This window comes from Pseudomonas sp. MC6, from assembly GCF_054790575.1.
The window spans coordinates 5,672,485-5,730,155 of sequence record NZ_CP186504.1 but is presented as its reverse complement, the minus strand read 5'-3'; the positions used below and the strand labels follow the sequence as shown (position 1 = coordinate 5,730,155).

The window sequence follows — 57,671 nt, the reverse complement described above, 5'->3', positions numbered from 1 at the left end:
CAACCTCAGGCTGAGCTCACCACCACTGAATACTTTTTCCACGCCATTCACCCTCAAGCGCAGAGCACCTTGATTGTCGATTCCGAGCACCACGCCATCTATATGGTTGGAGCCTGCAATCAATGAAACCGATCGCTCCTGCCACAAGTGATTTGCCTCCCATTCCGCCCGGAGAACCGAAAAACCACCCATCTGATGACTCTGGATGTAGGCGTCCAGCTGATTACTCAGCTCAACCACCAAGGCATTACGATCGCAGCTATTGCCGGATTCAAGTCGAATCGAGGTCCATTGCTGATCGACTTCATCAGCAACCTGCATATTCACATTGATACCAATTCCCAGCACCACATGACAGACATCCGCCGGATCGCCAATCAGCTCTAGCAGTATGCCGGCGATTTTTTTGTTACTCACCAGCACATCATTGGGCCACTTCAAACCGGCATTAACCACGCCAAAGCTTCGCAAAGCCTGCATCACAGCCAAACCAACAACAAGGCTCAGGCCTTCGAGCTGGCGCATTCCACCATCGATTCGAAGAACAAGGCTGTAATACAGATTTTCAGCGAACGGGCTGACCCATTTACGACCTCTGCGGCCGCGGCCGGAAACCTGCCGCTCAGCAAGAACCAAAAACGGCGCTGAATTGCCCCGGCCAATAGAGCGCAATGCTTCGGCATTAGTCGAGTCGACCGAATCCAGAACGGTCACCGGCCAATTTGGTGCCACTGTCGATATCTTTAGAGAGTCGAGTAGCGTCAATGGCGATGCCAGCTGATATCCCCTCCCCCTGACTTTATGGATAGACAAGCCGAGCTCAGCCTCAAGATGCTGAAGCTGCTTCCATACTGCACTTCGACTTATTCCCAGGGCCTCGCCCAGATCCTGACCAGAATGGAAACGCCCATCCTTCAGAAGGTTCAACAACGTCAGCATGCAGGTCTCGCCTCACAATGAGGCCCGAATAATAGCCATGCCCCGGGCCGTTGCATAGAAATCAAGCAGATACATTTCCTGCGGGCAAAACAAAACCCCAACTGCTTTCGCAATTGGGGTTTTGGAATTTAATCTTGACGATGACCTACTCTCACATGGGGAAACCCCACACTACCATCGGCGATGCATCGTTTCACTGCTGAGTTCGGGATGGGATCAGGTGGTTCCAACGCTCTATGGTCGTCAAGAAATTCGGGTACTGAGTCGTGACCAGAGGGCCTCGCTTCAGCAAATTGGGTATGTGACAGCTGGTGTTTTGTGAACATCGAACTTTCGGTTCGTTTCGTCTTCACACACCGCAATCTGGTCTCTCTCGAGTTCGCAAATTGCTTGGGTGTTATATGGTCAAGCCTCACGGGCAATTAGTATTGGTTAGCTCAACGCCTCACAGCGCTTACACACCCAACCTATCAACGTCGTAGTCTTCGACGGCCCTTCAGGGAACTCAAGGTTCCAGTGAGATCTCATCTTGAGGCAAGTTTCCCGCTTAGATGCTTTCAGCGGTTATCTTTCCCGAACATAGCTACCCGGCAATGCCACTGGCGTGACAACCGGAACACCAGAGGTTCGTCCACTCCGGTCCTCTCGTACTAGGAGCAGCCCCTCTCAAATCTCAAACGTCCACGGCAGATAGGGACCGAACTGTCTCACGACGTTCTAAACCCAGCTCGCGTACCACTTTAAATGGCGAACAGCCATACCCTTGGGACCGGCTTCAGCCCCAGGATGTGATGAGCCGACATCGAGGTGCCAAACACCGCCGTCGATATGAACTCTTGGGCGGTATCAGCCTGTTATCCCCGGAGTACCTTTTATCCGTTGAGCGATGGCCCTTCCATACAGAACCACCGGATCACTAAGACCTACTTTCGTACCTGCTCGACGTGTCTGTCTCGCAGTCAAGCGCGCTTTTGCCTTTATACTCTACGACCGATTTCCGACCGGTCTGAGCGCACCTTCGTACTCCTCCGTTACTCTTTAGGAGGAGACCGCCCCAGTCAAACTACCCACCATACACTGTCCTCGATCCGGATAACGGACCTGAGTTAGAACCTCAAAGTTGCCAGGGTGGTATTTCAAGGATGGCTCCACGCGAACTGGCGTCCACGCTTCAAAGCCTCCCACCTATCCTACACAAGCAAATTCAAAGTCCAGTGCAAAGCTATAGTAAAGGTTCACGGGGTCTTTCCGTCTAGCCGCGGATACACTGCATCTTCACAGCGATTTCAATTTCACTGAGTCTCGGGTGGAGACAGCGCCGCCATCGTTACGCCATTCGTGCAGGTCGGAACTTACCCGACAAGGAATTTCGCTACCTTAGGACCGTTATAGTTACGGCCGCCGTTTACCGGGGCTTCGATCAAGAGCTTCGCGTTAGCTAACCCCATCAATTAACCTTCCGGCACCGGGCAGGCGTCACACCCTATACGTCCACTTTCGTGTTTGCAGAGTGCTGTGTTTTTAATAAACAGTCGCAGCGGCCTGGTATCTTCGACCGGCATGAGCTTACGGAGCAAGTCCTTCACCCTCACCGGCGCACCTTCTCCCGAAGTTACGGTGCCATTTTGCCTAGTTCCTTCACCCGAGTTCTCTCAAGCGCCTTGGTATTCTCTACCCAACCACCTGTGTCGGTTTGGGGTACGGTTCCTGGTTACCTGAAGCTTAGAAGCTTTTCTTGGAAGCATGGCATCAACCACTTCGTGTTCTAAAAGAACACTCGTCATCAGCTCTCGGCCTTAAGATCCCGGATTTACCTAAGATCTCAGCCTACCACCTTAAACTTGGACAACCAACGCCAAGCTGGCCTAGCCTTCTCCGTCCCTCCATCGCAATAACCAGAAGTACAGGAATATTAACCTGTTTTCCATCGACTACGCTTTTCAGCCTCGCCTTAGGGACCGACTAACCCTGCGTCGATTAACGTTGCGCAGGAAACCTTGGTCTTTCGGCGTGGGTGTTTTTCACACCCATTGTCGTTACTCATGTCAGCATTCGCACTTCTGATACCTCCAGCAAGCTTCTCAACTCACCTTCACAGGCTTACAGAACGCTCCTCTACCGCATCATCCGAAGATGATACCCGTAGCTTCGGTGTATGGTTTGAGCCCCGTTACATCTTCCGCGCAGGCCGACTCGACTAGTGAGCTATTACGCTTTCTTTAAAGGGTGGCTGCTTCTAAGCCAACCTCCTAGCTGTCTAAGCCTTCCCACATCGTTTCCCACTTAACCATAACTTTGGGACCTTAGCTGACGGTCTGGGTTGTTTCCCTTTTCACGACGGACGTTAGCACCCGCCGTGTGTCTCCCATGCTCGGCACTTGTAGGTATTCGGAGTTTGCATCGGTTTGGTAAGTCGGGATGACCCCCTAGCCGAAACAGTGCTCTACCCCCTACAGTGATACATGAGGCGCTACCTAAATAGCTTTCGAGGAGAACCAGCTATCTCCGAGCTTGATTAGCCTTTCACTCCGATCCACAGGTCATCCGCTAACTTTTCAACGGTAGTCGGTTCGGTCCTCCAGTTAGTGTTACCCAACCTTCAACCTGCCCATGGATAGATCGCCCGGTTTCGGGTCTATTCCCAGCGACTAGACGCCCTATTAAGACTCGCTTTCGCTACGCCTCCCCTATTCGGTTAAGCTCGCCACTGAAAATAAGTCGCTGACCCATTATACAAAAGGTACGCAGTCACCCAACAAAGTGGGCTCCCACTGCTTGTACGCATACGGTTTCAGGATCTATTTCACTCCCCTCTCCGGGGTTCTTTTCGCCTTTCCCTCACGGTACTAGTTCACTATCGGTCAGTCAGTAGTATTTAGCCTTGGAGGATGGTCCCCCCATATTCAGACAAAGTTTCTCGTGCTCCGTCCTACTCGATTTCATGACTAAGAGATTTTCGCGTACAGGGCTATCACCCACTATGGCCGCACTTTCCAGAGCGTTCCGCTAATCTCAAAGCCACTTAAGGGCTAGTCCCCGTTCGCTCGCCACTACTAAGGGAATCTCGGTTGATTTCTTTTCCTCAGGGTACTTAGATGTTTCAGTTCCCCTGGTTCGCCTCTTGCACCTATGTATTCAGTACAAGATAACCATCTTATGATGGCTGGGTTCCCCCATTCAGACATCTCCGGATCAAAGTCTGTTTGCCGACTCCCCGAAGCTTTTCGCAGGCTACCACGTCTTTCATCGCCTCTGACTGCCAAGGCATCCACCGTATGCGCTTCTTCACTTGACCATATAACCCCAAGCAATCTGGTTATACTGTGAAGACGACATTCGCCGAAAATTCGAATTTCTCAACTAAGAGAACTCACAAATTTTACCTTAGCCTGATCCGTTACCAGTGAAAGTAACGTTCAGTCTATCTTTCTATCACATACCCAAATTTTTAAAGAACGATCTAATCAAAAGACTAGAAATCAATATTCTCAATGGAATACTCATTTCTAAGCTTTCAGAAGCAGTTATATGGTGGAGCCAAGCGGGATCGAACCGCTGACCTCCTGCGTGCAAGGCAGGCGCTCTCCCAGCTGAGCTATGGCCCCATAACAAAATTGGTGGGTCTGGGCAGATTCGAACTGCCGACCTCACCCTTATCAGGGGTGCGCTCTAACCAACTGAGCTACAGACCCAATTTCGAGCGCGTAACTGTTAGCTTGGAGCTATCAGCTTGGAGCTTAAAGCTGCTTCTATCGTCTTCTTCAATGAATCAAGCAATTCGTGTGGGAACTTATGGAGCAGCTGATGTCGTCGATTAAGGAGGTGATCCAGCCGCAGGTTCCCCTACGGCTACCTTGTTACGACTTCACCCCAGTCATGAATCACACCGTGGTAACCGTCCTCCCGAAGGTTAGACTAGCTACTTCTGGTGCAACCCACTCCCATGGTGTGACGGGCGGTGTGTACAAGGCCCGGGAACGTATTCACCGTGACATTCTGATTCACGATTACTAGCGATTCCGACTTCACGCAGTCGAGTTGCAGACTGCGATCCGGACTACGATCGGTTTTATGGGATTAGCTCCACCTCGCGGCTTGGCAACCCTTTGTACCGACCATTGTAGCACGTGTGTAGCCCAGGCCGTAAGGGCCATGATGACTTGACGTCATCCCCACCTTCCTCCGGTTTGTCACCGGCAGTCTCCTTAGAGTGCCCACCATAACGTGCTGGTAACTAAGGACAAGGGTTGCGCTCGTTACGGGACTTAACCCAACATCTCACGACACGAGCTGACGACAGCCATGCAGCACCTGTCTCAATGTTCCCGAAGGCACCAATCCATCTCTGGAAAGTTCATTGGATGTCAAGGCCTGGTAAGGTTCTTCGCGTTGCTTCGAATTAAACCACATGCTCCACCGCTTGTGCGGGCCCCCGTCAATTCATTTGAGTTTTAACCTTGCGGCCGTACTCCCCAGGCGGTCAACTTAATGCGTTAGCTGCGCCACTAAGAGCTCAAGGCTCCCAACGGCTAGTTGACATCGTTTACGGCGTGGACTACCAGGGTATCTAATCCTGTTTGCTCCCCACGCTTTCGCACCTCAGTGTCAGTATCAGTCCAGGTGGTCGCCTTCGCCACTGGTGTTCCTTCCTATATCTACGCATTTCACCGCTACACAGGAAATTCCACCACCCTCTACCATACTCTAGCTCGACAGTTTTGAATGCAGTTCCCAGGTTGAGCCCGGGGATTTCACATCCAACTTAACGAACCACCTACGCGCGCTTTACGCCCAGTAATTCCGATTAACGCTTGCACCCTCTGTATTACCGCGGCTGCTGGCACAGAGTTAGCCGGTGCTTATTCTGTCGGTAACGTCAAAATTGCAGAGTATTAATCTACAACCCTTCCTCCCAACTTAAAGTGCTTTACAATCCGAAGACCTTCTTCACACACGCGGCATGGCTGGATCAGGCTTTCGCCCATTGTCCAATATTCCCCACTGCTGCCTCCCGTAGGAGTCTGGACCGTGTCTCAGTTCCAGTGTGACTGATCATCCTCTCAGACCAGTTACGGATCGTCGCCTTGGTGAGCCATTACCTCACCAACTAGCTAATCCGACCTAGGCTCATCTGATAGCGCAAGGCCCGAAGGTCCCCTGCTTTCTCCCGTAGGACGTATGCGGTATTAGCGTTCCTTTCGAAACGTTGTCCCCCACTACCAGGCAGATTCCTAGGCATTACTCACCCGTCCGCCGCTGAATCCAGGAGCAAGCTCCTCTCATCCGCTCGACTTGCATGTGTTAGGCCTGCCGCCAGCGTTCAATCTGAGCCATGATCAAACTCTTCAGTTCAAACATCTTTGGGTTTTTAAGAAACCCTAAACTTGGCTCAGCAATCGTTGGTTACATCTTTGATTTCTCGCGGAGTAACTTGTGATGCTGATAATCTTGTTGACTATCAGTCTGACTCCACAAGCACCCACACGAATTGCTTGATTCAGTTGTTAAAGAGCGGTTGGTTAAGATCTTTCGTCTCAACCGAGGCGCGCATTCTACAGCAGCCTCATTTGCTGTCAAGTGATTATTTTCAGAAGTTTTCGAAGATTTCTTCAACAACTTCAACCACTTGCGCTTCCGATCTCTCGTCAGCGGGAGGCGAATTCTACAGCGTTACACGCTGCTGTCAACACCTCTTTTTCAACTTCCTTTTGGCTTCGATGAACTGAAGCAACCTGCCGCCGAAACCTACATAACTCATTGAATCTCAAGGAGTTTTCCGTTTCGACTGCGCCGGAAGTGGGGCGAATTATAGACTTCTAAAATTCGCCGTCAAGACCTATTTTCAACTTTACTCGGATTTCAGCGTGATACGTGCAAACGCCTTCTTGCCTGCCTGGCAAACGTGGGTTGCGCCCAGTACATATATAAAGGAGCGATCAACCACCTCACCATCAACGCGCACACCGCCGGACGCCAACAGGTCGCGCGCCGCTGCCGAGTTCTTCACCAGACCTGCTTTATTAAGGACAGCCGCGATCGGCATATCTTCAGCAGAAGCCAGCTCGATCTCCGGCAGATCATCCGGCAGCTCGCCATCCTTCATGCGGTTACCCGCCGCGCGATGAGCATTGGCCGCAGCTTCTTCACCATGGAAACGCGCAACGATCTCTTCCGCCAGTTTGATTTTGACATCACGCGGATTGGCGCCCGCTTCTACATCGGCACGCAGCGCATTGATCTCATCCATCGAACGGAAGCTCAGCAGCTCAAAGTAACGCCACATCAGCGCGTCCGGAATAGAAACCAGCTTGCTGTACATAACGCCCGGCGCTTCCTGAATACCGACATAGTTGCCCAACGACTTGGACATCTTCTTCACGCCATCCAGACCTTCAAGCAGCGGCATGGTCAGAATGCACTGAGCCTCTTGACCATAACCACGCTGCAGCTCACGCCCCATCAGCAAGTTGAACTTCTGATCGGTACCGCCCAATTCAACGTCTGCACGCAAAGCCACCGAGTCGTAACCCTGAACCAGCGGATAGAGGAACTCGTGAATAGCGATCGGCTGATTGGTGGTGTAACGCTTGTCGAAGTCATCACGCTCAAGCATGCGCGCGACGGTGTATTGCGAAGTCAGGCGAATGAAGTCCGCCGGCCCCATCTGATCCATCCAGGTGGAATTGAACGCGACTTCGGTTTTCGCCGGATCGAGAATCTTGAACACCTGAGTCTTGTAGGTCTCGGCGTTTTCCAGAACCTGCTCGCGAGTCAGCGGCGGACGCGTGACGCTCTTGCCGCTCGGATCACCGATCATCCCGGTGAAATCACCTATAAGGAAGATCACTTGATGCCCCAGTTCCTGGAACTGACGCAGCTTATTAATAAGCACCGTGTGACCCAAGTGCAGATCCGGAGCGGTTGGATCAAAACCAGCCTTGATACGCAGCGGCTGGCCGCGCTTGAGCTTCTCGATCAGCTCGGACTCGACCAATAGTTCTTCCGCACCACGTTTAATCAGCGCTAGCTGCTCTTCAACCGACTTCATAACAGACCCGCAAGGCTCAGATTCAAAGGGAACCAACCATACAAGATCGCGCACCAATTACAAGTTTTGCCCGGCGCACGGACACCAATCCACAGACACGCTGTCTGTAGACTTGCTTCAGAGATGATTTGGTTATATTTTATACAGTTATTTCATCTTCATCATGTCATTCATCTTTTCCAATTCATCATTTTTCAAAGTCAAAATTACCTATGACCACAGAACCGTCTAAAGCGCCGCCGCTTTACCCGAAGACCCACCTGCTCGCCGCAAGTGGAATCGCCGCCCTTCTTAGCCTGGCTCTCCTGGTATTCCCTTCCAGTGATGTTGAAGCCAAAAAGACGACCCTGAGCCTTGAACTGGAAAGTCCTGCTGAACAACTGACACAAGATCAAGACGCTGCTGACGCGACTCAAGCCACAAACGAGCCAGTAGCTTCGCCATTTGCTCAAATCGAAAACAGCGACGAAAACTCCCCACAAACCGCAGAAGCAGCACCAGCACCAGCACCAGCACCAGCCGCTGAAAAACCAAAAGCACCTGGTCATCGTGAAGTCATCGTTGCCAAGGGCGATACACTGTCGACTTTGTTCGAAAAGGTCGGCCTGCCTGCCGCTTCCGTTCATGAAGTTCTGGCCAGCGACAAACAGGCCAAACAGTTCAGCCAGTTAAAGCACGGCCAGAAACTCGAATTCGAATTGGATCCTGAAGGCCAACTGACCAGCCTGCACAGCAAGGTCAGCGATGTCGAAATCATTACCCTGACCAAGAATGACAAGGGTTATGCCTTCAACCGGGTTACCGCAAAACCCACCGTTCGCACCGCTTACGTACACGGTGTGATCAACAGCTCGCTTTCACAATCCGCGGCCCGTGCCGGCCTTTCGCACAGCCTGACCATGGATATGGCCAGCGTCTTTGGCTACGACGTCGACTTTGCTCAGGACATCCGCCAGGGCGACGAATTCGATGTGATCTACGAGCAGAAAGTGGTCAACGGCAAGTCCGTGGGCAATGGCCCGATCCTGTCAGCACGCTTCACCAACCGCGGCAAAACCTACACCGCCGTGCGATACACCAACAAGCAAGGCAACAGCAGCTACTACACGGCTGATGGCAATAGCATGCGCAAGGCGTTCATCCGTACACCGGTGGACTTCGCCCGCATCAGCTCCAAGTTCTCCATGGGCCGCAAGCACCCTATCCTCAACAAGATCCGCGCCCACAAAGGCGTCGATTACGCTGCGCCACGCGGTACGCCGATCAAGGCTGCCGGCGATGGCAAAGTACTGCTGGCCGGGCGCCGCGGTGGCTACGGCAACACGGTGATCATCCAGCACGGCAACACTTACCGCACGCTGTACGGCCACATGCAAGGCTTCGCCAAAGGCGTGAAGACTGGCGGCTCCGTGAAGCAGGGCCAAGTTATCGGCTACATCGGCACCACTGGCCTCTCGACCGGCCCGCACTTGCACTATGAGTTCCAGGTCAACGGTGTTCACGTCGATCCGCTGGGACAGAAGCTGCCAATGGCTGATCCGATTGCCAAAGCAGAACGTGCTCGCTTCCTCGCACAGAGCCAACCGCTGATGGCGCGCATGGATCAAGAAAAGGCCACCATGCTGGCCTCGAGCAAGCGCTAAGTCATGGCCCTGTATATCGGCGTAATGTCCGGAACCAGCCTCGACGGTCTGGACATTGCCCTGATCGAACAGACCTCGGCGATCAAACTGATCGCCACGCACTACATTCCCATGCCTGAAACCCTGCGCACCGAGCTGCTTGGCTTGTGCGCCAGCGGTCATGACGAAATCGCCCGCTCGGCGATTGCCCAGCAGAACTGGGTGAAGGTCGCTGCGCAGGGCATTCATACCCTCCTCGGTGAGCAGCAACTCAAACCCCAAGAGATTCGTGCGATCGGCAGCCACGGCCAGACTATCCGCCATGAACCGGCGCGCGGTTTCACCGTGCAGATCGGCAATCCTGCCCTGCTGACCGAACTCACAGGTATTACCGTAGTCAGCGACTTCCGCAGCCGCGATGTCGCAGCCGGAGGCCAAGGTGCTCCGCTGGTTCCCGCATTCCATGAAGCTTTGTTCGAAGAGCGTACCGGCAACCAGGCTGTCTTGAATGTCGGCGGTTTCAGCAATCTCAGTCTGATTGAGCCGACCAAGCCTGTAGCCGGTTTCGACTGTGGCCCTGGGAATGTGCTGATGGACGCCTGGATTCAGCAGCAGCGCGGCGAAAACTATGATCGCAATGGCGACTGGGCAAAATCGGGCTCTGTTGAGCCGACCCTGTTGAAAGCACTGCTCAGCGATCCATTCTTCATCACCAAAGGCCCGAAAAGTACCGGCCGTGAAGTGTTCAACCTGCCTTGGCTGGAGCAACATCTCTCGCACCTGCCAGCCTTTGCTGCCGAGAACGTGCAAGCCACACTGCTTGAACTGACCGCACTGACCATTATTGATTCGCTGCAAAGCGCTCAGCCCGACACTGAAGAGCTGCTGGTCTGCGGCGGCGGCGCGCACAACGCCACACTGATGGAGCGTCTGGCAGACCTGCTGCCAAACGCAACGGTCGCCAGCACCGCGACACATGGCGTTGATCCGGACTGGGTTGAAGCCATGGCCTTCGCCTGGCTGGCCCATTGCTGTCTTGAAGGTATCGCCGCCAACCGCCCAAGCGTCACCGGCGCACGCGGCCTTCGGGTACTCGGCGCCATCTACCCGGCCTGATTACATCGCACACAGCAAAACGCCGCAGAACCGTAAGGCTCTGCGGCGTTTTGTTATCTGAAGCGCGGCGCGATCAGATCGAGAACGAAGACCCGCAACCACACGTCGTGGTGGCGTTCGGGTTCTTGATCACGAAGCGCGAGCCTTCCAGACCTTCCTGGTAATCCACTTCAGCACCGGCCAGGTACTGGAAGCTCATCGGATCCACTACCAGACTCACGCCTTCGCGCTCGACGATAGTGTCGTCCTCGGCCACATCTTCATCGAAGGTGAAACCGTACTGAAACCCTGAACAACCGCCGCCCGTAACGAATACGCGCAGCTTCAAGCGATCATTCCCCTCTTCATCGACCAGGCTCTTCACCTTGTGCGCGGCACCGTGGGTGAATTGCAAAGCCGTGGGGGTGAAGGATTCGACGCTCATGCTGACTATCTCCCGGCGTTACGCCGCCATAATGCGTGATGACGCGCATTATCCGCTTGTCCGAGAAAATCGGTCAACTATTGTTACGGTATATCAATAAACCCGATCAACTGTTCAGAATGCAAAAAGGCCCGTTTGACGGGCCTTTTTGCTGTGCGGCTTAAAGTGTTACGGCAGCATACCGGCGTGGGACAATCCGAAGCGCTCGTCCAGACCGAACAGGATGTTCATGTTCTGCACCGCTTGGCCCGACGCGCCTTTGACCAGATTGTCGATCACCGACAACACCACCACCAGATCGCCATCCTGAGGACGGTGAACGGCAATGCGGCAAACGTTGGCGCCGCGCACGCTACGGGTTTCCGGGTGGCTACCGGCAGGCATCACGTCGACGAACGGTTCATTGGCATAACGCTTTTCAAACAGCGCCTGCAGATCCACCGAACGATCAACCACGGTCGCGTAGAGCGTGGAGTGAATACCACGGATCATCGGGGTCAGGTGCGGAACGAAGGTCAGACCGACATCCTTACCCGCTGCACGACGCAGACCCTGGCGAATTTCCGGCAGGTGACGGTGACCTTTTACCGCGTACGCCTTCATGCTTTCCGACGTTTCGGAGTACAAGGAGCCTACAGCCGCACCACGACCGGCACCGCTGACGCCGGACTTGCAGTCGGCGATCAGACGCGAAGTATCAGCCAGACCCGCCTCCAGCAATGGCAGGAAACCCAGCTGCGTTGCGGTCGGATAGCAACCTGGCACCGCGATCAGACGGGCGTTCTTGATCTGCTCGCGATTGACTTCCGGCAGACCGTAAACCGCTTCGTCCAGCAACTCAGGCGCGCCGTGCGGCTGACCGTACCACTTGGCCCACTCTTCAGCGTCTTGCAGACGGAAATCGGCCGACAGGTCGATGACCTTGGTGCCCGCTGCCAGCAATTCGCCCGCCAGCGCGTGCGCAACACCGTGCGGTGTGGCGAAGAACACTACGTCACAAGCGCCGAGGGTCTTGATGTCCGGCACGCTGAAGGCGAGGCCATCGTAGTGGCCGCGCAGGTTCGGGTACATGTCAGCCACGGCCAGACCGGCCTCGGATCGGGAAGTGATGACAACCACTTCTGCCTGCGGATGCTGCGCCAACAGACGCAGCAGTTCGACACCGGTGTAACCCGTGCCGCCGACGATACCGACCTTGACCATAACCTGCCCTCAAAGAACCCACTGGAAAGCCGTCGATAATAGGGGCCGCGCGCGCCTGCGACAACCGTCAAGGTGACGTGCGGATGCTCAAGCCTCTACTATCCGGCTTACCGTGAACCTGGAATAACTAAAAATGCTCTATCTATGGATCAAAGCTTTTCACATTGTCAGCATCGTTTGCTGGTTTGCCGGGCTGTTCTACTTGCCGCGTCTGTTCGTGTATCACGCGCAAAGCGAAGACACGCTCAGCAAAGAACGCTTCAGCCTCATGGAGCGCAAGCTGTATCGCGGCATCATGGGCCCGGCGATGATCGCCACGCTGATCTTTGGCGGCTGGCTGATCTATCTCAATCCGAGCATCTTCAGCATGGGTGGCTGGATTCACGCCAAACTGACCCTCGTCGTCTTGCTGATCGGCTACCACCACATGTGCGGCGCGCAGGTAAAACGTTTTGCCCGTGGCGAAAACACCCGCAGCCATGTCTTTTATCGCTGGTTCAATGAAGTGCCGGTTCTGATATTGCTGGCTATCGTAATTCTGGTCGTGGTCAAGCCGTTCTAACTTCAACAACTACCGATCTTTGGGGTTTCCATAATGTCGCTGCCCGCTTTGCTCGAACAACGTCTGCGCCTGCCTGTAGTAGCGGCACCGATGTTTCTGATTTCCAACCCTGAGCTGGTGCTCGCCTGCTGCCGCAATGGCGTGGTCGGCAGTTTTCCAGCCTTGAACCAGCGCGAAAGCAGCGGATTCAAAGCCTGGCTGGAACAGATCGAAGCGGGCTTGGCGACACTGGACAACCCGGCGCCGTATGCGGTGAACCTGATCGTGCATAACAGCAACCCGCGCCTGCAGGCCGACCTGAACATCTGCGTCGAACACAAAGTGCCGATCGTCATCACCAGTCTCGGCGCGGTGAAGGAACTGGTCGACGCGGTGCACAGCTATGGCGGCCTGGTGTTCCATGACGTCACCACTCGCCGACATGCCGAGAAAGCGGCCGAGGCGGGTGTCGACGGTTTGATCGCCGTGGCGGCCGGCGCCGGGGGACATGCCGGGACCTGGAGTCCGTTTGCATTGATCGCCGAGATCCGCCAGTTCTTCGATAAAACCCTGCTGCTTGCAGGATGTCTTAACCACGGTCATGAGATTCTTGCCGCACAGCTGCTCGGCGCGGATTTGGCCTACTTCGGTACGCGATTTATCGGTACCACAGAAAGTCACGCGCCCGACGCCTACAAGGAGATGCTGCTGACAGCCAAGGCATCCGACATCATCCATACTCCAGCGGTGTCGGGCGTGCCGGCGAGTTTTATGCGTCAGAGCCTGGAGGCGGCCGGTTTCGATATGGCTGCTCTGCAAGGCAAAGGCGAAGTGAATTTCGGTGACAAGTTGAAGCCGATCAGCGATGAGGCCAAAGCCTGGAAAACCGTGTGGTCGGCCGGTCAAGGCGTAGGGCAGATCGATGACCTGCCGAGTGTGGATCAATTGATCGCACGGCTGGACGCCGAGTATCGCCAGGCACAGGAACGCGCAGCCCAGCTACCGCAACGCTGGCCGCGCTAAGAAAAATCGGGTCAGCCCCGCTGGGCTGGCCTTACACTGCTGACCTTTCAATTTATTCGCGACAAGGATGCCTCGGCCATGAGCGAACCCCGTTACAAGATCGTGTTCGACGGTGCTCTACAGCCCGGTGTCGATATCACCACTGCCAAACTCAATGTGGCGGATCTGTTCAAAAGCGATGTGACCGCGATCGAACGCCTGTTCAGTGGCCGCAGCGTCGCGCTCAAGCGTGATTTGTCCCACAGCGATGCGCAAACCTATCTGCAAGCGCTGAGCAAAACCGGGATCGACGCACGCATTGAAGCTGAAACGGCAATCGAGCTGAACCTGGCGGATGTCCATGAACACACCGCCGCTGTGGCCGAACCGGACTCGCCGTATGCACCGCCTCGCGCAAGCGTTGGCGAAAGCCAGGCGGAGTTCGCCACGCCTAAGCCGTTCAGCGTCGAAGGCCGAATCGGACGCCTGCGCTTTCTGGCGTGGACAATGGTCCTGAGTCTGGTGACCTTACCCATTGTTGGCGTGTTCGCCCTGCTGGCTCTGGGGCTGGTCGCGGGGGACTCCACCACTGGCCTGATCATTGGCGGGATCTTCGCGTTCTTCCTGTTTATCGCTTTCCTGATTGTCAGCATCCTGTTCAGCATTCAGCGTCTGCACGACATCGGTTGGTCGGGCTGGCTCTGGCTACTGAATCTGGTGCCATTCGTGGGCAGTTTCTTTCCGCTGGTGATCATGGTCGTGCCGGGCAACACCGGCGCCAACCGTTACGGCCCTCCCCCGCCGCCCAACAGCACCGCCGTGAAAGTGCTGTGTTCCCTGTGGATCGTGTTCTTCGCGCTGGTGTTCGCCGGCGGCATGCTTGGCGGGATCTCGGCCATCCAGCAGGAGTACGAAAGCAACCTGGAGAGCAGCTACGAAAGTGGCTCGGTGACCACTGATGAAGTCGAAGTAGAGGTCGAAACGCCTGCGGATTCCGCCGACGAGGCAGCCGAAGCGGCGCAGGCCCCTGTAGACTCTGCGAAAGAATGAACAGCGCTCCCCGCCGTGACACCCGCGTCGCCGGCGCGGAGCTGTTGCGATGGAGAATTGCATGACCCGTTACGCACTGATCACCGGCGCCTCCAGCGGCATCGGCCTGGCGATGGCCGAAGCACTGGCCCGGCGTGGCCGCAGCCTGATTCTGGTGGCAAGACAGCGTGATCAGCTGGAAAGCATTGCGATCGAATTGACCCAGCGTTTTGGCGTCGAGGTACTGTTCCGCGCCTGCGATCTGGGCGAGCCATTGCGTCTGTCCGGCTTCCTGCTGGAGCTCGAAGAAGGTGATCGGCAGATCGACTTGCTGGTCAATTGCGCCGGTATCGGCACCTGCGGCCCGTTCCTTGCGCAAGACTGGATGACCGAGCAGGATCTGATCGAAGTAAACATTCTCGCCCTCACCCGCCTTTGCCACGCCATCGGCAATAGCATGGCGTTGCAGGGTGGCGGGCAGATTCTCAATGTCGCCTCGGTGGCCGCGTTCAATCCCGGCCCATGGATGAGTACTTACTACGCCAGCAAGGCCTATGTGCTGCACTTCTCCGAAGCCTTGCGAGTTGAGCTAAAACAGAGTGCTGTGAAGGTTTCGGTGCTCTGTCCAGGCCCGACGCGCACGGCATTTTTCCGTACGGCACAACTCGACAGCGACAAACTCAAAGACAGCAAATTGCTGATGAGCCCTGAGGAAGTCGCGCTGTACACCGTGCGCGCCCTCGACAAGAACCGGGCGATCATCATTCCGGGAAGACGCAATCGATGCTTCGCCTTCCTGCCGAGATTGGGTTCGCGCTGGCTCAACCGCACCATTGTCGGCATGGTCAACAAGGCTTACTGCCCGCGCTGAAATGCCCTACAGGTAAAACACTGGGCGGGATAAGCCGCCCTGCGTACACTCAGACCAGCCCAAACAACGGAGAAAACAGCAGTGGATACTCTGTTCACCAAGATCATCAACCGGGAAATCCCGGCCAAGATCATTTACGAGGACGACCAGGTTCTGGCGTTCCACGACATCGCCCCTCAGGCACCGGTACATTTCCTGGTGATCCCGAAAAAACCAGTGCGCACCCTCAATGACCTGACCGAAGACGACAAGGCACTGGCCGGGCATATCCTCTTCACTGCACAGCGCCTGGCGCTGGAGCTGGGCTGCGAAGACGGTTTCCGCGTGGTGATGAACTGCAATGAAAAGGGTGGGCAAACTGTCTACCACATTCATATGCACGTACTCGGGCAGCGCCAGATGAACTGGCCACCGGGCTGATCCACACCCCATCTCCCTGTGGGAGCGAGCCTGCTCGCGAAGACTTCGGCACATTCAATGTATCAGTGCCTGATACTCCGCCTTCGCGAGCAGGCTCGCTCCCACAAAAAAGCATGACCGCGCAGCAAATGACCCAGCGCAAACCTTCCCCGGCCGATTCGGTTAAACTGGCCGTCGAGATTCTTCACGGAGGTCAGCATGACTACCCAACGTCACTACTCGCCAATTGACCGTCTTCTGCTGCAAGCCGATGCCGCGATGCGTACCCTGCTGCCGTTCAGTGGCCAGCCGTACCGTCCATCGCCGGCGATTTTGCAACCGGATACGCAAATGAGCGACGAAGACACCCGCCACGTCGCCGGCCTGATGCGCATCAACCATACCGGTGAAGTCTGCGCCCAGGCGCTGTATCAGGGGCAGGCGTTGACTGCCAAGCTCCCGCAGGTACGCGAGGCCATGGAGCACGCTGCCGAAGAAGAGATTGATCATCTGGTCTGGTGCGAACAGCGTATTCATCAGTTGGGCAGCCACACCAGTGTGCTCAACCCGCTGTTTTACGGGATGTCGTTCGGGATTGGCGCGGTGGCTGGGTTGATCAGCGACAAGGTCAGCCTCGGGTTTGTTGCGGCGACCGAGCATCAGGTGTGCAAGCATCTGAACGAGCATCTGGAACAATTACCGGCCGAGGACGAAAAGTCCCGGGCGATTCTGGAGCAGATGCGCATTGATGAAGAACATCATGCCGAAAGTGCTTTGGAGGCTGGAGGTTTCCGTTTTCCGGCGCCGGTGAAGTTCGGGATGAGTATTCTGGCCAAGGTGATGACCAAAAGTACTTATCGGATCTGAGAACGGTATTGCTGCAAAGAGCCCCTCGCGAGCAGGCTCGCTCCCACAGAGGGGGATTGGCAGAAATGAAAAAGGCGACCGAAAGGTCGCCTTTTTTTGTGCCCGGGAATCTTAGGTCGGCATGTTGCGCGCGTAGAAGATTTCGAGCATTTCGTGTTTCACCCGATCGGTCACCTGAGCGCGTTGCTCGGGGGACAGGTTGCTGGTGGCGTCGCCAAACAGGTAGTTATCCAGTTCGAAGTTCTTCAGCAGCATTTTGGTGTGGAACAGGTTTTCCTGGTACACGTTCACGTCGGTCATCTGGTACGCGTCGCGAGTGTCTTCGGAAAGGTAGTTCTGGATCGAGTTGATCTCGTGGTCGATGAAGTGCTTGTTGCCTTCAACGTCACGGGTGAAGCCGCGCACACGATAGTCCACAGTCACGATGTCCGAATCGAACTGGTGAATGAGGAAATTGAGCGCTTTCAGCGGTGAGATGACACCACAAGTCGACACGTCGATGTCCACACGGAACGTTGCAATACCGTCGTCCGGATGGATTTCCGGGTAGGTGTGCACCGTGATGTGGCTCTTGTCGAGGTGGACCAGGATAATTTCGGGCAATGGGCCCGGCGACTCTTCAATCTGGCTTTCAGTCGGGGTTACCGGCTCTTCAGAAATCAGAATCGTGACGCTGGCGCCCTGAGGTTCGTAGTCCTGACTGGCAATGTTCAGGATGTTGGCACCAATGATCTCAACAACTTCTGTGAGAATCTGCGTCAGGCGTTTCGCGTTGTACTCTTGATTGATGTACTCAACGTAAGCCTGCTGGTCTTGCGGGGTTTCCGCGTAGCAGATGTCATAGATGTTGAAGCTCAAGGTCTTTGTCAGGTTATTGAACCCGTGGAGCTTGAGTTTGCTTTTCACCGTTAAAAACTCTCTATGTATGCGGCCCGGCCGCGTGATCAAGCATGCCCGTCAAGTGCGAACAACGCACCTGCGTAGGACGGTTAACACCTCTTCGCGATGGCGATTTTGGTTATCTGTTCAGGCGGCTGACCCATCGATTGACCGATCACTGCCCTGAAAAAAGTGGCGCATTATGCAGACGTCAGCGGGGGATCGCCAGAGTCTGCACTGCTTTTATGATAGTTGAATGTCGCTTCAACCGAGTTCGACGATTTCGTAATCGTGAGTGATCGCCACGCCAGCCGCGCCAAGCATGATCGAGGCCGAGCAATACTTCTCTGCAGACAACTCGATCGCACGTTTGACCTGGGCTTCTTTCAAGCCACGGCCCTTGACCACAAAGTGCATATGAATCTTGGTGAACACCTTCGGATCTTCGGTCGCGCGCTCGGCTTCGAGGAACGCTTCGCAGCTTTCAACAGCCTGGCGGGACTTCTTCAGGATGCTGACCACGTCGAAATTGCTGCAACCGCCCACACCGAGCAAGAGCATTTCCATCGGGCGAACACCCAGATTACGACCACCGGCGTCCGGTGGACCGTCCATGACCACGACATGACCGCTGCCGGATTCGCCGAGGAACATGGCTTCGCCAGCCCATTGGATGCGTGCCTTCATCGCCCAGACTCCACTGTAAAAAAAGGGTCGCCAGCTTAGCACAGGGCTTTGCCCGGACAGCGAGCAACGTTCCTAGGACCAGATGCCTCTGCGCTGTAGGTAATTTCTCGAATTTGCGACGAAGTGTCTGTTAAGCTGGCGCCAATTCGCTGGCGCCCATGTCAGCTGTGTAGCGACCGCCTTCAGCGCCTCATAAAAAAACCAAACATCACCGTGCAGTCTTTTCGGGATACAACCATGGTTGCTATTACCCCCACACCCAAAATCAAGAACCTCGACAAACTGCTGATGCATTGTCAGCGCCGTCGTCATGCAGCCAAAAGCAACATCATCTGTGCGGGCGATCGTTCGGACACGCTGTACTTCATCATCAAGGGTTCGGTGACGATCCTGATCGAGGATGACGACGGTCGGGAGATGATCATCGCTTACCTCAACGCCGGGGATTTCTTTGGCGAACTGGGCCTGTTCGAGCAAGCGGGACAGGAACAGGAACGCAGCGCCTGGGTTCGGGCCAAAGTTGAATGCGAAACAGCGGAAATCAGCTACGCCAAGTTCCGCGAATTGTCGCAGCAGGATCCGGACATTCTTTTCGTACTCAGCGGACAAATCGCACAACGACTGCGCAACACCACGCGCAAGGTCGGCGATCTGGCGTTCTTCGATGTAACCGGTCGAGTCGCGCGTTGCCTGCTGGAACTGTGCAAACAACCGGATGCGATGACCCACCCGGACGGCATGCAGATCAAGGTGACCCGTCAGGAAATCGGCCGGATTGTCGGTTGTTCACGGGAGATGGTCGGCCGCGTGCTCAAGGATCTTGAGGAACGTAACCTGGTCGATGTGAAAGGCAAGACCATGGTGGTCTTCGGTACGCGCTAAGCCCGAAAGTCAGGCGCTGTAGATCTGCGCCAGCATCAATCGAAACAGCTCATCGAGACGCGCCAAGGCCTGTGGCGCGTTGAATTTCTCATGCAGGCCGATGTGGCTTTCAGCCCGCACGCGTTGCTCCAGGCCGCACACTTCATTGAAGCGATTGACCGCCGCGACCATCGAGTCGCGCTCGTTATCCATCAGCATCGCACCGTGCACCAGGCCCACCGGACGTTGCCCGCCCTGACTCTGGCGCCAGCGCTGGGCCGTGCCGACCATTTTGCGACCGTCCAGATTGACGTTGAAGCGACCGTCGCAGAATGCGCCATCGATTTCACCCAACGATGATGTGCCGCCCAATTCATCCAGCAACTGACAGATCGGATCGCAGAGACGGTGGTAGCCGGTTTCGATGCGGTTCAGGTCGCCTTCGCTGCGTGGTGGCGCATAGACCAGGGCGATGTTGATCGTCGCCGCTGATTGCGGGACGGGCTCGCCACCGGTTTCGCGTAGCAGGACGGGCCAGCCAGCGGCGGCTGAGACTTCGCAGGCGTGGTCGAACGCGGCGAGGCGATTGAGGCGGCGAGGCATGACCAACGCACGATCGCTGGGTTGCCAGAATAGAAGGCCGAATTCTGCGTCGCCGGCGCAGACCGAGGCCAGCAAGTCTTGTTCGGCTTGCAGACCGGCTTCGATGGTCAGGGAGGTTGGCAGCGACATAACAGGCTCCGGCAACATGGAAATCATTAGCGGTTTCGATGGACCCTTCGCTAGCAAGCTCGCTCCCACATTGGAATGCATTTCCCCTGGGGGAGTGAGCCTGCTCGCGATGGTCTCGACTCGGTCTAGAGCGAATCAGTCGAGGGTCGAACCGCTGATGGAAGTGCCACGCTCCGGGAAGAACAGTCGCTGCAGTTCAGTGCCCGGATTCTCCGCACGCATGAACGCTTCACCCACCAGGAACGAATACACTTCGCTGATTTCCATCAACTCGACATCGGCACGATTGAGAATACCGCTCTCGGTAATCATCAGGCGATCGCGCGGAATGCGCGGCAGCAGGTCGAGGGTGGTTTCCAGGCTGACGTCGAAGGTGTGCAGGTTACGGTTGTTGACCCCGACCAGCGGCGTGTCGAGGGTTTTCAACGCACGCTCCAGCTCATCGCCATCGTGCACTTCGACCAACACATCGAGACCGACGCTTTTGGCGACAGCGGCCAGCTCGGCCATTTTCACGTCATCCAGTGCGGAGACGATCAGCAGCACACAGTCAGCACCCAGCGCGCGGGCTTCGACGATCTGGTAAGGATCGATCATGAAGTCCTTGCGAATCACCGGCAGTTTGCACGCGGCCCGGGCCTGTTGCAGATAAGCATCGGCGCCCTGGAAGTAATCGATGTCGGTCAGCACGGACAGACAGGTCGCCCCGCCCTTCTCGTAGCTTTTGGCGATGTCGGCCGGAATGAAGTTCTCGCGGATAACACCTTTGCTCGGCGAGGCCTTTTTGATTTCGGCAATGACCGCGGGCTGCTTCTTCTTGGCTTGCGCCAGCAACGCCTGGGCAAAACCACGGGGTGCATCGGCCGCCTTGGCCAGACTTTCCAGCTCACTCAGGCTCACACGGGCGCTACGCTCGGCGACTTCCTGAACCTTGCGGGCCAGAATGTTTTCCAGAACCGTCGGTACACTCATCCCTCATTCTCCACTTTGAATACCGCGGTAAAGGCACCCAGCTCCTCGAGTTTTTCCCGAGCGAGGCCGGTGTGCAGGGCGTCGTGCGCAAGCTCCACACCCTGTTTCAAACTACTCGCCACGTCAGCGGCATACAGCGCCGCACCGGCATTGAGCACAATCATTTCGGCTGCTTTCTGGCCGTTTTCGGTTTTGCGCTTGCCGAGAGCATCACGGATCAGCGCCAGCGACGCCTCCGGGCCTTCGACCGACAGACCGTGCAGGCTCTGGCTCTTCATGCCGAGATCTTCCGGCTCGACCCAATACTCGGTGATTTCGTTGTTCTTCAACTCGGCAACAAAAGTCGGCGCGGCAAGACTGAACTCGTCCAGGCCGTCCTTCGAATGCACCACCAGTACATGCTTGCTGCCCAGGCGCTGCAAGACTTCGGCCAATGGCCGGCACAATGCCTGAGTGAACACGCCCACCACCTGATGTTTCACACCGGCCGGATTCGTAAGCGGGCCGAGCATGTTGAACAGCGTACGCAAGCCAAGATCGCGGCGCGGGCCGGCGGCGTACTTCATGGCTTTGTGGTGGGTCTGGGCAAACATGAAACCGATGCCGACGTTGTCGATGCAACGCGCGACTTGCACCGGCGTCAGGTTCAGATAGATGCCGGCGGCTTCCAGCAAGTCGGCGCTGCCGCTCTTGCCCGATACCGCGCGGTTGCCGTGCTTGGCCACGGTGCAACCGGCTGCCGCTACGACAAACGAAGAGGCGGTGGATACGTTGAAGATGTTCGCGCCGTCACCGCCGGTGCCGACCACATCGACCACGCCGTCGAGGGCTTTCAGTTCAACTTGATCGGCCAGCTCACGCATCACCGACACGGCGCCGACGATTTCGTCGATGCTCTCGCTCTTCATGCGCATGGCCATCATGAACGCGCCGATCTGCGCGTCGGTGCATTGGCCGGTCATGATTTCGCGCATCACGTCGCGCATTTCATCGGTGCTGAGGTCGAGGTGATCGACGATACGGCTCAGGGCTGTCTTGATATTCATGGGAAGTCCTTAGCGCGTGCCGCCGGTTTGTTTGAGGAAGTTGGCAAACAGTTCATGGCCCTGCTCGGTCAGGATCGACTCGGGGTGAAACTGTACGCCCTCAATGTTCAGGGTCTTGTGACGCAGGCCCATGATTTCGTCGACCGAACCGTCATCGTGCTGGGTCCATGCGGTCAGTTCCAGGCAATCGGGCAACGTGTCGTGCTTGACGATCAGCGAGTGGTAACGGGTGACGGTCAGCGGATGATTGAGGCCGGCGAAAACGCCCTTGTCCTCGTGGAATACCGGACTAGTCTTACCGTGCATCACTTGGCGGGCGCGCACCACGTCACCGCCAAACGCTTGGCCGATGGACTGATGGCCAAGGCAGACACCGAGGATCGGCAGCTTGCCGGCGAAGTGTTTGATGGCTTCGATGGAGATGCCGGCTTCAGTCGGCGTGCAAGGACCGGGGGAAACCACAATGCGCTCAGGCTTGAGGGCTTCGATTTCAGCGATGGTCAGCTCATCGTTGCGCACCACTTTGACTTCGGCACCCAGCTCGCCGAGGTATTGCACAACGTTGTAAGTAAAGGAGTCGTAGTTGTCGATCATCAGCAACATGGCGTGTCGAACCTCTTGAATTCTGATTTGAAAACAGCCTTCAGATCACTTGCCCGCAGGGCGCTGCACGATGTCGGACGCAGATAGATGCGTCGGCACAGCGGCATTTCAAACAGGCAAGGAAGGCAAAGCGATACAGATCCGGCGGGGCCGGCAGAAAAGATTCAGGCGCGCCAACGCCAGCGGGCGTGTGCCTTGATGACTTGATCCAGAAGTTTGCTGGTGATCAACACGGGGAAGGTCTCGTTCATACGTTCCGGCACAGTAACTTAGCTGGGCGGAGCGTGCAATATGGCCGGGGCTGCGGCAGATAAAACCGGGGGAGGATTCGCGACCGATGGCAAAACGCCGGGAGTTTTTGGTACTGTCGTTTCGTTCACCTACAACAATAACTAAACGGACTTGCTCATGATCAAACAGACGTTGTTTGTACCGCTGGCCGGCTGCCTGCTCGCACTGGCCTGCGCTCAGGCCAATGCTGCACCCAATCCTTATTCCAGTTTCATTGTGTTTGGCGACAGCCTCAACGACGCAGGCACCTTCACCGACACTGGCGGACCGGCCGGCTCCACCGAGCGTTACACCAACCGGACCGGGCCGGTGTATCAAGATGGCAGCGGTGAACTGTATTCATTGAATTCCACGCAGTTGCTCGGCGGACGCCTTGGCTTTTCGCCAGACCAGACAGCCTCCTCCAGCTCCGCCGTGCGCGCCGAAAACGGCCAGCCGGACGGTAACAACTGGGCGGTCGGCGGTTATCGCACCGACCAGATCCTCGACTCGATCACGACGCAATCCGCTACCGGCGAACGCACCCGCGCCGGTTACCTACCCTCCAACGGCTTCCGCGCCGACCCGAATGCGCTGTATTACATTTCCGGCGGCGGCAACGACTTCCTGCAAGGTCGCATTCTCAGCCTGCCGCAAGCCAACGCCGCTGCGGATCGACTGGCCGACAGCGTGCAAACCCTGCAAACCGCCGGCGCCAAGTACGTAATGGTCTGGCTGTTGCCTGACGTTGGCCTGACCCCGGCCATCAACGGTACGCCGCTGCAAGCCTTCAGCAGCCAACTCGCCACGCAGTTCAACAGCCAGTTGGTTACACGCCTGCAAGGCATCAACGCCGAGGTCATTCCGCTGAACATTCCGGTACTGTTGTCGGAAGTGTTTGCCGATCCAGGACGTTTTGGCCTCGCAACCGATCAGAACCTCACGGCGACCTGTTTCAGTGGCAATAGCTGCACCGAGAACGCCCGTTACGGCATCAACAGCGCGACACCCGACCCGAGCAAGCTGATCTACAACGACGGCGTGCACCCGACCGAAGCCGGGCAAAAACTGATCTCCGACTACGCCTATTCCCTGCTCGCCGCGCCGTGGGAACTGACGCTGTTGCCGGAAATGGCCCACGCCACCGTGCGTGCGCATCAGGATGAACTGCGCAACCAATGGCAAGCAGACTGGGAAAACTGGCAAGCGGTCGGCCAATGGCGCGCGATTGTTTCCGCCGGTGGCCAGCATCTGGATGTTGACAGCCAGAGCAGCGGCGCCAGCGCCGATGGCAGCGGTTACAACCTCAACATCGGTGGCAGCTATCGCTTGAATGAAGCCTGGCGCGTCGGTGTGGCGGGCGGTTTCTATCGGCAGAATCTGGAGGCCGGTCATAACGATTCGGACTACAAACTCAACAGCTACATGGCTACGGCATTTGCCCAGTACCAGCAAAACCGCTGGTGGGCTGACGCTGCTTTGACTGGCGGCAAACTCGACTATGACAACCTCAAGCGCAAGTTCGATCTGGGCGTCAGCGAAGGGGCTGAAAAAGGCGACACCGATGGCAGCCTCTGGGCTTTCAGTGCCCGTGTCGGTTATGACATTGCCCAACCGGGCAGCGAGTGGCACCTTTCGCCCTTCGTCAGCGCTGACTACGCCAGCGTCGATGTCGATGGTTATTCAGAGAAGAGCAACCGCGCTACTGCGCTGACCTTCGATGATCAGGCTCGCGATTCGAAACGCCTGGGACTGGGTTTGCAGGGCAAATACAACATCACCCCGCAAACGCAGGTGTTCGGCGAGTACGCTCACGAGCGTGAGTACGAAGATGACGTGCAGAAGGTTCGCATCGCGCTCAATACCTTGCCGGCGAATGACTTCAAACTTGAAGGCTATACGCCGCAGAGTCATTTGAATCGCTTGAGTCTGGGCGTGAGTCACAAGCTCACGGCGGATCTGGCGCTACGTGGTGGTTACTCGTTGCGCAAGGATGATGATTTTACCCAACAGGGTGTGAATGTTGGGGTCGTTCTGGACTTCTAAACCGCAGGCACAAAAAAGCGGCGCCCTCACAGGCGCCGCTTTTTTATGGCTGAACATATGACCCCCTGTGGGAGCGAGCCTGCTCGCGAAAGCGCTGGGTCAGCCAACATTAATGGTGGCTGACACGGCCTCTTCGCGAGCAGGCTCGCTCCCACAGGTTTTTGCGCAAGCTGCTCAGGCTTCCGGGGTTTGTTCGGCCAGGGCCACGGCACGGAACATCGCGCGGCGTTTGTTCAGGGTTTCTTCCCATTCCAGCGCCGGCACCGAGTCGGCAACGATGCCGCCGCCGGCCTGCACGTGCAACTCGCCGTTCTTGATCACTGCCGTGCGAATGGCAATCGCGGTGTCCATGTTGCCGTTCCAGGCGAAATAACCGACCGCGCCGCCGTAAACACCACGCTTGACCGGCTCCAGTTCGTCGATGATTTCCATCGCACGAATCTTCGGCGCGCCCGACAAGGTGCCCGCCGGCAGAATCGCCCGCAGTGCATCCATCGCCGTCAGCCCTTGTTTCAACTGGCCGGTGACGTTGGAGACGATGTGCATCACGTTGGAATAACGCTCGATGACCATTTTCTCGGTGAGCTTCACCGAGCCGATTTCCGACACGCGACCGGTGTCGTTACGACCGAGGTCGATCAGCATCAAGTGCTCGGCGATCTCTTTGTCATCCGACAGCAGATCTTCTTCCAGCGCTACGTCCGCTTCTTCGGTCGCGCCACGTGGGCGAGTACCAGCGATCGGGCGCACGGTGATCAGGTTGTCTTCAACGCGCACCAGCACTTCCGGCGAACTGCCAACAACATGGAAGTCGCCGAAGTTGAAGAAGTACATGTACGGCGTCGGGTTGAAGCAACGCAGCGCCCGATACAGATCGATCGGTGCAGCCTTGAAGTCAATCGACATGCGCTGCGACGGCACAACCTGCATGCAGTCACCGGCGAGGATGTATTCCTTGATAGTGTCGACGGCTTTTTCGTAATCGTCTTGGGTGAAACTGGAACGGAACACTGGATCAGCGGATTGCTGCTTGCTGAAATCCAGGCCACGACGCGGGGTGATCGGCTGGCGCAGTTGCTCCAGCAGTTCCTGCAAACGTGCCTGACCTTGTTCGAAGGCATCGGCCTCGGAAGGATCGGCGAGCACGATCGCGTGCATCTTGCCAGCGAGGTTATCGAACACCACAACAGCGTCGGAGACCATCAGCAGAATATCCGGCACGCCCAGCGGATCCGGGTTCGGGCATTTGCCCAAGCGCTTCTCGACATAGCGCACGCAGTCGTAACCGAAGTAACCGACCAGGCCACCGTTGAAGCGCGGCAGGCCAGCGATGGTTGGTACGTTGTAGCGCGCCTTGAAGGTTTCGACGAAGGCCAACGGATCTTCAACGTCGTGGCTTTCGGTCTCGACGCCATCAACGGTGATGCTGACGTGATGGTCGTGAACGCGCATGACCGTGCGGCACGGCAGGCCGATGATCGAGTAACGGCCCCACTTCTCGCCGCCCTGCACCGATTCGAGCAGGTAGGAGTTGGGCTGGTCGGCCAGTTTCAGGTAGATCGACAGCGGCGTGTCGAAGTCGGCCAGGGTTTCGCAGGCCAACGGAATGCGGTTGTAGCCGTCAGCGGCCAAGCGCAGGAATTCTTCGCGGATCATAAGGTGCCTCGTGGTGTGAGGGGCAAATCAGTCAGGTATGCAAACGCGCCGGCAGGCCGGCCAGGAACAAGTCAGGCGCGCCAACGCCAGCGGGCCAGGGCCTTGATGACTTTCATCCAGAGTTTGCGAGTGACCACCACGATGGCGTTTCCAGAATGGGATTGAGATGCGTCGGGCAACGTTATCCCAGCGGCCGTACCGAGGCAACCGGGAATTAGCTTGCGCAGATCGTCGATGACCAGCGCCGGGGATTCCTCGGCAATCGGCCGGCCGTGGTTGTAGCCATAACTCAGCGCCACGCACTTCACCCCAGCTGCTTTCGCCGCCAGTACGTCGCTGCGCGAGTCGCCGACGAACAACGATTGCGAGGCCGGGATGTTGGCCATTTTCATCACGAAGAACAGCGCCGCCGGATCCGGTTTTTTCTGCGGCAAGGTATCGCCGCCGATGATCCACTTGAAGTAGCGGCCGATCTTCATCTGATCCAGCAACGGCGCGACGAAACGCTCCGGCTTGTTGGTGATCAGCGCCATGGCCACGCCCTGCTTTTGCAGCCATTTGAGAGTGTCGCGCACGCCGGGATAGACCACGGTCAGCTCATGGCTGGCACCATAAGCCTCCATGAACACTTCCAGCGCATGCTCGGCCTCGATGTCATCCACCACTGCATGATCAATGCCACCGGCCAACGCCCGACGCACCAAGACAGGCGCGCCGTTGCCCACCCACTCGCGCACCGAGTCGATGCCCGCAGGCTGGCGGCCGAGGGAGAGCAGCATGGTGTCCACCGCCGCTGCCAGGTCTGGAACCGAGTCGATCAGCGTGCCATCCAGATCGAACATCACCAGCCGTGGCAGTTTGCCCGGAAACAGCTGCTCAAAACCGCTCATGGCCGCGCCAGTGCCAGTTCGGAACGCATCTTGTCGATGACTTCCTGATAGTTCGGCGCATTGAAGATCGCCGAGCCGGCAACAAAAGTGTCAGCACCAGCGGCAGCGATTTCGCGGATATTGTTGACGTTGACGCCGCCGTCGATTTCCAGACGGATGTCACGGCCCGAAGCATCGATGATCGCCCGCGCTTCGCGCAGTTTGTCGAGGGTGCCGGGAATGAATTTCTGCCCGCCGAAGCCTGGATTGACGCTCATCAGCAAGACCATGTCGACCTTGTCGATCACGTACTTGAGTACGTCCAGCGGAGTCGCCGGGTTGAACACCAGACCGGATTTGCAGCCGCCTTCACGGATCAGTTGCAGCGAGCGATCAACGTGCAGCGTGGCTTCCGGGTGGAAGGTGATGTAGGTCGCGCCGGCTTCGATGAAGTCGCCGACGATGCGGTCCACCGGACTGACCATCAAGTGTGCGTCGATTGGCGCGGTGACGCCGTATTTGCGCAATGCCGCGCAGACCATCGGACCGATGGTCAGGTTCGGCACATAGTGGTTGTCCATGACGTCGAAGTGGACAAAGTCGGCGCCAGCGGCGAGAACGTTGTCGACTTCCTCGCCGAGGCGGGCGAAGTCGGCGGAGAGAATCGACGGAGCAATTACGAAGGGCTGCATGACGCACCTTTTCTGAGCTAAATCACGATGGCGCGCATTGTATACCTCAAGTTTCCAAGCGCGCACCGTGACCGCGATGATTGGGTTGTGCCATGACGGATGAGCGGCGCTGACTCAATACGCCGCGCGGTAGATCTTCTCGATGTCGACAGCGCTGAGCTTGCGCGGGTTGTTGCGCATCAGCCGCTCAATGCCCGCGGCTTCCACGGCCATCGCCGGGATCGCCTCTTCCGGGACACCGAAACTGCGCAGGCCGGCCGGGATTTCCACGTCCGCGCATAAATCGGTCATCGCCTGCACGGCTTTGTCCGCCGCTTCGGCTGCGCTCAGATGAGCAGTCTTCACCCCCATGGCTTCGGCAATATCCTGCATGCGTTCGACGCAGGCCATCTTGTTCCAGGTCATGACATACGGCAGCAGCAAGGCATTGCTGACGCCATGGGCAATATTGAAACGCCCGCCCAGCGGATACGCCAACGCATGCACCGCGCCAACCCCGGCATTGCCGAACGCCATACCGGCCATCAGGCTGGCGGTGGCCATGTCTTCGCGGGCTTGCAGGTTGCCGCCGTTGGCATAAGCCTTGGGCAGGGACCTGGCAATCAGCTTGATGGCACCGATGGCCAGCGAGTCGGTGATCGGCGAGGCATTCACCGACAGGTAGGATTCGATGGCGTGCACCAGTGCGTCGACGCCACTGGCGGCGGTGACGCTGCGTGGGCAGGTCAGGGTCATCTGCGGGCTGACCAGCGCGACGTCCGGCAACAGATAGTCGCTGACGATGCCTTTCTTCAGTTGCGCGACTTTGTCCGAAAGGATTGCGACGTTAGTGACTTCTGAACCGGTGCCGGCGGTGGTCGGGATGGCGATCAGTGGCGGGCCTTTGCGTGGCACCTGGTCGACACCGAACAGATCTTCCAGTGCGCCGTGGTAACCGGCATACGCCGCGACACTTTTGGCGATGTCGATGGCACTGCCGCCACCAAGACCGATCAGGCCGTCATGACCGCCTTCGCGGTACACGCGCATGCAATCTTCGACGATGGCGATTTCCGGGTCCGGCAGTACCCGGTCGAAAATCTCGTACTCGCGCCCGCCCAATTGGCACAGCGCCAGCTCGACAGTGCCGGACTTGACCAGCGCGGCGTCGGTGACGATCAGGGGGTTGTCGATATCGAGGCGAGTGAGTTCGGCGGCCAGTTGTTCGATGGCGGCGGCGCCGGTGATCAGTTTGTGAGCGATTTTGAACTGGGACAGACTCATAGTGCGCAGCCTCTTATAGATGTGGGAGCTGGGCACAAGATTAGCTGGGGATTTGGGGTTGTCTGCTATTCAGGTGGTGAATGCCCCATCGAGGGCAAGAGCAAGAGCCCCTCTCCCGGAGGGAGAGGGGACTGACCGCGCTGTACTTTCGAAGTACACCGACCTGAAATACCGAGTCGAACTAAGGTTTTGATAACCATGAAGATCTGCTCCCTTCCCCCTCGCCCCTTTGGGGGAGAGGGCTGGGGTGAGGGGGTAAGCTTTTGATCTGGCCCTTAAACCTGAGCAGTCCGCAGTTTTTCGCTGCGACCACGTAGCCATTCCAGCGTCAGCAACAGGATGACGGAGAAGGCAATCAGCAAAGTAGCGGCAGCGGCAATCGTCGGGCTGAGGTTCTCACGAATCCCGCTAAACATTTGCCGAGGCAACGTCGCCTGCTCGGGCCCTGCCAGAAACAACGTCACCACCACCTCATCAAACGAAGTCGCAAACGCAAACAGCGCCCCGGAAATCACCCCCGGCGCAATCAGCGGCAAGGTCACCCGGCGGAACGCGGTCAGCGGCGATGCCCCCAGACTCGCCGCCGCACGCACCAGATTGTGATTAAACCCCTGCAACGTCGCCGACACCGTGATGATCACAAACGGCACACCCAGCACCGCATGCACGACGATCAGCGAGAAGAAACTGTTGCCCAGCCCCAACGGGGCGAAGAACAGATAACTCGCCACACCAATGATCACCACCGGCACCACCATCGGCGAAATCACCAGCGCCATCACCAAAGACTTACCGGGAAAGTCACCGCGAGTCAGGCCAATCGCCGCCAGCGTGCCAAAGACCATCGCCAGTACCGTCGCCGCCGGGGCGACGATGATGCTGTTCTTCAGTGCGCGCATCCATTCAGCTGAAGCGAAGAAGTCGTGATACCACTGCAGCGAAAAGCCCTGCAGCGGATACACCAGAAAGCTTCCCGAGTTGAACGACAGCGGAATGATCACCAGCACCGGCAGAATCAGGAACAACAGAATCAGGCCGCAGAGAATCCGCAGGCTGTAGAACCACGCCCGTTCAATGGGCGACATGTAAGGACTCAGCATCTCGAACTCCCCTTAGCTCAGGCGCAGGCGACTGGCGCCCACCAGCCAGCTGTAAATCAGATAAAGCACCACGGTCGCCAGCAGCAACAACCCGCCCAGTGCGGTGGCCATGCCCCAGTTGATGCTGGTGTTGGTGTAGAAGGCGACGAAGTAGCTGACCATTTGATCGTTCGGGCTGCCGAGCAGCGCCGGGGTGATGTAGTAGCCAATCGCGAGTATGAACACCAACAGGCAGCCAGCGCCGACACCGGCATAGGTCTGCGGGAAGTACACCCGCCAGAAACTGGCGAACGGGTGGCAGCCGAGGGAAATTGCGGCGCGCATGTAGGTCGGCGAGATGCCTTTCATCACGCTGTAGATCGGCAGAATCATGAACGGCAGCAGGATGTGCACCATCGAGATGTACACACCGGTGCGGTTGAACACCAGTTCCAGCGGTTTATCGATAATGCCCATGGCCATCAGACCGCTGTTGATCAGGCCGCCCGATTGCAGCAGCACGATCCACGCGGCGACGCGCACCAGGATCGAGGTCCAGAACGGCAGCAGCACCAGAATCATCAGCAGGTTGCTTTGCCGCGATGGCAGGTTTGCCAACAAATAAGCCAGTGGATAAGCCAGCAGCAGGCAGATCACGGTGATGACCAGGCCCATCCAGAAGGTGCGGGCGAAGATGTCGAGGTAGATCGCCTGGTCCGGGGTGGCCGGGGCGATTTCGCCAAGATCGTCGATGCGGTGGTCGACGGACGCCAGCAGGTAATAAGGCGTGATGCTGCTGGTGTTGCGTTTCACCGCCTGCCAGTAGGCCGGGTCGCCCCAGCGTTCGTCGAGTGCTTCGAGGGCTTCTTTATAAGAGGCCGGTTCGCTGGCGAACGGCAGCGCCCGGGCGGTTTTGGTCAGCAGACTGCGGTAGCCGGCCAACTCCATGTTCAAGCGCTTGGACAAATCGCCCAGCGTCTGGTTTTTGCGCGCTTCGGCGAGGTCTTCGCCGGCCGCTTTGTAGACCGGTTCAGCGGGCAGGCCACGGCCGTCCCAACTGGCGATGGCCGCCACGGTGCGCGGCATGCCGCCGACCACTTCGGGGTTGCCGACGCTTTTGTAGAGCAGCGCCACGATCGGCACCAGAAACACCAGCAACAGAAACAGCACCAGCGGCGCAATCAGCGCTTGAGCCTTCCAGCGGTTGACCCGCTCGGCGCGCTTGAGCTTCTGCTTCAAGGTGGGGCTGTTGCCCTCGGTCAGAGGAACGGCGATGGCCATGACGTACTCCGCAAATCTTTGATCGTTACAGAGGTGGCGAACCACCTCGATCGATTAATGCACACAGATCCAAATGTGGGAGCGAGCTTGCTCGCGAAGGCGGCGCATCAGTCGACATCAATGTTGAATGTACTGGCGCTTTCGCGAGCAAGCTCGCTCCCACAGGAGAGCGAGCCCTCCGTTATTTCGCCGCCCAGGAGTTGAAGCGCTGCTCCAGTTGCTCGCCGTTGTCAGCCCAGAAGCTGACGTCGATCTGCACCTGGTTGGCGATGTTTTCCGGGGTGGTCGGCATGTCTTTCAGGACATCCTTGGCCAGCAGCGGTACGGCCTGGGTGTTGGCCGGGCCGTAGGCGATGTTTTCCGAGTAGGTCTTCTGCTGTTGCGGCTGCACCGAGTAAGCGATGAATTTTTTCGCCGCTTCCGCACGCTTGGCGTCCAGACCTTTCGGAATGGCCCAGGCGTCGAAGTCGTAGATGCCGCCGTTCCACACCACTTTCAGGTTGGATTCTTTCTGCACGGCAGCGATGCGACCGTTGTAGACCGAGCTCATCACCACGTCACCGGAAGCGAGGTATTGCGGCGGTTGCGCGCCGGCTTCCCACCACTGGATGCTCGGCTTCAGCTCATCAAGTTTCTTGAAAGCGCGATCCTGGCCACCCTTGCTCGCCAGCTCTTTGTAGACGTCTTTCGGCGCCACACCATCGGCCATCAGAGCGAATTCGAGGGTGTACTTGGCACCTTTACGCAGGCCACGTTTGCCCGGGAATTTCTTGGTGTCCCAGAAATCCGCCCAACTGGTCGGTGCGGTTTTCAGCTTGTCGGCGTTGTAAGCGAGTACGGTCGACCAAACGAAGAAGCCCACGCCGCACGGCTGAATTGCGCCTTTGACGTAATCTTCAGTCTTGCCGAACAGTGCCGGGTCGAGCTGTTCGAACATGTCTTCGTCGCAACCACGGGACAGCTCTGGCGATTCAACTTCGACCAGATCCCACGACACGCTCTTGGTGTCGACCATGGCTTTGACCTTGGCCATTTCGCCGTTGTATTCGCCGGCGACGATCTTGCCGTTGCCCGCCGCTTCCCACGGTGCATAGAAGGCTTTGACTTGCGCCGCCTTGTTCGCCCCGCCAAACGACACCACGGTCAAATCCGGGCCAGCGGCCATCGCGCTGGCCGCACCCATCAGGCCCAGGGTCAGGGCGGTGAACTTCAGGGATCTCAACATTTATTGTTCTCTCCACGTGCAGGGTTGGTGTTGGTATTGCCGGGGCGATTAATGCGCCTCTAGAAGTGGGTCGAGCGCGCGAACGTGCTCGACCTGCCAGCCAAGCGGAACCACGTCACCGACGGCGAGCGCAGGATCGAGCTCGGCAATCGGCTGTTTCACGAAGAAGTCGGTCTTGCCGCAGACTTCCAGGCGCACCCGGACGTGGTCGCCCAGATAGATGAATTCCGCCACCCTCCCTGAGAAGCGGTTAACGCATTGATCGCTCGAACCGTTGAGGCTGACGCGCTCCGGACGGATCGACAAAGTCACCGGTTCGCCGGTCTGGCCGACATTAACCGCCAGCGCCTCGACCTTTTCGCCACGACCCAACTCGACCACGCAACGCTCGCCGCTCTGGCTGAGCAGGCGACCGTTGAGGCGGTTGTTCTCGCCGATGAAGTTGGCGACAAAGGTGTTTTTCGGTTCTTCATAAAGGGTTCGCGGTGGGGCGATCTGCTGGATTTCGCCTTGATGGAACACCGCGACGCGGTCGGACATGGTCAGCGCTTCACCCTGATCGTGGGTCACGTAGACCACGGTCACGCCGAGGCGCTGGTGCAGGTGTTTGATTTCCATCTGCATGTGTTCACGCAGTTGTTTGTCGAGGGCGCCGAGCGGTTCATCCATCAGCACCAGTTGCGGTTCGAACACCAGCGCACGGGCCAAGGCCACGCGTTGCTGTTGACCGCCGGACAGTTGCGCCGGATAGCGCGAAGCGAACGCATCGAGCTGAACCATGCTGAGGACTTTCTTCACCCGGTCACTCACATCGCTTTTGTTCAGGCCACGCACGGTCAGCGGGAACGCCAGGTTTTCCGCCACGGTCATGTGCGGAAACAGTGCGTAGTTCTGGAACACCATGCCGATGTCGCGCTTGTGCGGCGGCACATTGTTGATCGAGCGCCCGGCCAGCAAAATCTCGCCGGCGGTCGGTGTTTCGAAACCGGCGAGCATCATCAGGCTGGTGGTCTTGCCGGAACCGGACGGCCCGAGCAGGGTGAGGAATTCGCCTTTGCGGATGTCCAGGTTGAGGTCTTTGACGATCAGGTTCTCGCCGTCGTAGCTCTTCTGCACTCCACGAAAGCTGACCAGCACATCACTGGCCCCTGCGTTTGTATCGACCTGGCTCATACCCACACCTTTGTTGTTGATGACTGCTTGTAGATTAAGCCTAGTGGTTGCTGACAGGCACGCAAATCGGGGCGCAGGAGAGAATCGCCTCAGCCGGATGGAAGGTTGGGGGTAGGGATTGCCCTACAAGGATGGCGCTAATGGATACGGCAGCTGCGACGCCGAGCTGCAAGCCGCAAGAACAAGCAAAAGCCCCTGTCGCTCACAGATATGCCCACGCGGTCTACTGTAGGAGCTGCCGAAGGCTGCGATCTTTTGACTTTATAAACAGCAGGATCAAAAGATCGCAGCCTTCGGCAACTCCTACAGGGGGCGGGTTTAGAGGAGTTTGTGTTCCATCGCGTATTTGACCAGTTCGGCCAGCGAGGTGATGTTGAGCTTCTGCATCAGCCGCGCCTTGTGGGTGCTGATGGTTTTGCTGCTCAGCGCCAGTTGCTGGGCGATGTCGTTGACGTTGGCGCCTTGAGCCAGGCGCTCGAACACCGAGAATTCGCGTTCGGACAGCAGCGAGTGCAGCGGCCGCGCATCGGTCAGGCCGACTTCGAAGACCATACGATCGGCCAGATCCGGATCGATATAGCGCCCACCCGCCGCGACTTTGCGAATGGCGGTGAGCAACAGCGCCGGATCACTGTCCTTGGTCGCATACCCGGCCGCGCCGACTTTTAATGCTCGCGCAGCCATCTGCGCTTCGTCGTGCATCGACAGCACCAGAATCGCCGGCGGATTGTTCAACGCGCGAATCCGCGGGATCGCTTCAAGTCCGTTGACGCCGGGCATAGAGATATCGAGCAGCACCACCTCGCACGGTACGCTGCGCAGGGTTTCGAGCAGTTGCTCGCCATTGCTCGCCTCGCCCACCACTTGCAGATCCTTGGCCAGGCCGATCAATTGTTTGATGCCTTCACGGACGATGGTGTGGTCTTCAGCTACCAGTACACGGATCACTTGCCTCTCCTCGATATTTGGATTGACGCTAAAAGATCGCAGCCTGCGGCAGCTCCTACATTGAACGCATTCCCCTGTAGGAACTGCCGAAGGCTGCGATCTTTTAGCGATCCAGCGGCACCCACACTTTAAGACTGGTGCCCTCCCCCGGTTCACTCTCCAGCACCAGCCGCCCGCCCATGATCAGCACCCGCTCACGCATGCCCACCAGCCCAAACGAAGTCGGCCGACCGGCAGCGGCGACAAATCCTACGCCATCATCACTGACAGTCAGACATAACTCGTCGCCTTCCAGCACCAGCGTCAGTTCCACAGTATGCGCCTGGGCATGACGCATCACATTGGTCAGCGCCTCCTGCAAAATCCGAAACAACCCTATCGCCTTGGCATCGCTCAGCGCCGGCAGATTGTCCGGCACCTGCACCAGACACGGAATCTGCGTACGCGCTTCAAATCGCCGTGCCTGCCATTCGATCGCCGAGGCAATCCCGGCATCGAGAATTGGCGGTCGCAGCGCCGTCGCCACATCGCGAACCAGCTGAAACAACTGAGCGATCAGGCGTTTCATACTGTTCAGCCGTTCGTTCAGACCGGGATCAAGTTGCGCGTAGGCCAGTTCGCACATCGATGTTTCCAGTTTCAGCACCGTCAACATCTGCCCCAGTTCATCGTGAACCTCACGAGCAATGCGCGCCTTCTCTTCTTCGCGCACGCTCTCAAGGTGCGCCGACAGTTCGCGCAGTTGCTCGCGCGATGCCGCCAGCTCCAGTTCGATACGCTTGCTTTCGGTGATGTCCCAGACGATGCCGTCCCACACGTAGGCGCCATCCTCCAGTTGCCGGGTGATCGCCTTGATCTCGGCCCAGCGCTGCTCGCCCTGACGCGTGAGGATTCGGCCCTGCCATGACCAGTCGCTGTCGGTGTCAAGCGCCTGATCCTGAGTGCGGTGGTAACTGGCTTTGTCATCCGGATGCACCAGACTGCGCAGGCCCATGTTGCGATGAGCGATAACGGCCGGTGCGTAGCCGACCAGACTTTCACTGCCCTCACTGATGTAGGCAAAGTCGATCTGCCCAGTCACTGGCGCCCGCTCCAGACGGAACACCAGCCCCGGCACGTTGGCGGCGATACCTTGCAGACGCGCCTCGCTTTCCTGCAAAGCCGCCAAAGCGCGACGGCGGTCGGTGACGTCGGTGAGGTACACCACCAGATATTCACTGTCGCGAAAACGCAGGAAACTCAGCGACACGTCCGCAGGCAAAACACTGCCGTCGGCGCGCACGCAACTGGTTTCGAAACTCAGCGGCCCTTCTTCGCTGGCCCGCGCGCGCTTCCACAGGTTGAGCCAGCGATCCATGTGCAGTCCCGGCTCGAAGTCGATCAGCGGTCGCTCGATCAATCCGCCTGAGGGATAACCGAGCATGACTTCCGCCGCGCGATTGGCGTAGCGCACATGGCTGTCCCAGTTGACCCAGAGTATGCCGACGGTGCTTTGATCGATGGAGAACTGCGTCAACCGCAGCGCCTCTTCACTGGCCGCGCGCAAGGCGATGTCTTCCCGGGCGGCCAGCAGTCGCTGTTCGAGGCTGTGCTGTTGGCGGCGCTGCCAGAACACGATCGCGACACAACTGAGCAGCATCACCGCGAACAACAGGCTGAGGTTCTGCCAGAACCCCGGCGACTCCGACAGTCGTGGATATTTCGGTTGCAGCCATTGATTGTGCAGTTGCTCGAGATCCTTGGCCGGGATCGCGCGCAGTGCACTTTGCACGATGCCGGCCAACTCTGGCCAATCGCGTCGCGAGCCGATTCGCAGCAGTTGCGGCAGGCCTATATCGCCTACTACCACCAGGTCCGAGAACTCCGGCTCTACCGACAAGCGTCCGAGTTGCGCCTCATCGACCACGGCGTAGGCGGCCTGCTGACTCAACAGCAACTGCAAGGCCTGACGCTCTAGCGGCACGCCTTGCAGGTTCAGATGCGGATAGTTGCCGCGCAGATAGTCGGCGGTGGTACTGGGCATGCGCACAGCGACACGGACGTGGCTATCGAGTTTCTCCAGATCGACTACGCCACTGGACTTCTGATCGCTGACCACCAATTGCGGCACGCGCATATAGGGATCGGAAAATTGCCACAGACGCAGGGCACTCGGAGTTTGGCTCAGGCCCGGAGCGATATCGATCTCGCCCTCGCGCACGGCGGTTTCCAGTTGCGCGAGATCCTGAAAATTGCGCCAGCTCAGTTCGACATTGAGCGCCTTGGCCAACAGCTTCATCAGTTCGACGTTGGCCCCGGACAGTCGCTGCAAGCGCCGGTCATATTGCGCATAAGGGGCTTGCAACACCAGACCGACGCGCAATTCATTGTGCTGTGCCAGCCACTGCTGCTGGCCCGCCGACAATTGCGCAACGTGGGCCGGGGGCGCAGGCGCCGCCCAGCCCATCAAGGGAAAGCACAAACAGCCGATAACCCACAGGCAGCAAAATCGCTTCATTGAAGTCTCATACACTGACAAATTCTGACCAACCCATTAGGCTGCCGGGATACTTTCTGGCCTGGAATAACCGATGCCCTCTGTCTACCGCCTGGCAATGCCAGCATTGTGCCTGTCGCTGATCCTGCCTTGTGCGTTTTCCGTCAACGCCGCCGACCCTGCCCCTGCGGCGGAAAAACCGGCAGAAGAAAAACCGGCCGAACGCCAGCCACTGCTTGAGCGTAGTCAGGAAGAGGCCGCCGCACTGGAACGTAAAGTCCCGGCGCAAGAACAACAACAGTTGCAGGCTGGCAGCGACACCTTTCTCGCCCTGTGGAAACCGGCCAACACCGCCGAGCCCAAAGGCGCGGTGATCATCATCCCTGGCGCCGGCGAAACCGCCGACTGGCCGCAGGCAATCGGCCCGTTGCGGCGCAAACTGCCGGATGCAAAATGGAGCAGCCTGAGTATCACTCTGCCCGACCTGCAAAGCGACGCCATCGCACCGCGCGTGGTTGAAGCGCCGGTTGCGCCGAAAGCACCGGAGTCGGGTAGCAAGGACTCCACCACCGCGCAGCCAATTGAACAAGCCGCTGGCGGTGAAGCCGAAGTGGCGGATCAAGTGGTCGCCGAAACCACAGAAGAGCAATCCAAGGCTGACGCCGAACGCATCTTCGCGCGCATCGACGCCGCGATTGCCTATGCCGAACAGCAGAGTGCGCGCAGCATTGTCGTGCTCGGTCATGGCACCGGGGCTTATTGGGCGGCGCGTTATCTCAGCGAGAAACAGAGTGCGCAGGTGGAGAAGTTTGTGATGGTCGATGCGCAGACACCGGCCAAAGCCAAACCGGCATTGGCGGAACTGACACTGACATTGAAATTGCCGACCGCAGATATTTTCTACATGGACAAAGCGCTGGATCGCAACGCAGCGCTGGAGCGTATGCAGGCGAGCAAGCGGTTGAAGACCTCGGCGTTTAGCCAGGTGGCTTTGCAGGCGTTGCCGGACAAGAAGGCTGAGCAGGAACAGTTGGTTCGTCGGGTGCGCGGCTGGTTGAATCCACAGAACACCGACTGATAACAGCAAAAGCAAAAGATCGCAGCCTGCGGCAGCTCCTACAGGAAACGCATTCCAAGGTAGGAGCTGCCGAAGGCTGCGATCTTTTGATCTTCAACGGTTAGCGAAAATCCCGCCGCTCACGAATCAGCGTGTAGGCATTGTGCAGCTCGCGGGTTTTATCGGTCGCTTCACGCACCTGCGCTGGGGTCGCCCCCGTCCCGGCAATCTTGTCCGGATGATGACGACTGAGCAGACGCCGATAGGCTCGCTTGATCTGCGCCGGTTCGCTGGACGCCGACACGCCCAATAAACGCATCGCCTCCTGATAACTTACCGCAGCGCTGACGATCGGTCGTTTGCCCGGCTCGTAATCATTGGCCAGCGCCTGAACCTGATGCGTCGTCCAGCCCAGCCATTTGCCCCACTGCGCCAACAATTCACGCTCGCTGACGCCCGCGCGACCATCGGCCCAGACCATCCGCCAACACGCCCGCAACACACCTTCGGCCGCGTGGGGTTGTCCGCTCAGGCGCCGCAAATAGCCGCGCAGATTGTCATTTTCCGACTTGCCACGGTTGAACGCAGCAATCGCCCGACGCGTCGCCGGCTCGCTCATTTCCAGCGCACGCATTTCATTGCGCGCCTGCTGGATATGCCCGTCCGTGACCCGACCGTCACTCTTGGCCAGACGCCCGAGCAACACAAACAACAGTTCGTCGTTGCGCAGCATCGGCCGACCGCCGAGCTTTTCCCGCAAGTGTCCCCAGCTCTGCAAGTGCAAGCGCCGATCCAGCGCTTGCCCCAACAATGCCCCAAGCATGGCCCCCGGAATGCTGGCAATTGCAAAACCCGCTCCGGCTCCAATCAGAGTCCCTGGCCACAACATGTCAGCGACTCGCTTCTATCAATGCTTCAGCTTCGGCCAGACGCTCGTGCGTGCCGACATCCACCCAGTGACCTTTCAGGCGTTCGCCGGTGACTTCGCCTTTCGCCATGGCTTTGCGCAACAACGGCGCCAGTTTGAAAGCGCCGTCCGCACAGCCGTCGAACAGCTGCGGATGGAGTACGGCGATGCCGCTGTAAGTCAGGGTCGCGGCGTCGGCTTGGCCATCGATTACCCGACCATCGACCAGGGAAAAGTCGCCAGTCGGGTGATGCGCCGGATTGTCCGCCAGCACCAGATGTGCGAGTCCGTTGATCGGCTGATGCAACACGCTGAAGTCGTAATCGGTCCAGATATCACCGTTCACCACCAGGAAGGCGTCATCGCCGAGCAACGGCAGTGCACGGAAAATCCCGCCGCCGGTTTCCAGCGGCTCGCCTTCCGGCGAATACTGAATGCTCACGCCAAATTGCGAACCGTCGCCCAGGTAATCTTCGATCTGCTGACCGAGCCAGGCGTGATTGATCACAATCTCGTTGAACCCAGCAGCCGCGAGCGCGCGCAGGTGATATTCGATCAGGGGAACACCGCCGGCACGCACCAGTGGTTTCGGCGTGGTCAGGGTCAGCGGGCGCATACGCTCGCCTTTGCCTGCAGCCAGAATCATTGCCTTCATGCTGATGCTCCACCCCGCAGGCTGGTGAACAGCGCTTGCAGCTCCGCCAATTCAGGACGACGCGCAATCACCGCCTCTATATAAGAGAAGAAACGCGGTACGTCGGCCAGATAACGCGGTTTGCCATCACGATGACAAATACGCGCGAAGATGCCGATGACTTTCAGGTGGCGTTGCACGCCCATCAGGTCGCTGGCACGCAGGAAGTCTTCGAAGTCCGGCTGCACCGGAATGTTCAGCGCCGAGGCTTGTTGCCAGTAGCTTTGCAGCCAGCCGCGCACACGCTCTTCAGGCCAACTGAGGAAGGCATCCTTGAACAGGCAAGTCACGTCGTAGGTCACCGGGCCGTAGACCGCATCCTGGAAATCCAGTACGCCGGGGTTCGGCTCGCTGAGCATCAGGTTGCGTGGCATGTAGTCGCGGTGCACCAGTACTTTGGGCTGCGCGAGTGCGCTGTCGATCAGCAGATCGCTGACCTGTTGCCATTGTTGTTGCTGGGTCGAATCGAATTCGACGCCGAGCTCATGCTTGACGTACCACTCAGGGAACAGTTCCAGCTCCCGACGCAGCAAGGCAACGTCGTAACTTGGCAACGGCGCGACCATCGGCAATTGCTGAAAAGCCAAAAGCGCTTGCAGGGCATCACTGAATAATGCGTCGGCATTTTCGCCGTCGATCACGTCGAGATAGGTCTTGTTGCCCAGGTCATTGAGCAAAAGAAATCCGCGCTCGAGGTCCTCGGCATAAATTTTCGGCACATTTATTCCGGATTTCGCCAGCAAAAAAGCGATATCCACGAACGGTTTGCAGTTTTCCTGGGGTGGCGGCGCGTCCATCACGACGAAGCTGCGCCCCTCACCTTCCCAGCGGAAGTAACGGCGGAAACTCGCGTCGCTGCTGGCCGCAGTCAACGTGGCCGGGGGCACGGAGCCCCAGCCCTGATCTGCAAACAGGATTGCCAACTGCTCATCGAGCCAAACTTTCAGGTGTTGCAAGCGTACATCTTGGTCAGGCATTGCAAGGGTCTCCGACGGCGCTAGCCGTCAAGCGGGTCATGCTTTATTATCCAGCATCTTTTTCAGACCATCGAGAGGCGTGCGGCCCACACCGCGGGCAGATGGCACGCAGGAAGCCCGGACTAATAAGATGGCATTGAAATCCCCCGCGTTTCGTAAAAAATTTCCGTTGTTGGTAACCGGCAGTCTGCTGGCTATGCAACCTCTGGCCAGTCAATTCGTTGTTGCCGCCGAGCAGTATGACTGCTCCGTCTCGGCTTCGGGTGGTTGGGCCTGTGCGCCCAAATCAACCGCTGCTGCGTTGCCGCCGCGCCCGGTGCATGACGGCAGTGCCGTCAGCGCTACCGGCGAAGCGGCGACCGAGAACGGTTCGGCTGCCGACACAGCGCCTAAAACGGCGCTGGTCACCGAAGCCAAGGGCCGCGGTCTGAAATCCCGTAGCGAAGACTTCAGTCACCTCGACTGGGTTCCGCGCGAGAAGCTCACCGCCGCCCAATTGGCCGAGACCGGACCTTACTGCTCTGGTGCCTATATCGAACCGATTCGTCCTGGCATGAATGACAAGACGAATAAAAGCGATGCTCCGACCTTTATCGGCGCAAAAGCCTCGCGCTATAACACCGATGACCAAGTCGGTACGCTGGCCGGCGATGTCGTCCTGCGTCAGGGCAGCATGCAGGTCGAGTCCGACGAGGCCAGCCTGTATCAGGCCGAGAGCCGCGCCGAACTCAATGGCGATGTGCGTATCCGCGACAACGGCGCGCTGATCGTTGGCGACCACGCCGACGTGCAGCTCGACACCGGTGAAGCCAAAGTCGACAACGCCGAATACGTGATGCACAAATCGCGCATCCGCGGTAACGCGCTGTACGCCAAGCGTGCCGAGAACGCGATCATCCGTCTGAAGGACGGCACGTACACCACGTGCGAACCGAACAGCAACGCCTGGCAGCTCAAGGGCAACAACATCACCTTGAACCCGGCCACCGGTTTCGGTACCGCGACCAACGTGACGCTGCGCGTAAAAGACATTCCGATTCTGTACACGCCGTACATCTACTTCCCGATCGACGACCGTCGTCAGTCGGGTTTCCTGCCGCCGACCATTGGCAGCGGCAGCGACACCGGCTTCATGCTGGTTACACCGTACTACTTCAACCTGGCACCGAACTACGACGCCACGTTGTACCCGCGTTACATGAGCAAGCGTGGCATGTTGGTGGAGGGTGAGTTCCGTTACCTGACCAAGTCGAGTGAAGGTCAGTTTGGTGCGGCGTACCTCAATGACGAGGACGATGATCGCAAAGGCCAAACCGACTACGATAAAACCCGCTACATGTATAACTGGCAGCACAAGGGCGGTCTCGACTCTCGCGTGTTCACCGAGGTTGATTACACCAAGATCAGCGATCCGTATTACTTCCAGGATCTGCAAACCGATCAGATTGGTGTGAAAAGCAGCGACTACGTGAACCAGCAGGGCGCGATCACCTACCGTGGTGACAGCTATACCGCGCGCCTGAATGCTCAGCAGTACCAGCTGGCGACTGTTTCCAACATCACCCCGTATGGTCGCCTGCCGCAGATCACCTTCAATGGTCAGCTGCCGTACCACCCGGAAGGTTTGAACTTCGATTACGAGACCGAGCTTGTTCGGTTTGATCGTGATTTGAAAACCGGCAACTTTGTTAACGAAGATGGCACTGTTGATCGCCGTCTCGACAACAATGTCCAAGGACTCGACCGCGCGAACGGCGATCGGTTGAACCTTAAGCCGGGTGTCAGCCTGCCGATGAACTGGACTTATGGCTTCCTGAAGCCATCGCTGAAGTATCAGTACACTCAGTATCAGTTGGACCTGGACGGTACTGGTAAATCGCAGATTGTCACGCAGCAAAACGCAGCAGCTGCAGCCGGCACTGATTACGTCGGCGGCAAGTTCGACAGCAACCAGAACCGTGGTGTACCGATTGCCAGCATCGACAGCGGTTTGTACTTCGACCGCAACACACAGTTCTTCGGCAAAAACTATCGTCAAACCCTAGAACCACGCCTGTTCTACCTTTATGTTCCCGAGGTGGATCAAGAAGACATTCCAGTATTTGACACCAGCGAATACACCTTCAACTACGCCTCGCTGTTCCGCGACAACCGCTTCTCTGGCTCCGACCGTGTCGGCGACGAGAACAAACTGTCGCTGGGCGTAACCAGCCGCTGGATCGAAGATGATGGCTTCGAACGTCAACGCATCAGTGTTGGTCAGGCTCTGTACTTCAAGGACCGTGAAGTTCAACTGCCTGGCATCGCATTCAAGGATCGTGATGACGCGAAATCCAACGTCTCGCCTTACGCACTGGAATACGAATACCGCTGGAACCGCGATTGGCGTACCACGGCCGACTACAACTGGGATCCAGACAGCCGCAGCCCGCGTTCCGGCAGTGCGATGTTCCACTACCAGCCTGAAGACAACCCGAACAAGGTCATCAACGCCGGCTATCGCTATCGCAATGACCAGGTCCGCTACGACCAGAACACCGGTAAGTGGTCGGTGGGTGGTGGTGACTACGGCACCCCTGGCCAGCCTGGCTACGTGAAGGACTACTACAAGATCGAGCAGCATGACTTCTCGGTCATCTGGCCGATCGTTCCGCAGTGGAACGCGATCAGCCGCTGGCAGTACGACTACAACCGTAACCGTACCCTGGAAGCGTTCGGTGGTTTCGAGTACGACAACTGCTGCTGGAAACTGCGCCTGATCAACCGTTACTGGGTTTCCTATGACGAGTTCAGTCAGAACGCCCCGGAAAACGAAAAAGGCGACCATGGCATCTTCCTCCAAATTGTTCTGAAGGGACTCGGCGGCCTCACCGGCGCCAAGGTAGAGAGCTTCCTCGACAAAGGCATTCAAGGTTATCGTGAACGTGAAGACCAAGCTTTCTGATTGTCTGCGCCCGCTGATGCTGGGCGCGCTGTTCCTGGGTACTGCGGCTAACGCCGCAGTCCAATCCATCGATAAAGTGGTAGCGATTGTCGACAACGACGTGGTCATGCAGAGCCAACTGGACCAGCGCGTCCACGAAGTGCAGCAGACCATCGCCAAGCGTGGTGGCGGCTTGCCGCCTCCTGGTGTACTGGATCAACAGGTGCTTGAGCGCCTGATCGTCGAAAACCTGCAACTGCAGATCGGCGAACGCTCCGGCATCCGCATCACCGACGAAGAGCTGAACCAGGCAGTCGGCACCATTGCCCAGCGCAACAACATGACGGTTGAGCAATTCCGTGCCGCCCTGGCTCGCGACGGTCTGAACTATGACGACGCCCGTGATCAGATCAAGCGCGAAATGATCATCAGCCGTGTACGTCAGCGTCGTGTGGCAGAACGCATTCAGGTCTCCGAGCAGGAAGTGAAGAACTTCCTCGCCTCCGACCTGGGCAAAATGCAACTGTCCGAAGAACTGCATTTGGCCAACATCCTGATCCCGACGCCGGAAAGCGCCAACTCTGATGCAATTCAGAGTGCTGCCCGTCAGGCCATGGAGGTTTACCAGCAACTCAAGCAAGGCGCCGACTTCGGTCAGATGGCCGTTGCCAAGTCCGGCAGCGACAACGCTCTGGAAGGCGGCGACATGGGCTGGCGTAAAGCCGCGCAACTGCCACCGCCGTTCGACCGCGAGTTGAGCAGCATGGCCGTCGGCGACATCACGCAACCTGCCCGCACGCCGGGTGGTTTCATCATCCTCAAGCTGCTGGCAAAACGTGGTGGCGAAGCGCAGATGCGCGACGAAGTGCATGTTCGTCACATTCTGGTGAAGCCAAGCCCGATTCGTGATGAAGCGAAGACCAAGGCGCTGGTTCAATCTTTGTACGAACGCATCGTCGCCGGTGAAGACTTCGCCACTCTGGCGAAAAGCTACTCCGAAGACCCGGGCTCGGCGCTTAACGGCGGCGACCTGAACTGGATCGACCCGAACGCATTGGTACCGGAATTCCGCGAAGTGATGGCCAAGACCCCACAAGGTCAGCTGTCCAAGCCGTTCCAGACCCAATACGGCTGGCACGTTCTGGAAGTCCTTGGCCGCCGCGCTACCGACAGCACCGAACAAGCCCGCGAGCAGCAAGCCATGACCGTACTGCGTAACCGCAAATACGACGAAGAGCTGCAAACCTGGCTGCGTCAGATCCGTGACGAAGCGTACGTAGAGATCAAACTCCCTGGTGCAGACCAGGCAGCGCAGTGAAACCCCAGCGTTTCGCGCTGACACCCGGCGAACCAGCCGGCATCGGTCCCGACCTGTGCCTGCTGCTCGCCTCGCAAGCCCAGCCACATCCCCTGATTGCCATCACCAGCCGCGACCTGCTCTCCGAGCGGGCCGTGCAGTTGGGGCTGGCCGTCACTTTGCTGGATGTTGCGCCTGGCATCTGGCCGGATGCTCCTGCACCCGCAGGCAGCCTGTATGTCTGGGACACACCACTCAGCGCTCCCGTGGTTGCCGGGCAACTGGACAAAGCCAACGCCGCATTCGTCCTCGAGACCTTGACCCGCGCCGGCAATGGCTGCCTGAAGGGTGATTTCGCCGGAATGATCACCGCACCTGTGCACAAAGGCGTGATCAACGAGTCCGGCATCGCCTTTTCCGGGCACACGGAATTTCTCGCTGACCTGACCCACACCGCCCAAGTGGTGATGATGCTCGCCACCCGCGGTTTGCGCGTGGCACTGGTCACCACTCACCTGCCCCTGCGCGAGATTGCCGACGCAATCACACCCGAACGGCTGGAGCGCGTGACACGGATCCTGCACAGCGACCTGCAAAATAAATTCGGCATCGCCCGCCCGCGCATCCTGGTTTGCGGACTCAACCCGCACGCCGGTGAAGGCGGACACCTGGGCCATGAAGAAATCGACATCATTGAACCGACATTAGAGCGCCTGCGCGGCGAGGGCATGGACCTTCGTGGCCCGCTGCCTGCCGACACTCTGTTTACCCCCAAATATCTGGAGCACTGCGACGCAGTGCTGGCGATGTACCACGACCAGGGTTTGCCTGTGCTTAAGTACAAAGGCTTCGGCGCTGCCGTCAACGTGACCCTTGGTCTGCCGATCATCCGCACGTCGGTCGATCACGGCACCGCCCTGGATCTGGCCGGCAGCGGCAAGATCGATACCGGCAGCCTGCAAGTCGCCCTGGAAACCGCCTACCAGATGGCCGAGACCCGTTTATGACCGAGCAATACCAACACAAGGCGCGCAAACGCTTTGGCCAGAACTTCCTGCACGATGCCGGCGTCATCGACCGCATCCTGCGCTCCATCAGCGCCAAGTCCGAAGATCGCCTGCTGGAAATCGGCCCGGGCCAGGGCGCACTGACCGCCGGCCTGCTCAACTCCGGCGCACAACTCGACGTAGTGGAACTGGACAAGGATCTGATCCCGATCCTCAACCAGCAGTTTGCCGGCAAGAGCAACTTCAACCTGCATCAGGGCGATGCACTGAAGTTCGACTTCAACACGCTCAACGCTGCGCCAAACAGCCTGCGTGTGGTTGGCAACCTGCCGTACAACATCTCCACGCCGCTGATTTTTCACCTGCTGAACAATGCCGGCATCATTCGCGACATGCACTTCATGCTGCAGAAAGAAGTGGTCGAGCGTCTGGCTGCAGGCCCGGGTGGTGGTGACTGGGGTCGTCTGTCGATCATGGTTCAGTACCACTGCCGTGTAGAACATCTGTTCAACGTGGGTCCCGGCGCGTTCAACCCGCCGCCGAAGGTCGACTCGGCCATCGTCCGCTTGGTGCCGCACGCCGTACTGCCGCACCCGGCCAAGGATCACAAGCTGCTGGAGCGCGTGGTGCGCGAAGCGTTCAACCAACGCCGCAAGACCTTGCGCAACACCCTCAAGCAATTGCTCAGCAATGCCGAGATCGAAGCCGCCGGCGTCGATGGCAGCTTGCGTCCGGAGCAACTGGATCTGGCCGCGTTCGTACGTCTGGCCGACCAGCTCGCCATACAAGTCCCGGCCTCCCCCGCCGCCGACTGACAAACGATGAACGCTATCGGGCAGGACGCCACTCTGGTTTACTGCCCGATACTTGCCTAGACTGATTCCCCATCAGCTACGCCCCGCGTTCCGCTTCGTTTAAGGCCTCTTGCATGTCCGATTCCCGTTACCAGGTCGATGTCAGCGTCGTTACCCACTATCTGGCAGACCAATCGCAACCCGAGCACGACCGCTTCGCCTTCGCCTACACCATCACCGTGCAGAACAATGGCGACCTACCGGCTCGACTGATGTCGCGACACTGGGTGATCACTGACGGTGACGGGCATGAAGAGCAAGTCCGCGGCGCCGGCGTCGTTGGCCAGCAACCGTTGATCGATGCCGGCCAGAGCCACACCTACAGCAGCGGCACAGTGATGACCACCAAGGTTGGCACCATGCAGGGCACCTATGAAATGGTCGCCACTGACGGCAAACATTTCGACGCCATCATCAAGCCTTTCCGCCTGGCGGTGCCCGGAGCCCTGCACTGATGGCGACGTATGCCGTCGGCGACCTGCAAGGCTGCCTCGAACCGCTCAAGTGCCTGCTCAAGCAAGTAGCGTTCGACACAAAACTCGATCGGCTATGGCTGGTGGGTGATCTGGTCAACCGTGGCCCGCAATCACTGGAAACCCTGCGCTTTTTGTATGGCATGCGTGAATCGCTGGTCTGCGTGCTCGGTAACCACGACCTGCATCTGCTGGCTGCGGCTAAAAATATCGAGCGCTTAAAGAAGTCCGACACCCTGCGCGAGATTCTCGAAGCGCCGGACTGCGCCGAATTGCTTGAATGGGTGCGCCAGCAAAAGCTGATGCACTACGACGAGCTGCGTGACGTCGCCATGGTTCACGCCGGCATTCCACCACAATGGTCACTGCGCCGCGCCTTGAAGTGTGCTGACGAAGTCGAAACCGCGCTGCGTGACGACAATCTGTTTCCGGCCTACCTCGACGGCATGTATGGCAATGAGCCAGCGAAATGGGACAACGACCTCAAGGGCGTAGCCCGCCTGCGCGTCATCACCAACTACTTCACGCGCATGCGGTTCTGTACCGCCGAGGGCAAGCTCGACCTCAAGAGCAAAGAAGGCCTTGATACTGCCCCACCCGGCTACAAACCGTGGTTCCAGCACAAGGAGCGCAAGACCAAAGGCTTGCGGATCATCTTCGGCCACTGGGCGGCACTCGAAGGTAATATCCATGAGCCAGGCATCTCGGCGCTGGACACCGGGTGTGTCTGGGGCGGCAGCCTGACCCTGATGAACGTCGACAGCGGCGAACGCCTGTCGTGCAAATGCGATGAACACGGTGGTCTCGCCCCGACCGTCGCACCACTTATCCCCCAAACTTCGCCAATCAGCGCACCGCGTTAGACTGCGCTTTCAGCCGAGCAACAGGAACCCGCCATGAGCGAATTCAAACGAATCCCCCCGGAACAGGCCCAGGCCCTGCGTGAACAAGGCGCCGTTGTCGTCGATGTCCGCGATCCGGCAACTTTTGCCGCCCTGCACATCAGCGGCTCGAAGCATCTGGACAATCATTCCCTGCACGCTTTCATTCAAGGCGCCGACCTTGATGCACCGACCGTCGTGGTCTGCTATCACGGAAACTCCAGCCAGGGCGCCGCGGCTTACCTGATCAGCCAAGGCTTCTCCGACGTCTACAGCATGGACGGCGGCTTCGAGTTGTGGCGTACGACTTATCCTGCGGAAACCGCCCAAGGCACCGCCGAATAATTTTTTTGTCACGCGCAGGCCCCGGCTGCCGTGGGCCTGCGCGGGCAGACGAACGGTCTTGCCACAACTAATTACGTATCTCGCCTTTACCTCCTGAATTCCCAACTATCCTTAAGCCCAGGCCATCCAAAACAGGGGAGAGCCGGTACACCGGCGCACGGGTCATCGGGAGTGACTTTCACGATTGTCGATCGTGAAAGTGTTCTGGGGGGTAAACAATCGGCTGCTACTGCAGCTGCTTGCCAGCATCGACTGAGTGATCCGGCGTCGGCTCCACGTATCGAGCGAGGTGACGTCATGAGTATCTTTAGCCACTTCCAACAACGCTTCGAGTCCACACGCCAGGAAGAACTCTCGCTGCAAGAGTACCTGGAGCTGTGCAAGAAAGACCGTAGCGCCTACGTTTCCGCCGCCGAGCGTCTATTGCTGGCCATCGGCGAACCGGAACTGCTCGACACCTCGACCAACTCGAGGCTGTCACGCATCTTCTCCAACAAGGTGATCCGTCGCTATCCGGCCTTTGAAGACTTCCACGGGATGGAAGAATGCATCGACCAGATCGTCTCGTATTTCCGCCATGCCGCCCAAGGCCTGGAAGAGAAGAAACAAATCCTCTATCTGCTCGGCCCCGTCGGCGGCGGTAAATCGTCGCTGGCCGAGAAGCTGAAGCAGCTGATCGAGAAAGTACCCTTCTACGCAATCAAGGGCTCGCCGGTATTCGAATCGCCGCTGGGTCTGTTCAACGCCACCGAAGATGGCGCGATCCTCGAAGAAGACTTCGGTATACCACGGCGCTACCTGAACACCATCATGTCGCCATGGGCGACCAAACGCCTGGCCGAATTTGGCGGCGACATCAGCCAGTTCCGCGTGGTCAAACTGTATCCGTCGATTCTCAATCAGATCGCCGTGGCCAAGACCGAACCGGGCGACGAGAACAACCAGGACATTTCCGCGCTGGTCGGTAAGGTCGACATCCGTAAACTTGAGGAATACCCACAGAACGACGCCGACGCTTACAGCTACTCCGGTGCGCTGTGCCGGGCCAACCAGGGCCTGATGGAATTTGTCGAAATGTTCAAAGCACCGATCAAGGTGCTGCACCCACTGCTGACCGCGACTCAGGAAGGCAACTACAACAGTACCGAAGGCCTCGGCGCGATTCCGTTCACCGGGATCCTGCTCGCCCACTCCAACGAGTCGGAGTGGCACACCTTCCGCAACAACAAGAACAACGAAGCGTTCATCGACCGGATCTACATCGTCAAAGTGCCTTACTGCCTGCGCGTCAGCGATGAAGTGAAGATCTACGACAAACTGCTGTTCAACAGTTCCCTGGCCAAGGCGCATTGCGCCCCGGACACCTTGAAGATGCTGGCGCAGTTCACTGTGTTATCGCGCCTCAAGGAGCCGGAAAACTCCAATATCTATTCGAAAATGCGCGTCTACGACGGCGAAAACCTCAAGGACACCGATCCGAAGGCCAAGTCGATTCAGGAATATCGCGACTCGGCAGGTGTTGACGAAGGCATGAACGGTCTGTCGACCCGCTTTGCGTTCAAGATCCTGTCCAAGGTCTTCAACTTCGACCCGCATGAAATCGCCGCCAACCCGGTGCACCTGCTTTATGTGCTGGAACAGCAGATCGAACAGGAACAGTTCCAGGCTGAAACCCGCGAGCGCTACCTGCGCTACCTGAAGGAATACCTCGCACCGCGTTATATCGAATTCATCGGCAAGGAAATTCAGACCGCGTACCTCGAGTCTTACAGCGAGTATGGCCAGAACATTTTCGACCGTTACGTGCTGTACGCAGACTTCTGGATTCAGGATCAGGAGTACCGCGATCCGGAAACCGGCGAGATCCTCAACCGCGTGGCGCTGAACGAAGAACTGGAAAAAATCGAGAAACCGGCCGGCATCAGCAATCCGAAGGATTTCCGCAACGAGATCGTCAACTTCGTCCTGCGCGCCCGGGCCAACAATAACGGCAAAAACCCGACTTGGCTCAGCTACGAAAAGCTGCGCGTGGTCATCGAGAAGAAAATGTTCTCGAACACCGAAGATCTGCTGCCAGTCATCAGCTTCAACGCCAAGGCCAGCAAGGAGGATCAGCAAAAGCACAACGACTTCGTCACTCGAATGGTCGAACGCGGCTACACCGACAAACAGGTACGGCTTCTTTCCGAATGGTACCTGCGGGTACGGAAGTCGCAGTGAAGCAGCTGCAAGCTTCTAGCTACAAGCTGCAAGAACAAAGCGCGTAACCCAGTGATCCCCGGGAACCTGCTTTTACTTGCGGCTTGGAGCTCACAACTTGAAGCTGCCCGGAGGGCTTCCTATGAGTTATGTGATCGACCGACGTCTGAATGGCAAGAACAAGAGCACGGTGAACCGCCAGCGTTTTCTGCGGCGTTACCGTGACCACATCAAGAAGGCCGTCGAAGAGGCGGTCAGCCGGCGCTCCATTACCGATATGGAGCACGGCGAACAGATCAGCATTCCCGGTCGCGACATCGACGAACCGGTGCTTCATCACGGCCGCGGCGGCAAGCAGACCGTGGTTCACCCCGGCAACAAGGAATTCACTGCCGGCGAACACATTGCTCGGCCACCCGGCGGTGGCGGCGGACGCGGTCCGGGCAAGGCCGGTAATTCCGGCGAGGGCATGGACGAGTTTGTCTTCCAGATCACCCAGGAAGAATTCCTCGAGTTCATGTTCGAAGACCTCGAGCTGCCGAATCTGGTCAAGCGCAACCTCAGCGGTACCGACACCTTCAAAACCGTGCGGGCCGGGATCAGCAACGAAGGCAATCCGTCACGCATCAACATCATCCGCACCCTGCGCTCGGCGCACGCACGGCGTATCGCCCTGTCCGGCAGCAGCAGGGCGAAACTGCGCGAAGTCAAAGAAGAACTTGAGCGCCTGAAACGTGAAGAGCCGGACAACTTTGGCGATATTCAGGAACTCGAGGCCGAAATCGAAAAACTCAGCGCGCGCATCCATCGTGTGCCGTTCCTCGACACCTTCGACTTGAAATACAACCTGCTGATCAAACAGCCCAACCCCAGTTCGAAAGCCGTGATGTTCTGCCTGATGGACGTCTCCGGCTCCATGACCCAGGCGACCAAGGACATCGCCAAACGCTTTTTCATCCTGTTGTATCTGTTCCTGAAACGAAACTACGACAAGATTGACGTGGTGTTCATCCGCCACCACACCAGCGCTCGGGAAGTCGACGAAGAGGAGTTTTTCTATTCGCGGGAAACCGGCGGCACCATCGTCTCCAGCGCCTTGAAACTGATGCAGGAGATCATGGCCGAGCGTTATCCAAGCAACGAGTGGAACATCTACGCGGCCCAGGCTTCCGACGGCGACAACTGGAACGATGACTCGCCGATCTGCCGTGACATCCTGATCAACCAGATCATGCCTTTTGTGCAGTACTACACTTACGTGGAGATCACCCCGCGCGAACATCAGGCCTTGTGGTACGAGTACGAACGTATCGCCGAAGCCTTTTCTGACACTTTTGCCCAGCAGCAACTGGTCTCGGACCGGGGATATCTATCCGGTCTTCCGTGAACTCTTCCAGCGCAGGTTAGTGACATGACCGCCAAAGAGCAGAAGCGCCAACCCATTTCCACCGGCTCCGAATGGACGTTCGAGCTGATCCAGACCTACGACCGCGAAATCGCCCGGATCGCGGCCCGCTATGCCCTGGATACCTATCCCAACCAGATCGAAGTGATCACCGCCGAGCAAATGATGGATGCGTACGCCTCGGTGGGCATGCCACTGGGTTATCACCACTGGTCCTACGGCAAACACTTCCTCAGCACCGAAAAATCCTACAGCCGTGGGCAGATGGGCCTGGCCTACGAAATCGTGATCAACTCCGATCCGTGCATTGCCTATCTGATGGAGGAGAACACCATCTGCATGCAGGCGCTGGTCGTGGCGCACGCATGCTATGGCCACAACAGTTTCTTCAAGGGCAACTACCTGTTCCGCACCTGGACCGATGCCAGCTCGATCATCGATTACCTGGTGTTCGCCAAGCAGTACATCATGCAGTGCGAGGAGCGCCACGGCATCGACGCGGTGGAAGACCTGCTCGACTCCTGCCATGCGCTGATGAACTACGGCGTCGATCGTTACAAGCGTCCGTATCCGATTTCTGCCGAAGAGGAGCGGCGCCGGCAGAAAGATCGCGAAGAGCACCTGCAGAAGCAGATCAACGATCTGTGGCGCACCATTCCTAAAGGCGCGGACAAATACAGCGACAGGGACAACGCGCGCTTCCCGGCCGAGCCGCAGGAAAACATCCTCTACTTCATCGAGAAACATGCGCCGCTGTTGGAGCCGTGGCAGCGCGAAATCGTGCGTATCGTGCGCAAGATCGCCCAGTATTTTTATCCACAACGCCAGACCCAGGTGATGAACGAAGGCTGGGCGACGTTCTGGCACTACACGCTGATGAACGACCTGTACGACGAGGGGCTGGTCACCGACGGCTTCATGATGGAGTTCCTGACGTCGCACACCAGTGTGGTGTTCCAGCCAGGTTTCGATAGCCCTTACTACAGCGGCATCAATCCTTATGCACTGGGCTTCGCCATGTACCGCGACATTCGGCGCATGTGTGAAGAACCTACCGAAGAAGATCGTCACTGGTTCCCGGAAATTGCCGGTACGGACTGGCTATCGACCATCAAGTTCGCCATGAGCAGCTTCAAGGATGAGAGTTTCATCCTGCAATACCTGTCACCGAAAGTGATCCGTGATCTGAAGCTATTCAGCATCATGGATGACGATCAGAAGGACGACTTGTTGGTGCCTGCAATTCATGACGAACCCGGTTACCGGATCATTCGCGAAACCCTCGCTGCGCAGTACAACCTCGGCAATCGTGAGCCGAATGTGCAGATCTACAGCATCGATCGGCGCGGCGATCGCTCGCTGACCTTGCGTCACCAGCAGCACGATCGCAAACCGCTGGGAGACTCCACTGACGAAGTGCTTAAACATCTGCATCGCCTGTGGGGCTTCGATATCCATCTGGAAACCCTGCAAGGCGACCAGATCATGAAAACCCATCACGTTCCGCCACGCAGCGAACACAGCGAAGGGGATTACGGTCGACTCGACCTCGCCGTGATTCATCTTTGATCCGCTTCCAGCCTCCGAAAGTTCGACGCAAGGGTTATCCTGTCGGGCTAACGGAGGTTTTTTATGCAGATTTTCAAGGTTGGCGGTGCCGTACGTGATCGCTTGCTGGGCAAACCGGTAACGGACATCGATTGGGTGGTGGTCGGTGCCACCACCGAAGAAATGCTCGCCCAGGGTTATCGCCCGGTCGGTGCGGATTTCCCGGTTTTTCTTCATCCAAAAAGCGGCGAGGAATACGCCCTCGCCCGCACCGAGCGCAAAAGCGGGCGCGGTTATGGCGGCTTCACTTTTCACGCCAGCCCCGAGGTGACACTTGAAGAAGACCTGATCCGCCGCGACCTGACCATCAACGCCATGGCCGAGGACAATCAGCAGAATCTGACTGATCCATACCAGGGTCAGCGCGATCTTGAAGCGAGAATCCTGCGTCACGTATCCCCGGCGTTCGCCGAAGATCCCCTGCGTGTCCTGCGTGTAGCCCGCTTCGCGGCGCGTTATGCCGGGCTCGGTTTTAGCGTTGCGCCGGAGACGCTAGAGCTGATGCGTCAACTCAGCGAATCCGGTGAACTGGAGGCACTGACCGTTGAGCGCAGTTGGAAAGAAATTTCCCGCGCACTGATGGAAGATCAACCGCAGGTGTTCGTTCAGGTGTTGCGCGACTGCGGCGCGCTGAAAGTGCTGATGCCAGAAGTCGACGCGCTTTTTGGAGTGCCGCAACCGGAAGCGCATCATCCGGAAATCGACACCGGCCTGCACACGCTCAGCGTGCTGGAGCAGTCGGCGCTGCACAAACAACCGCTGACCGTGCGCTGGGCGTGTCTGCTGCACGACCTCGGCAAAGGCCTGACCCCGGAAGAAGAGTGGCCACGACACATCGCCCATGAGCACAAAGGGCTGAAGCTGATCAAAGCGGTCAATGAACGTTTCAAGGCTCCGAAGGACTGCCAGGAATTGGCTTTGCTGGTAGGCCAGTTCCACACCCACGGTCATCGGGCGCTGGAGCTGAAAGCCTCGACACTACTGGAGTTACTGCAAAGTTTTGATGTGTATCGCCGACCACAGCGCTTTGAAGAGTTTATTGCGGCATGCGAAATGGATGCTCGCGGACGCAAAGGGCTCGAGCAGAGAAGTTATCCACAGGCCGATTATTTACGTGGTGCGGCGAAGGCAGCACGGGAAGTCGCGGTGCAGCCATTGCTAGAGAAGGGATTCAAAGGCCCGGAGCTAGGCGAAGCGCTGAAGCGTGAGCGACTGAAGGCGCTGAAAGCCTACAAAGACGCGGCGTCCGCTTGAAAAGCTTCGCGAGCAGGCTCGCTCCCACATTTTGGAATGCATTTCCCTGTGGGAGCGAGCCTGCTCGCGAAGACGTCAGTCGATCTAAAGCAAATCTGAAGGCGTGAGCCGCTGCCCGCGCCACTCGAACGCAACCGGCGCCAGCACCTGATCAATCTGCGCCTCAGCCCACAACGTCGCGAAGCTTTTTCCCACACCCGGATGCATGCGATCCGGCGCAATCAGCGACAACGGCCACAACACAAAGGCATTTTTCAGAATCTCGGCACGCGGCAAAACCAACCCGTCGAAATTCCCCGCCAGTTCGCCATACAGCAGCACGTCGATATCCAGCGGCAAGCCTTTGCGATCAGGCGCGTAGCGGCCGTTATCCGCCTCAATGAATTTCAAGCGGCGATCCAGTTCCATCAACGGCAGGTCGGTATACGCCGACACCACAAAATTGAAGAACGGCCCGCTCTTGATCCCCACTGGCTGGCTCTCGAACACCGCGGAACAGCGGATATCCACCAGAAACGTCGCCAAAGCGTCGAGACCAGCGCACAAATGGATTTCGCGCTCGATATTGCTACCGAGCCCGAGGTACACCTGAGTCAGCGACATCCGCGCTCGATCTCCACACCCACGCCGCCCTTAGCCGCTGGCACCGCACCAGGCTTGGTCAGCTTCAGCCGCACCCAGGTGATGTCGAATTCGCTCATCAGTACTTCGACCAGACGCTCGGCGAATGTCTCGACCAGTTGGAACTGAGCCTGTTCGGCAAAAGCCTGAATGCGCGTGGACACGCTGGCATAGTCGAGCGCCAGGGTCAGGTCGTCACCGGCGGCGGCCGGGCGATTGTCCCAGGCGAAGCTCAGATCAAGTCGCAGGCACTGTCGGATGCCGCGCTCCCAGTCGTAGGCACCGATCACGGTGTCGACTTCCAGGCCCTCGATAAACACTCTGTCCAAGCACTTCTCTCCACTGCACGACAAGGGCGCAATGCGCCGTTAGAATCAGGGCGTCCTCGCCCGGAATAGTTAGCATGTTTTGGTTACTGGCGACTTTCGCCTACCTGCTCGGCTCGCTGTCCTTCGCCATTTTGCTCAGCCGCCTGACCGGAAATCCGGACCCGCGAATGAGTGGCTCGGGCAATGCCGGCGCCACCAACATGCTGCGCCTGGCCGGTCGCAAACTGGCGATCCTGACCCTGCTGGGTGACCTGTGCAAAGGCCTGGTGCCGGTGCTGATCGCCTCGGCTGTCGGCCTTTCGCTGCAGGATCAGGCGTGGATCGGCGTGTGCGCCGTGATCGGTCACCTGTTCCCGCTGTACTTTCGCTTTCGTGGCGGCAAGGGTGTCGCCACCGCTGCCGGCATGCTGCTGGGCCTGTATCCGCCCGCCGCGCTGCTGGCAGTATGCGCTTGGTTGCTGACGTTTTACCTGACCCGCACCAGCTCGCTTGCAGCGCTGATCGCCACGCCACTGACCCTACCGTTGCTGGCCTGGCAGGAACCGGAGGCGCTGTTGCCGATGAGCGCGCTGACACTGCTGATCGTCTGGCGCCACCGCGGCAATCTACGCGACCTGTTTGCCGGGCGCGAACGGCATTTCTGAATACCGTCCATGAGCGCCACTCATCACAGCGCCGACAACTGCTCCATCGGCCAGCGCGCCTGCACGCTGATTGCCAGACTTTCCTGCTGACCGGCCTGCAAGCGCTGGCAACCGGCAAACGCGATCATCGCGCCATTGTCGGTGCAGAACTCGGGACGGGCGTAGAACACCTCACCTTTCATGTCGCCGAGCATCTTTTCCAGCGAAACGCGCAGGGCCTTGTTGGCGCTGACGCCACCAGCGATCACCAGACGCTTCATGCCGGCCTGCTTAAGGGCCCGTTTGCACTTGATGGTCAAAGTCTCCACCACGGCCTGCTGGAACGCCAGCGCGATGTCGCAACGGGCTTGCTCGTTGTCGTCCCCGGCGCTGACGCA

General features: G+C 58.0%; 48 protein-coding genes, 2 tRNA genes, 3 rRNA genes and 1 pseudogene (2 of these 54 only partly in view). 23 read left to right on the top strand and 31 right to left on the bottom strand.

What is annotated here, in order from left to right; all coding sequences use genetic code 11:
• From birA to tyrS, 7 genes are all read right to left on the bottom strand, one after another.
• Window positions 1–939, bottom strand: the 5' portion of a protein-coding gene (birA, locus tag ACOYXE_RS25645) for a bifunctional biotin--[acetyl-CoA-carboxylase] ligase/biotin operon repressor BirA (protein WP_160059623.1). Its footprint begins 15 nt before the window's first position; 939 of the gene's 954 nt are visible here — the first part of the coding sequence; the start codon lies at window positions 937–939; its stop codon lies off the left edge, out of view.
• Window positions 940–1,071: 132 nt separating this feature from the next.
• A 5S ribosomal RNA gene (rrf, locus tag ACOYXE_RS25640) occupies window positions 1,072–1,187 on the bottom strand.
• Between the two features lie 153 nt (window positions 1,188–1,340).
• Window positions 1,341–4,234: ribosomal RNA gene (locus ACOYXE_RS25635) — 23S ribosomal RNA — on the bottom strand.
• 234 nt (window positions 4,235–4,468) lie between these two features.
• Window positions 4,469–4,544 (bottom strand) — tRNA-Ala (locus ACOYXE_RS25630).
• A 10-nt stretch (window positions 4,545–4,554) separates the two neighbouring features.
• Window positions 4,555–4,631 (bottom strand) — tRNA-Ile (locus ACOYXE_RS25625).
• 123 nt (window positions 4,632–4,754) lie between these two features.
• Window positions 4,755–6,291 (bottom strand): 16S ribosomal RNA (locus ACOYXE_RS25620).
• The 16S, 23S and 5S rRNA genes sit together here with 2 tRNA genes alongside, the layout of an rRNA operon.
• A 496-nt stretch (window positions 6,292–6,787) precedes the next feature.
• Window positions 6,788–7,987, bottom strand: a complete 1,200-nt coding sequence (gene tyrS / locus ACOYXE_RS25615) for a tyrosine--tRNA ligase (RefSeq protein WP_460926824.1) — start codon at window positions 7,985–7,987, stop codon at window positions 6,788–6,790.
• Window positions 7,988–8,199: 212 nt separating this feature from the next.
• On the opposite strand from tyrS, the gene ACOYXE_RS25610 reads away from it, so the two are divergent.
• Window positions 8,200–9,630, top strand: coding sequence for a peptidoglycan DD-metalloendopeptidase family protein (locus tag ACOYXE_RS25610; protein ID WP_460926823.1), 1,431 nt, complete (start codon window positions 8,200–8,202; stop codon window positions 9,628–9,630).
• A 3-nt stretch (window positions 9,631–9,633) separates the two neighbouring features.
• On the top strand, window positions 9,634–10,725 hold the full coding sequence (locus ACOYXE_RS25605; protein ID WP_460926822.1) for an anhydro-N-acetylmuramic acid kinase: 1,092 nt from the start codon (window positions 9,634–9,636) through the stop codon (window positions 10,723–10,725).
• Between the two features lie 73 nt (window positions 10,726–10,798).
• Here ACOYXE_RS25605 and erpA read toward each other — a convergent pair whose 3' ends face one another.
• Both erpA and argC read right to left on the bottom strand, forming a co-directional pair.
• Window positions 10,799–11,149, bottom strand: a complete 351-nt coding sequence (gene erpA, locus ACOYXE_RS25600) for an iron-sulfur cluster insertion protein ErpA (protein WP_008077999.1) — start codon at window positions 11,147–11,149, stop codon at window positions 10,799–10,801.
• A 168-nt stretch (window positions 11,150–11,317) separates the two neighbouring features.
• Window positions 11,318–12,352: an N-acetyl-gamma-glutamyl-phosphate reductase gene (gene argC / locus ACOYXE_RS25595; protein WP_405122780.1), complete on the bottom strand. Its 1,035-nt coding sequence runs from the start codon at window positions 12,350–12,352 to the stop codon at window positions 11,318–11,320.
• A gap of 133 nt (window positions 12,353–12,485) precedes the next feature.
• Here argC and hemJ point away from each other — a divergent pair, with 133 nt between their 5' ends.
• The 6 genes from hemJ to coq7 all read left to right on the top strand — a co-directional run bounded on the left by hemJ (window position 12,486) and on the right by coq7 (window position 17,061).
• Window positions 12,486–12,914, top strand: a complete 429-nt coding sequence (hemJ, locus tag ACOYXE_RS25590; protein WP_160059627.1) for a protoporphyrinogen oxidase HemJ — start codon at window positions 12,486–12,488, stop codon at window positions 12,912–12,914.
• Window positions 12,915–12,947: 33 nt separating this feature from the next.
• Complete coding sequence (locus ACOYXE_RS25585; RefSeq protein WP_137217343.1) at window positions 12,948–13,916, top strand: NAD(P)H-dependent flavin oxidoreductase; 969 nt, start codon at window positions 12,948–12,950, stop codon at window positions 13,914–13,916.
• 78 nt (window positions 13,917–13,994) lie between these two features.
• The gene (locus ACOYXE_RS25580; RefSeq protein WP_460926821.1) at window positions 13,995–14,945 is read left to right on the top strand and encodes a DUF805 domain-containing protein; all 951 of its coding nucleotides are present in this window, start codon (window positions 13,995–13,997) and stop codon (window positions 14,943–14,945) included.
• A gap of 61 nt (window positions 14,946–15,006) precedes the next feature.
• A complete protein-coding gene (locus ACOYXE_RS25575; protein WP_160059630.1) occupies window positions 15,007–15,795 on the top strand; it encodes an SDR family NAD(P)-dependent oxidoreductase in 789 nt (262 codons plus the stop codon).
• A gap of 81 nt (window positions 15,796–15,876) precedes the next feature.
• Window positions 15,877–16,215: a histidine triad nucleotide-binding protein gene (locus ACOYXE_RS25570; protein WP_053124353.1), complete on the top strand. Its 339-nt coding sequence runs from the start codon at window positions 15,877–15,879 to the stop codon at window positions 16,213–16,215.
• Window positions 16,216–16,413: 198 nt separating this feature from the next.
• Complete coding sequence (gene coq7 / locus ACOYXE_RS25565) at window positions 16,414–17,061, top strand: 2-polyprenyl-3-methyl-6-methoxy-1,4-benzoquinone monooxygenase (protein WP_008077993.1); 648 nt, start codon at window positions 16,414–16,416, stop codon at window positions 17,059–17,061.
• A 111-nt stretch (window positions 17,062–17,172) separates the two neighbouring features.
• On the opposite strand, the gene speD is transcribed toward coq7, so the two are convergent.
• Both speD and ACOYXE_RS25555 read right to left on the bottom strand, forming a co-directional pair.
• The gene (gene speD / locus ACOYXE_RS25560; protein WP_460926820.1) at window positions 17,173–17,967 is read right to left on the bottom strand and encodes an adenosylmethionine decarboxylase; all 795 of its coding nucleotides are present in this window, start codon (window positions 17,965–17,967) and stop codon (window positions 17,173–17,175) included.
• A 237-nt stretch (window positions 17,968–18,204) separates the two neighbouring features.
• Window positions 18,205–18,627, bottom strand: coding sequence for an OsmC family protein (locus ACOYXE_RS25555; RefSeq protein WP_003228794.1), 423 nt, complete (start codon window positions 18,625–18,627; stop codon window positions 18,205–18,207).
• Window positions 18,628–18,864: 237 nt separating this feature from the next.
• Between ACOYXE_RS25555 and crp the strand changes: the two genes are divergently transcribed.
• Complete coding sequence (crp, locus tag ACOYXE_RS25550) at window positions 18,865–19,509, top strand: cAMP-activated global transcriptional regulator CRP (RefSeq protein ID WP_095126211.1); 645 nt, start codon at window positions 18,865–18,867, stop codon at window positions 19,507–19,509.
• 9 nt (window positions 19,510–19,518) lie between these two features.
• Here the strand turns inward: crp and ACOYXE_RS25545 are convergent, their stop codons facing one another.
• The 4 genes from ACOYXE_RS25545 to ACOYXE_RS25530 form a co-directional block, all read right to left on the bottom strand.
• Window positions 19,519–20,220, bottom strand: a complete 702-nt coding sequence (locus tag ACOYXE_RS25545) for a lipoate--protein ligase family protein (RefSeq protein WP_460926819.1) — start codon at window positions 20,218–20,220, stop codon at window positions 19,519–19,521.
• A gap of 135 nt (window positions 20,221–20,355) precedes the next feature.
• A complete protein-coding gene (gene trpC / locus ACOYXE_RS25540; protein WP_460926818.1) occupies window positions 20,356–21,192 on the bottom strand; it encodes an indole-3-glycerol phosphate synthase TrpC in 837 nt (278 codons plus the stop codon).
• Entirely contained in the window at window positions 21,189–22,238 is a 1,050-nt protein-coding gene (gene trpD, locus ACOYXE_RS25535; RefSeq protein WP_460926817.1) for an anthranilate phosphoribosyltransferase, read from the bottom strand. Before trpD ends, trpC begins: the two co-directional genes overlap by 4 nt.
• A 9-nt stretch (window positions 22,239–22,247) precedes the next feature.
• Entirely contained in the window at window positions 22,248–22,841 is a 594-nt protein-coding gene (locus ACOYXE_RS25530) for an aminodeoxychorismate/anthranilate synthase component II (RefSeq protein WP_095050324.1), read from the bottom strand.
• A gap of 408 nt (window positions 22,842–23,249) precedes the next feature.
• Here ACOYXE_RS25530 and estP point away from each other — a divergent pair, with 408 nt between their 5' ends.
• Complete coding sequence (gene estP / locus ACOYXE_RS25525) at window positions 23,250–25,157, top strand: esterase EstP (protein WP_460926816.1); 1,908 nt, start codon at window positions 23,250–23,252, stop codon at window positions 25,155–25,157.
• A gap of 174 nt (window positions 25,158–25,331) precedes the next feature.
• Here estP and trpE read toward each other — a convergent pair whose 3' ends face one another.
• From trpE to ACOYXE_RS25475, 10 genes are all read right to left on the bottom strand, one after another.
• A complete protein-coding gene (trpE, locus tag ACOYXE_RS25520; RefSeq protein WP_405122773.1) occupies window positions 25,332–26,813 on the bottom strand; it encodes an anthranilate synthase component I in 1,482 nt (493 codons plus the stop codon).
• Window positions 26,814–26,884: 71 nt separating this feature from the next.
• Entirely contained in the window at window positions 26,885–27,703 is an 819-nt protein-coding gene (locus ACOYXE_RS25515; RefSeq protein ID WP_160059638.1) for a phosphoglycolate phosphatase, read from the bottom strand.
• Entirely contained in the window at window positions 27,700–28,374 is a 675-nt protein-coding gene (gene rpe, locus ACOYXE_RS25510) for a ribulose-phosphate 3-epimerase (RefSeq protein WP_007918813.1), read from the bottom strand. Before rpe ends, ACOYXE_RS25515 begins: the two co-directional genes overlap by 4 nt.
• A 114-nt stretch (window positions 28,375–28,488) precedes the next feature.
• A complete protein-coding gene (locus tag ACOYXE_RS25505) occupies window positions 28,489–29,637 on the bottom strand; it encodes an iron-containing alcohol dehydrogenase (RefSeq protein WP_460926815.1) in 1,149 nt (382 codons plus the stop codon).
• Window positions 29,638–29,912: 275 nt separating this feature from the next.
• Window positions 29,913–30,737 (bottom strand): ABC transporter permease, encoded by an 825-nt coding sequence (locus ACOYXE_RS25500; protein ID WP_160059640.1) that lies wholly within the window; start codon window positions 30,735–30,737, stop codon window positions 29,913–29,915.
• 12 nt (window positions 30,738–30,749) lie between these two features.
• On the bottom strand, window positions 30,750–31,997 hold the full coding sequence (locus ACOYXE_RS25495; protein WP_160059641.1) for an ABC transporter permease: 1,248 nt from the start codon (window positions 31,995–31,997) through the stop codon (window positions 30,750–30,752).
• Between the two features lie 181 nt (window positions 31,998–32,178).
• The gene (locus ACOYXE_RS25490) at window positions 32,179–33,222 is read right to left on the bottom strand and encodes an ABC transporter substrate-binding protein (protein WP_460926814.1); all 1,044 of its coding nucleotides are present in this window, start codon (window positions 33,220–33,222) and stop codon (window positions 32,179–32,181) included.
• 48 nt (window positions 33,223–33,270) lie between these two features.
• Entirely contained in the window at window positions 33,271–34,395 is a 1,125-nt protein-coding gene (locus ACOYXE_RS25485; protein ID WP_134177997.1) for an ABC transporter ATP-binding protein, read from the bottom strand.
• Window positions 34,396–34,713: 318 nt separating this feature from the next.
• Window positions 34,714–35,343, bottom strand: a complete 630-nt coding sequence (locus ACOYXE_RS25480; RefSeq protein WP_116028308.1) for a response regulator — start codon at window positions 35,341–35,343, stop codon at window positions 34,714–34,716.
• A 103-nt stretch (window positions 35,344–35,446) separates the two neighbouring features.
• Window positions 35,447–37,840, bottom strand: coding sequence for a PAS domain-containing sensor histidine kinase (locus ACOYXE_RS25475; protein WP_460926813.1), 2,394 nt, complete (start codon window positions 37,838–37,840; stop codon window positions 35,447–35,449).
• Between the two features lie 73 nt (window positions 37,841–37,913).
• On the opposite strand from ACOYXE_RS25475, the gene ACOYXE_RS25470 reads away from it, so the two are divergent.
• On the top strand, window positions 37,914–38,897 hold the full coding sequence (locus tag ACOYXE_RS25470) for an alpha/beta hydrolase family protein (RefSeq protein WP_460926812.1): 984 nt from the start codon (window positions 37,914–37,916) through the stop codon (window positions 38,895–38,897).
• Between the two features lie 100 nt (window positions 38,898–38,997).
• Here the strand turns inward: ACOYXE_RS25470 and ACOYXE_RS25465 are convergent, their stop codons facing one another.
• From ACOYXE_RS25465 to ACOYXE_RS25455, 3 genes are read right to left on the bottom strand one after another with little or no spacing between them, the layout of a single operon-like run.
• Window positions 38,998–39,765, bottom strand: a complete 768-nt coding sequence (locus ACOYXE_RS25465; RefSeq protein WP_160059644.1) for a TerB family tellurite resistance protein — start codon at window positions 39,763–39,765, stop codon at window positions 38,998–39,000.
• Window position 39,766: 1 nt separating this feature from the next.
• Window positions 39,767–40,438: an N-acetylmuramate alpha-1-phosphate uridylyltransferase MurU gene (gene murU / locus ACOYXE_RS25460; protein WP_405122768.1), complete on the bottom strand. Its 672-nt coding sequence runs from the start codon at window positions 40,436–40,438 to the stop codon at window positions 39,767–39,769.
• On the bottom strand, window positions 40,435–41,454 hold the full coding sequence (locus tag ACOYXE_RS25455; RefSeq protein WP_160059646.1) for an aminoglycoside phosphotransferase family protein: 1,020 nt from the start codon (window positions 41,452–41,454) through the stop codon (window positions 40,435–40,437). Before ACOYXE_RS25455 ends, murU begins: the two co-directional genes overlap by 4 nt.
• A 130-nt stretch (window positions 41,455–41,584) precedes the next feature.
• Between ACOYXE_RS25455 and ACOYXE_RS25450 the strand changes: the two genes are divergently transcribed.
• The 11 genes and pseudogenes from ACOYXE_RS25450 to ACOYXE_RS25400 all read left to right on the top strand — a co-directional run bounded on the left by ACOYXE_RS25450 (window position 41,585) and on the right by ACOYXE_RS25400 (window position 55,700).
• Window positions 41,585–44,398 carry an LPS-assembly protein LptD gene (locus ACOYXE_RS25450; protein ID WP_160059647.1) on the top strand — a complete coding sequence of 938 codons (2,814 nt, stop codon included), beginning with the start codon at window positions 41,585–41,587 and terminating at the stop codon, window positions 44,396–44,398.
• The gene (gene surA / locus ACOYXE_RS25445; RefSeq protein WP_174244485.1) at window positions 44,373–45,695 is read left to right on the top strand and encodes a peptidylprolyl isomerase SurA; all 1,323 of its coding nucleotides are present in this window, start codon (window positions 44,373–44,375) and stop codon (window positions 45,693–45,695) included. The genes ACOYXE_RS25450 and surA overlap by 26 nt, the downstream gene beginning before the upstream one ends.
• Window positions 45,692–46,681, top strand: a complete 990-nt coding sequence (gene pdxA / locus ACOYXE_RS25440; protein WP_460926811.1) for a 4-hydroxythreonine-4-phosphate dehydrogenase PdxA — start codon at window positions 45,692–45,694, stop codon at window positions 46,679–46,681. The genes surA and pdxA overlap by 4 nt, the downstream gene beginning before the upstream one ends.
• Entirely contained in the window at window positions 46,678–47,496 is an 819-nt protein-coding gene (gene rsmA, locus ACOYXE_RS25435; protein ID WP_102900136.1) for a 16S rRNA (adenine(1518)-N(6)/adenine(1519)-N(6))-dimethyltransferase RsmA, read from the top strand. Before pdxA ends, rsmA begins: the two co-directional genes overlap by 4 nt.
• Window positions 47,497–47,609: 113 nt before the next feature.
• A complete protein-coding gene (gene apaG / locus ACOYXE_RS25430) occupies window positions 47,610–47,990 on the top strand; it encodes a Co2+/Mg2+ efflux protein ApaG (RefSeq protein WP_160059650.1) in 381 nt (126 codons plus the stop codon).
• Window positions 47,990–48,871 carry a symmetrical bis(5'-nucleosyl)-tetraphosphatase gene (locus ACOYXE_RS25425; protein ID WP_460926810.1) on the top strand — a complete coding sequence of 294 codons (882 nt, stop codon included), beginning with the start codon at window positions 47,990–47,992 and terminating at the stop codon, window positions 48,869–48,871. The genes apaG and ACOYXE_RS25425 overlap by 1 nt, the downstream gene beginning before the upstream one ends.
• A 33-nt stretch (window positions 48,872–48,904) precedes the next feature.
• Complete coding sequence (gene glpE, locus ACOYXE_RS25420) at window positions 48,905–49,234, top strand: thiosulfate sulfurtransferase GlpE (protein ID WP_016983139.1); 330 nt, start codon at window positions 48,905–48,907, stop codon at window positions 49,232–49,234.
• 297 nt (window positions 49,235–49,531) lie between these two features.
• Window positions 49,532–51,454: a PrkA family serine protein kinase gene (locus ACOYXE_RS25415; RefSeq protein WP_007910115.1), complete on the top strand. Its 1,923-nt coding sequence runs from the start codon at window positions 49,532–49,534 to the stop codon at window positions 51,452–51,454.
• A 121-nt stretch (window positions 51,455–51,575) separates the two neighbouring features.
• Window positions 51,576–52,848: pseudogene (locus tag ACOYXE_RS25410) on the top strand (YeaH/YhbH family protein).
• On the top strand, window positions 52,845–54,407 hold the full coding sequence (locus ACOYXE_RS25405; protein WP_160059653.1) for a SpoVR family protein: 1,563 nt from the start codon (window positions 52,845–52,847) through the stop codon (window positions 54,405–54,407). Before ACOYXE_RS25410 ends, ACOYXE_RS25405 begins: the two are co-directional and overlap by 4 nt.
• A 63-nt stretch (window positions 54,408–54,470) precedes the next feature.
• Window positions 54,471–55,700, top strand: a complete 1,230-nt coding sequence (locus ACOYXE_RS25400) for a multifunctional CCA addition/repair protein (protein ID WP_460926809.1) — start codon at window positions 54,471–54,473, stop codon at window positions 55,698–55,700.
• Between the two features lie 84 nt (window positions 55,701–55,784).
• Here ACOYXE_RS25400 and folK read toward each other — a convergent pair whose 3' ends face one another.
• Complete coding sequence (gene folK, locus ACOYXE_RS25395) at window positions 55,785–56,303, bottom strand: 2-amino-4-hydroxy-6-hydroxymethyldihydropteridine diphosphokinase (RefSeq protein ID WP_160059655.1); 519 nt, start codon at window positions 56,301–56,303, stop codon at window positions 55,785–55,787.
• Window positions 56,294–56,650, bottom strand: a complete 357-nt coding sequence (folB, locus tag ACOYXE_RS25390) for a dihydroneopterin aldolase (RefSeq protein ID WP_160059656.1) — start codon at window positions 56,648–56,650, stop codon at window positions 56,294–56,296. The genes folK and folB overlap by 10 nt, the downstream gene beginning before the upstream one ends.
• A gap of 74 nt (window positions 56,651–56,724) precedes the next feature.
• Here folB and plsY point away from each other — a divergent pair, with 74 nt between their 5' ends.
• Window positions 56,725–57,294 carry a glycerol-3-phosphate 1-O-acyltransferase PlsY gene (gene plsY / locus ACOYXE_RS25385; RefSeq protein ID WP_038363312.1) on the top strand — a complete coding sequence of 190 codons (570 nt, stop codon included), beginning with the start codon at window positions 56,725–56,727 and terminating at the stop codon, window positions 57,292–57,294.
• A 23-nt stretch (window positions 57,295–57,317) separates the two neighbouring features.
• On the opposite strand, the gene tsaD is transcribed toward plsY, so the two are convergent.
• Window positions 57,318–57,671 carry the 3' portion of a tRNA (adenosine(37)-N6)-threonylcarbamoyltransferase complex transferase subunit TsaD gene (gene tsaD, locus ACOYXE_RS25380; protein WP_405122763.1) on the bottom strand. Its footprint extends 672 nt past the window's final position, so the window shows 354 of its 1,026 coding nt (coding positions 673–1,026); its start codon lies beyond the right edge, outside the window; it ends in the stop codon at window positions 57,318–57,320.

Bases quoted from the DNA above. Each gene is read 5' to 3' on its own strand.
- ACOYXE_RS25500 (WP_160059640.1), bottom strand. From the start codon at position 30,737: ATGCTGAGTCCTTACATGTCGCCCATTGAACGGGCGTGGTTCTACAGC.
- ACOYXE_RS25455 (WP_160059646.1), bottom strand. From the start codon at position 41,454: ATGCCTGACCAAGATGTACGCTTGCAACACCTGAAAGTTTGGCTCGAT.
- ACOYXE_RS25605 (WP_460926822.1), top strand. From the start codon at position 9,634: ATGGCCCTGTATATCGGCGTAATGTCCGGAACCAGCCTCGACGGTCTG.
- coq7 (WP_008077993.1), top strand. From the start codon at position 16,414: ATGACTACCCAACGTCACTACTCGCCAATTGACCGTCTTCTGCTGCAA.
- hemJ (WP_160059627.1), top strand. From the start codon at position 12,486: ATGCTCTATCTATGGATCAAAGCTTTTCACATTGTCAGCATCGTTTGC.
- ACOYXE_RS25400 (WP_460926809.1), top strand. From the start codon at position 54,471: ATGCAGATTTTCAAGGTTGGCGGTGCCGTACGTGATCGCTTGCTGGGC.
- trpC (WP_460926818.1), bottom strand. From the start codon at position 21,192: ATGAGTGTACCGACGGTTCTGGAAAACATTCTGGCCCGCAAGGTTCAG.
- ACOYXE_RS25490 (WP_460926814.1), bottom strand. From the start codon at position 33,222: ATGTTGAGATCCCTGAAGTTCACCGCCCTGACCCTGGGCCTGATGGGT.
- ACOYXE_RS25555 (WP_003228794.1), bottom strand. From the start codon at position 18,627: ATGAAGGCACGCATCCAATGGGCTGGCGAAGCCATGTTCCTCGGCGAA.
- trpE (WP_405122773.1), bottom strand. From the start codon at position 26,813: ATGATCCGCGAAGAATTCCTGCGCTTGGCCGCTGACGGCTACAACCGC.
- ACOYXE_RS25505 (WP_460926815.1), bottom strand. From the start codon at position 29,637: ATGAGTCTGTCCCAGTTCAAAATCGCTCACAAACTGATCACCGGCGCC.
- ACOYXE_RS25415 (WP_007910115.1), top strand. From the start codon at position 49,532: ATGAGTATCTTTAGCCACTTCCAACAACGCTTCGAGTCCACACGCCAG.
- ACOYXE_RS25515 (WP_160059638.1), bottom strand. From the start codon at position 27,703: ATGAGCGGTTTTGAGCAGCTGTTTCCGGGCAAACTGCCACGGCTGGTG.
- murU (WP_405122768.1), bottom strand. From the start codon at position 40,438: ATGAAGGCAATGATTCTGGCTGCAGGCAAAGGCGAGCGTATGCGCCCG.
- apaG (WP_160059650.1), top strand. From the start codon at position 47,610: ATGTCCGATTCCCGTTACCAGGTCGATGTCAGCGTCGTTACCCACTAT.
- rsmA (WP_102900136.1), top strand. From the start codon at position 46,678: ATGACCGAGCAATACCAACACAAGGCGCGCAAACGCTTTGGCCAGAAC.
- folK (WP_160059655.1), bottom strand. From the start codon at position 56,303: ATGTCGCTGACTCAGGTGTACCTCGGGCTCGGTAGCAATATCGAGCGC.
- erpA (WP_008077999.1), bottom strand. From the start codon at position 11,149: ATGAGCGTCGAATCCTTCACCCCCACGGCTTTGCAATTCACCCACGGT.
- ACOYXE_RS25610 (WP_460926823.1), top strand. From the start codon at position 8,200: ATGACCACAGAACCGTCTAAAGCGCCGCCGCTTTACCCGAAGACCCAC.
- ACOYXE_RS25495 (WP_160059641.1), bottom strand. From the start codon at position 31,997: ATGGCCATCGCCGTTCCTCTGACCGAGGGCAACAGCCCCACCTTGAAG.
- ACOYXE_RS25530 (WP_095050324.1), bottom strand. From the start codon at position 22,841: ATGTTGCTGATGATCGACAACTACGACTCCTTTACTTACAACGTTGTG.
- ACOYXE_RS25405 (WP_160059653.1), top strand. From the start codon at position 52,845: ATGACCGCCAAAGAGCAGAAGCGCCAACCCATTTCCACCGGCTCCGAA.
- glpE (WP_016983139.1), top strand. From the start codon at position 48,905: ATGAGCGAATTCAAACGAATCCCCCCGGAACAGGCCCAGGCCCTGCGT.
- plsY (WP_038363312.1), top strand. From the start codon at position 56,725: ATGTTTTGGTTACTGGCGACTTTCGCCTACCTGCTCGGCTCGCTGTCC.
- tyrS (WP_460926824.1), bottom strand. From the start codon at position 7,987: ATGAAGTCGGTTGAAGAGCAGCTAGCGCTGATTAAACGTGGTGCGGAA.
- ACOYXE_RS25485 (WP_134177997.1), bottom strand. From the start codon at position 34,395: ATGAGCCAGGTCGATACAAACGCAGGGGCCAGTGATGTGCTGGTCAGC.
- crp (WP_095126211.1), top strand. From the start codon at position 18,865: ATGGTTGCTATTACCCCCACACCCAAAATCAAGAACCTCGACAAACTG.
- rpe (WP_007918813.1), bottom strand. From the start codon at position 28,374: ATGCAGCCCTTCGTAATTGCTCCGTCGATTCTCTCCGCCGACTTCGCC.
- ACOYXE_RS25585 (WP_137217343.1), top strand. From the start codon at position 12,948: ATGTCGCTGCCCGCTTTGCTCGAACAACGTCTGCGCCTGCCTGTAGTA.
- ACOYXE_RS25470 (WP_460926812.1), top strand. From the start codon at position 37,914: ATGCCCTCTGTCTACCGCCTGGCAATGCCAGCATTGTGCCTGTCGCTG.
- ACOYXE_RS25580 (WP_460926821.1), top strand. From the start codon at position 13,995: ATGAGCGAACCCCGTTACAAGATCGTGTTCGACGGTGCTCTACAGCCC.
- ACOYXE_RS25575 (WP_160059630.1), top strand. From the start codon at position 15,007: ATGACCCGTTACGCACTGATCACCGGCGCCTCCAGCGGCATCGGCCTG.
- trpD (WP_460926817.1), bottom strand. From the start codon at position 22,238: ATGAATATCAAGACAGCCCTGAGCCGTATCGTCGATCACCTCGACCTC.
- argC (WP_405122780.1), bottom strand. From the start codon at position 12,352: ATGGTCAAGGTCGGTATCGTCGGCGGCACGGGTTACACCGGTGTCGAA.
- ACOYXE_RS25465 (WP_160059644.1), bottom strand. From the start codon at position 39,765: ATGTTGTGGCCAGGGACTCTGATTGGAGCCGGAGCGGGTTTTGCAATT.
- ACOYXE_RS25425 (WP_460926810.1), top strand. From the start codon at position 47,990: ATGGCGACGTATGCCGTCGGCGACCTGCAAGGCTGCCTCGAACCGCTC.
- ACOYXE_RS25545 (WP_460926819.1), bottom strand. From the start codon at position 20,220: ATGTCGCTGCCAACCTCCCTGACCATCGAAGCCGGTCTGCAAGCCGAA.
- ACOYXE_RS25450 (WP_160059647.1), top strand. From the start codon at position 41,585: ATGGCATTGAAATCCCCCGCGTTTCGTAAAAAATTTCCGTTGTTGGTA.
- ACOYXE_RS25475 (WP_460926813.1), bottom strand. From the start codon at position 37,840: ATGAAGCGATTTTGCTGCCTGTGGGTTATCGGCTGTTTGTGCTTTCCC.
- estP (WP_460926816.1), top strand. From the start codon at position 23,250: ATGATCAAACAGACGTTGTTTGTACCGCTGGCCGGCTGCCTGCTCGCA.